General features: G+C 62.7%; 60 protein-coding genes and 1 pseudogene (1 of these 61 cut by a window edge). 33 read left to right on the top strand and 28 right to left on the bottom strand.

The features are described from left to right. Nucleotides 1-175, bottom strand: the beginning of a protein-coding gene (locus VMF11_06170) for a GNAT family N-acetyltransferase (GenBank protein HTU69889.1). The gene continues 293 nt to the left of window position 1, outside the view; the window shows 175 of its 468 coding nt (coding positions 1-175); its start codon is at nt 173-175; its stop codon lies off the left edge, out of view. 69 nt (nt 176-244) lie between these two features. Between VMF11_06170 and VMF11_06165 the strand changes: the two genes are divergently transcribed. The 8 genes from VMF11_06165 to VMF11_06130 all read left to right on the top strand — a co-directional run bounded on the left by VMF11_06165 (nt 245) and on the right by VMF11_06130 (nt 7,782). Beyond that, a complete protein-coding gene (locus VMF11_06165) occupies nt 245-535 on the top strand; it encodes a type II toxin-antitoxin system prevent-host-death family antitoxin (protein HTU69888.1) in 291 nt (96 codons plus the stop codon). After that, a complete protein-coding gene (locus tag VMF11_06160; GenBank protein ID HTU69887.1) occupies nt 532-957 on the top strand; it encodes a PIN domain-containing protein in 426 nt (141 codons plus the stop codon). Before VMF11_06165 ends, VMF11_06160 begins: the two co-directional genes overlap by 4 nt. Further along, entirely contained in the window at nt 950-2,536 is a 1,587-nt protein-coding gene (locus tag VMF11_06155; protein ID HTU69886.1) for an FAD-dependent oxidoreductase, read from the top strand. The genes VMF11_06160 and VMF11_06155 overlap by 8 nt, the downstream gene beginning before the upstream one ends. 49 nt (nt 2,537-2,585) lie before the next feature. After that, entirely contained in the window at nt 2,586-2,708 is a 123-nt protein-coding gene (locus tag VMF11_06150; protein HTU69885.1) for a hypothetical protein, read from the top strand. 241 nt (nt 2,709-2,949) lie between these two features. After that, a complete protein-coding gene (gene galK, locus VMF11_06145) occupies nt 2,950-4,050 on the top strand; it encodes a galactokinase (protein ID HTU69884.1) in 1,101 nt (366 codons plus the stop codon). Beyond that, entirely contained in the window at nt 4,047-5,063 is a 1,017-nt protein-coding gene (locus VMF11_06140) for a UDP-glucose--hexose-1-phosphate uridylyltransferase (protein HTU69883.1), read from the top strand. Before galK ends, VMF11_06140 begins: the two co-directional genes overlap by 4 nt. Continuing rightward, nucleotides 5,060-6,703, top strand: a complete 1,644-nt coding sequence (locus tag VMF11_06135; protein ID HTU69882.1) for a beta-galactosidase family protein — start codon at nt 5,060-5,062, stop codon at nt 6,701-6,703. The genes VMF11_06140 and VMF11_06135 overlap by 4 nt, the downstream gene beginning before the upstream one ends. After that, complete coding sequence (locus VMF11_06130; GenBank protein HTU69881.1) at nt 6,700-7,782, top strand: patatin-like phospholipase family protein; 1,083 nt, start codon at nt 6,700-6,702, stop codon at nt 7,780-7,782. Before VMF11_06135 ends, VMF11_06130 begins: the two co-directional genes overlap by 4 nt. An 87-nt stretch (nt 7,783-7,869) precedes the next feature. Here the strand turns inward: VMF11_06130 and VMF11_06125 are convergent, their stop codons facing one another. Further along, nucleotides 7,870-8,217 carry a type II toxin-antitoxin system PemK/MazF family toxin gene (locus VMF11_06125; protein ID HTU69880.1) on the bottom strand — a complete coding sequence of 116 codons (348 nt, stop codon included), beginning with the start codon at nt 8,215-8,217 and terminating at the stop codon, nt 7,870-7,872. Further along, a complete protein-coding gene (locus VMF11_06120; GenBank protein HTU69879.1) occupies nt 8,214-8,423 on the bottom strand; it encodes a CopG family transcriptional regulator in 210 nt (69 codons plus the stop codon). Before VMF11_06120 ends, VMF11_06125 begins: the two co-directional genes overlap by 4 nt. A gap of 121 nt (nt 8,424-8,544) precedes the next feature. On the opposite strand from VMF11_06120, the gene VMF11_06115 reads away from it, so the two are divergent. Next, nucleotides 8,545-9,177, top strand: a complete 633-nt coding sequence (locus VMF11_06115) for a hypothetical protein (protein ID HTU69878.1) — start codon at nt 8,545-8,547, stop codon at nt 9,175-9,177. A gap of 5 nt (nt 9,178-9,182) precedes the next feature. On the opposite strand, the gene VMF11_06110 is transcribed toward VMF11_06115, so the two are convergent. Both VMF11_06110 and VMF11_06105 read right to left on the bottom strand, forming a co-directional pair. After that, nucleotides 9,183-9,596: a type II toxin-antitoxin system VapC family toxin gene (locus VMF11_06110; protein HTU69877.1), complete on the bottom strand. Its 414-nt coding sequence runs from the start codon at nt 9,594-9,596 to the stop codon at nt 9,183-9,185. Continuing rightward, nucleotides 9,593-9,844, bottom strand: a complete 252-nt coding sequence (locus tag VMF11_06105) for a type II toxin-antitoxin system prevent-host-death family antitoxin (GenBank protein HTU69876.1) — start codon at nt 9,842-9,844, stop codon at nt 9,593-9,595. The genes VMF11_06110 and VMF11_06105 overlap by 4 nt, the downstream gene beginning before the upstream one ends. A 258-nt stretch (nt 9,845-10,102) precedes the next feature. Between VMF11_06105 and VMF11_06100 the strand changes: the two genes are divergently transcribed. Further along, nucleotides 10,103-10,717, top strand: a complete 615-nt coding sequence (locus VMF11_06100) for a hypothetical protein (protein ID HTU69875.1) — start codon at nt 10,103-10,105, stop codon at nt 10,715-10,717. 3 nt (nt 10,718-10,720) lie between these two features. Here VMF11_06100 and VMF11_06095 read toward each other — a convergent pair whose 3' ends face one another. Together VMF11_06095 and VMF11_06090 are read right to left on the bottom strand one after the other, a co-directional pair. Beyond that, nucleotides 10,721-12,601 (bottom strand): hypothetical protein, encoded by a 1,881-nt coding sequence (locus VMF11_06095; protein HTU69874.1) that lies wholly within the window; start codon nt 12,599-12,601, stop codon nt 10,721-10,723. 425 nt (nt 12,602-13,026) lie between these two features. After that, on the bottom strand, nt 13,027-15,210 hold the full coding sequence (locus VMF11_06090; protein HTU69873.1) for a hypothetical protein: 2,184 nt from the start codon (nt 15,208-15,210) through the stop codon (nt 13,027-13,029). Nucleotides 15,211-15,414: 204 nt separating this feature from the next. Here VMF11_06090 and VMF11_06085 point away from each other — a divergent pair, with 204 nt between their 5' ends. The 7 genes from VMF11_06085 to VMF11_06055 all read left to right on the top strand — a co-directional run bounded on the left by VMF11_06085 (nt 15,415) and on the right by VMF11_06055 (nt 23,705). Further along, a complete protein-coding gene (locus tag VMF11_06085; protein HTU69872.1) occupies nt 15,415-16,374 on the top strand; it encodes a hypothetical protein in 960 nt (319 codons plus the stop codon). Nucleotides 16,375-16,679: 305 nt separating this feature from the next. Then, nucleotides 16,680-17,924: a hypothetical protein gene (locus VMF11_06080; protein ID HTU69871.1), complete on the top strand. Its 1,245-nt coding sequence runs from the start codon at nt 16,680-16,682 to the stop codon at nt 17,922-17,924. Nucleotides 17,925-18,000: 76 nt separating this feature from the next. Then, the gene (locus tag VMF11_06075) at nt 18,001-18,465 is read left to right on the top strand and encodes a hypothetical protein (protein HTU69870.1); all 465 of its coding nucleotides are present in this window, start codon (nt 18,001-18,003) and stop codon (nt 18,463-18,465) included. Nucleotides 18,466-18,602: 137 nt separating this feature from the next. Then, nucleotides 18,603-21,290 (top strand): collagen-like protein, encoded by a 2,688-nt coding sequence (locus VMF11_06070; GenBank protein HTU69869.1) that lies wholly within the window; start codon nt 18,603-18,605, stop codon nt 21,288-21,290. A gap of 90 nt (nt 21,291-21,380) precedes the next feature. Next, nucleotides 21,381-21,524, top strand: coding sequence for a hypothetical protein (locus VMF11_06065; GenBank protein ID HTU69868.1), 144 nt, complete (start codon nt 21,381-21,383; stop codon nt 21,522-21,524). A 68-nt stretch (nt 21,525-21,592) separates the two neighbouring features. After that, nucleotides 21,593-22,717: a hypothetical protein gene (locus VMF11_06060; GenBank protein HTU69867.1), complete on the top strand. Its 1,125-nt coding sequence runs from the start codon at nt 21,593-21,595 to the stop codon at nt 22,715-22,717. A gap of 85 nt (nt 22,718-22,802) precedes the next feature. Then, complete coding sequence (locus VMF11_06055) at nt 22,803-23,705, top strand: TIR domain-containing protein (GenBank protein ID HTU69866.1); 903 nt, start codon at nt 22,803-22,805, stop codon at nt 23,703-23,705. A gap of 93 nt (nt 23,706-23,798) precedes the next feature. On the opposite strand, the pseudogene VMF11_06050 reads toward VMF11_06055, so the two are convergent. From VMF11_06050 to VMF11_06040, 3 genes and pseudogenes are all read right to left on the bottom strand, one after another. Beyond that, a pseudogene (locus tag VMF11_06050) lies at nt 23,799-24,109 on the bottom strand (transposase). A gap of 50 nt (nt 24,110-24,159) precedes the next feature. Beyond that, nucleotides 24,160-25,368 carry an IS256 family transposase gene (locus tag VMF11_06045; protein HTU69865.1) on the bottom strand — a complete coding sequence of 403 codons (1,209 nt, stop codon included), beginning with the start codon at nt 25,366-25,368 and terminating at the stop codon, nt 24,160-24,162. Between the two features lie 181 nt (nt 25,369-25,549). Further along, on the bottom strand, nt 25,550-25,939 hold the full coding sequence (locus VMF11_06040) for a VOC family protein (protein HTU69864.1): 390 nt from the start codon (nt 25,937-25,939) through the stop codon (nt 25,550-25,552). 470 nt (nt 25,940-26,409) lie between these two features. On the opposite strand from VMF11_06040, the gene VMF11_06035 reads away from it, so the two are divergent. Then, complete coding sequence (locus tag VMF11_06035) at nt 26,410-27,171, top strand: tail fiber protein (GenBank protein ID HTU69863.1); 762 nt, start codon at nt 26,410-26,412, stop codon at nt 27,169-27,171. 105 nt (nt 27,172-27,276) lie between these two features. Here the strand turns inward: VMF11_06035 and VMF11_06030 are convergent, their stop codons facing one another. Together VMF11_06030 and VMF11_06025 are read right to left on the bottom strand one after the other, a co-directional pair. Continuing rightward, nucleotides 27,277-27,618 carry a hypothetical protein gene (locus tag VMF11_06030; protein ID HTU69862.1) on the bottom strand — a complete coding sequence of 114 codons (342 nt, stop codon included), beginning with the start codon at nt 27,616-27,618 and terminating at the stop codon, nt 27,277-27,279. 50 nt (nt 27,619-27,668) lie between these two features. Next, complete coding sequence (locus VMF11_06025; GenBank protein HTU69861.1) at nt 27,669-28,262, bottom strand: TMEM175 family protein; 594 nt, start codon at nt 28,260-28,262, stop codon at nt 27,669-27,671. Between the two features lie 155 nt (nt 28,263-28,417). On the opposite strand from VMF11_06025, the gene VMF11_06020 reads away from it, so the two are divergent. From VMF11_06020 to VMF11_06005, 4 genes are all read left to right on the top strand, one after another. After that, a complete protein-coding gene (locus VMF11_06020; GenBank protein HTU69860.1) occupies nt 28,418-28,843 on the top strand; it encodes a nuclear transport factor 2 family protein in 426 nt (141 codons plus the stop codon). A gap of 12 nt (nt 28,844-28,855) precedes the next feature. Continuing rightward, the gene (locus tag VMF11_06015; protein HTU69859.1) at nt 28,856-29,455 is read left to right on the top strand and encodes a dihydrofolate reductase family protein; all 600 of its coding nucleotides are present in this window, start codon (nt 28,856-28,858) and stop codon (nt 29,453-29,455) included. 59 nt (nt 29,456-29,514) lie between these two features. Next, nucleotides 29,515-30,480, top strand: coding sequence for a zinc-binding alcohol dehydrogenase family protein (locus tag VMF11_06010; GenBank protein ID HTU69858.1), 966 nt, complete (start codon nt 29,515-29,517; stop codon nt 30,478-30,480). 412 nt (nt 30,481-30,892) lie between these two features. After that, nucleotides 30,893-31,600, top strand: a complete 708-nt coding sequence (locus VMF11_06005) for an HAD family phosphatase (GenBank protein ID HTU69857.1) — start codon at nt 30,893-30,895, stop codon at nt 31,598-31,600. Here VMF11_06005 and VMF11_06000 read toward each other — a convergent pair. After that, complete coding sequence (locus VMF11_06000; protein ID HTU69856.1) at nt 31,572-32,228, bottom strand: class I SAM-dependent methyltransferase; 657 nt, start codon at nt 32,226-32,228, stop codon at nt 31,572-31,574. The two genes, VMF11_06005 and VMF11_06000, sit on opposite strands and share 29 nt — an antisense overlap. Nucleotides 32,229-32,235: 7 nt before the next feature. Continuing rightward, entirely contained in the window at nt 32,236-33,198 is a 963-nt protein-coding gene (locus VMF11_05995; GenBank protein HTU69855.1) for a saccharopine dehydrogenase NADP-binding domain-containing protein, read from the bottom strand. A gap of 71 nt (nt 33,199-33,269) precedes the next feature. Here VMF11_05995 and VMF11_05990 point away from each other — a divergent pair, with 71 nt between their 5' ends. Next, on the top strand, nt 33,270-33,839 hold the full coding sequence (locus VMF11_05990; protein HTU69854.1) for a TetR/AcrR family transcriptional regulator: 570 nt from the start codon (nt 33,270-33,272) through the stop codon (nt 33,837-33,839). Nucleotides 33,840-33,852: 13 nt separating this feature from the next. Here the strand turns inward: VMF11_05990 and VMF11_05985 are convergent, their stop codons facing one another. From VMF11_05985 to VMF11_05975, 3 genes are read right to left on the bottom strand one after another with little or no spacing between them, the layout of a single operon-like run. Next, nucleotides 33,853-34,272, bottom strand: coding sequence for a methylglyoxal synthase (locus VMF11_05985; GenBank protein HTU69853.1), 420 nt, complete (start codon nt 34,270-34,272; stop codon nt 33,853-33,855). A 33-nt stretch (nt 34,273-34,305) separates the two neighbouring features. Then, complete coding sequence (locus VMF11_05980) at nt 34,306-35,322, bottom strand: alanine racemase (protein ID HTU69852.1); 1,017 nt, start codon at nt 35,320-35,322, stop codon at nt 34,306-34,308. A 2-nt stretch (nt 35,323-35,324) separates the two neighbouring features. Further along, the gene (locus VMF11_05975) at nt 35,325-35,951 is read right to left on the bottom strand and encodes a TetR/AcrR family transcriptional regulator (GenBank protein HTU69851.1); all 627 of its coding nucleotides are present in this window, start codon (nt 35,949-35,951) and stop codon (nt 35,325-35,327) included. A gap of 79 nt (nt 35,952-36,030) precedes the next feature. Between VMF11_05975 and VMF11_05970 the strand changes: the two genes are divergently transcribed. From VMF11_05970 to VMF11_05945, 6 genes are read left to right on the top strand one after another with little or no spacing between them, the layout of a single operon-like run. After that, on the top strand, nt 36,031-37,146 hold the full coding sequence (locus VMF11_05970; protein ID HTU69850.1) for an acyl-CoA dehydrogenase family protein: 1,116 nt from the start codon (nt 36,031-36,033) through the stop codon (nt 37,144-37,146). Nucleotides 37,147-37,151: 5 nt separating this feature from the next. Further along, nucleotides 37,152-38,249 carry an acyl-CoA dehydrogenase gene (locus VMF11_05965; GenBank protein ID HTU69849.1) on the top strand — a complete coding sequence of 366 codons (1,098 nt, stop codon included), beginning with the start codon at nt 37,152-37,154 and terminating at the stop codon, nt 38,247-38,249. Further along, on the top strand, nt 38,246-39,154 hold the full coding sequence (locus VMF11_05960) for a branched-chain amino acid ABC transporter permease (protein ID HTU69848.1): 909 nt from the start codon (nt 38,246-38,248) through the stop codon (nt 39,152-39,154). Before VMF11_05965 ends, VMF11_05960 begins: the two co-directional genes overlap by 4 nt. After that, nucleotides 39,147-40,376, top strand: coding sequence for an ABC transporter substrate-binding protein (locus tag VMF11_05955; GenBank protein HTU69847.1), 1,230 nt, complete (start codon nt 39,147-39,149; stop codon nt 40,374-40,376). The genes VMF11_05960 and VMF11_05955 overlap by 8 nt, the downstream gene beginning before the upstream one ends. Next, on the top strand, nt 40,376-41,089 hold the full coding sequence (locus tag VMF11_05950; protein HTU69846.1) for an ABC transporter ATP-binding protein: 714 nt from the start codon (nt 40,376-40,378) through the stop codon (nt 41,087-41,089). Before VMF11_05955 ends, VMF11_05950 begins: the two co-directional genes overlap by 1 nt. A gap of 3 nt (nt 41,090-41,092) precedes the next feature. After that, on the top strand, nt 41,093-41,809 hold the full coding sequence (locus VMF11_05945) for an ABC transporter ATP-binding protein (protein ID HTU69845.1): 717 nt from the start codon (nt 41,093-41,095) through the stop codon (nt 41,807-41,809). Between the two features lie 20 nt (nt 41,810-41,829). Here the strand turns inward: VMF11_05945 and VMF11_05940 are convergent, their stop codons facing one another. Beyond that, entirely contained in the window at nt 41,830-42,711 is an 882-nt protein-coding gene (locus VMF11_05940; protein ID HTU69844.1) for a branched-chain amino acid ABC transporter permease, read from the bottom strand. Between the two features lie 59 nt (nt 42,712-42,770). Between VMF11_05940 and VMF11_05935 the strand changes: the two genes are divergently transcribed. Continuing rightward, entirely contained in the window at nt 42,771-44,525 is a 1,755-nt protein-coding gene (locus tag VMF11_05935; GenBank protein ID HTU69843.1) for a thiamine pyrophosphate-dependent enzyme, read from the top strand. Here the strand turns inward: VMF11_05935 and VMF11_05930 are convergent. The 7 genes from VMF11_05930 to VMF11_05900 all read right to left on the bottom strand — a co-directional run bounded on the left by VMF11_05930 (nt 44,522) and on the right by VMF11_05900 (nt 51,557). After that, nucleotides 44,522-46,042, bottom strand: coding sequence for a glycosyltransferase family 39 protein (locus VMF11_05930; protein HTU69842.1), 1,521 nt, complete (start codon nt 46,040-46,042; stop codon nt 44,522-44,524). The genes VMF11_05935 and VMF11_05930 overlap by 4 nt on opposite strands. A gap of 129 nt (nt 46,043-46,171) precedes the next feature. Next, on the bottom strand, nt 46,172-46,705 hold the full coding sequence (locus VMF11_05925; GenBank protein HTU69841.1) for a hypothetical protein: 534 nt from the start codon (nt 46,703-46,705) through the stop codon (nt 46,172-46,174). Beyond that, nucleotides 46,696-48,042 (bottom strand): aconitase family protein, encoded by a 1,347-nt coding sequence (locus VMF11_05920; GenBank protein ID HTU69840.1) that lies wholly within the window; start codon nt 48,040-48,042, stop codon nt 46,696-46,698. The genes VMF11_05925 and VMF11_05920 overlap by 10 nt, the downstream gene beginning before the upstream one ends. After that, entirely contained in the window at nt 48,039-49,205 is a 1,167-nt protein-coding gene (locus tag VMF11_05915; protein HTU69839.1) for a 2-isopropylmalate synthase, read from the bottom strand. The genes VMF11_05920 and VMF11_05915 overlap by 4 nt, the downstream gene beginning before the upstream one ends. A gap of 174 nt (nt 49,206-49,379) precedes the next feature. Then, nucleotides 49,380-50,468, bottom strand: a complete 1,089-nt coding sequence (leuB, locus tag VMF11_05910) for a 3-isopropylmalate dehydrogenase (protein HTU69838.1) — start codon at nt 50,466-50,468, stop codon at nt 49,380-49,382. Between the two features lie 4 nt (nt 50,469-50,472). Then, entirely contained in the window at nt 50,473-51,135 is a 663-nt protein-coding gene (locus VMF11_05905) for a hypothetical protein (protein HTU69837.1), read from the bottom strand. Then, complete coding sequence (locus tag VMF11_05900) at nt 51,132-51,557, bottom strand: hypothetical protein (protein HTU69836.1); 426 nt, start codon at nt 51,555-51,557, stop codon at nt 51,132-51,134. The genes VMF11_05905 and VMF11_05900 overlap by 4 nt, the downstream gene beginning before the upstream one ends. 109 nt (nt 51,558-51,666) lie before the next feature. On the opposite strand from VMF11_05900, the gene VMF11_05895 reads away from it, so the two are divergent. Together VMF11_05895 and VMF11_05890 are read left to right on the top strand one after the other, a co-directional pair. Then, a complete protein-coding gene (locus tag VMF11_05895) occupies nt 51,667-52,815 on the top strand; it encodes a retropepsin-like aspartic protease (protein ID HTU69835.1) in 1,149 nt (382 codons plus the stop codon). 39 nt (nt 52,816-52,854) lie between these two features. Further along, nucleotides 52,855-53,415 (top strand): BON domain-containing protein, encoded by a 561-nt coding sequence (locus VMF11_05890; GenBank protein ID HTU69834.1) that lies wholly within the window; start codon nt 52,855-52,857, stop codon nt 53,413-53,415. Between the two features lie 3 nt (nt 53,416-53,418). On the opposite strand, the gene VMF11_05885 is transcribed toward VMF11_05890, so the two are convergent. Beyond that, complete coding sequence (locus VMF11_05885; protein ID HTU69833.1) at nt 53,419-54,213, bottom strand: hypothetical protein; 795 nt, start codon at nt 54,211-54,213, stop codon at nt 53,419-53,421. A gap of 3 nt (nt 54,214-54,216) precedes the next feature. After that, on the bottom strand, nt 54,217-54,813 hold the full coding sequence (locus tag VMF11_05880) for a ferritin-like domain-containing protein (protein ID HTU69832.1): 597 nt from the start codon (nt 54,811-54,813) through the stop codon (nt 54,217-54,219). A 78-nt stretch (nt 54,814-54,891) separates the two neighbouring features. On the opposite strand from VMF11_05880, the gene VMF11_05875 reads away from it, so the two are divergent. Beyond that, entirely contained in the window at nt 54,892-56,073 is a 1,182-nt protein-coding gene (locus VMF11_05875) for an alcohol dehydrogenase catalytic domain-containing protein (GenBank protein HTU69831.1), read from the top strand. On the opposite strand, the gene VMF11_05870 is transcribed toward VMF11_05875, so the two are convergent. Beyond that, nucleotides 56,051-56,476 (bottom strand): hypothetical protein, encoded by a 426-nt coding sequence (locus VMF11_05870; protein ID HTU69830.1) that lies wholly within the window; start codon nt 56,474-56,476, stop codon nt 56,051-56,053. The two genes, VMF11_05875 and VMF11_05870, sit on opposite strands and share 23 nt — an antisense overlap. Between the last annotated feature and the right edge of the window lie 201 nt (nt 56,477-56,677).

The following is a 56,677-nucleotide window of genomic DNA, read 5'->3' as shown; positions in this document are numbered from 1 at the left end:
CGGCATCGCCGTCGAGACGCGCGACGAAAAACCGCACGGGCGGCTTGAAGATCGCCTCGATCGCAAGTCCATGGCGCTGCTCCGGCAAATAGGTACCGGCCAGCTCCGCGTCGAGTTCGCCGATCAGAGCGCGCACGTCGTCGGTAGGCAGATGGACCCGTTCAATCTCCGTCATACGCGACGCTTCGCCACCCGGTCATCCTGAGCTTGTCGAAGGGCGCCCCTGACGGAGCGGCTTGTCATAATGACCATTTCTAGTCATAATGTGGTCATGAAGCAGGTCGGGATCGCCGAGTTGAAGGCGCGGCTGAGCGAATATCTGCGAGCGGTTCGCCGGGGTGAGACGATCGCGGTGTTGGATCGCGAAACGCCCATTGCGCGCATCGTCCCTACGGCCGAGCGGACCGCACTGCGCGTTCGTAAACCGGCATCCGGCGCTCCCGCGCTCAATCGGGTGCGGCTGCCCGGCAAGCCCTTGAAGCTGAGCGTCGACGTCGTTGACCTCCTGCTCGAAGAGCGGCAGGGGCCGCGTTGATCGCGTACATCGACGCGTCCGTACTGCTGCGCGTCGCGCTCGAACAGCCCGATGCCTTGAGCGAGTGGCCGCAAATCGAGCGAGGTGTGTCGAGTGCGCTGCTGAGCGCCGAATGTCTGCGCACGCTCGACCGCCTTCGGCTGCGAACCCGCTTGGACGATCCCGAGATCGCGCTGCGGCGCTCGACGATTCTCAGTCTGGTCGCCTCGATCGAACTCGTCGACGTCGACGACACCGTTCTCCAACGCGCTGCGCAGCCGATGCCGACGGAACTGGGAACACTGGATGCAATCCACTTGGCGACCGCGCTTCTGTGGAACGAGACGAGAGGGACGCGCTTGGCCGTAGCAACGCACGACCGCGCGCTCGCGATCGCGGCGCGCGCCCACGGTATTGCGGTGGTCGGTACTCACGATGTTTAGTGCTGCCGAACTGCGCGCAATTCCCCTCTTCTCGGCGCTCGGCGACGACGCGCTCAATTTTCTGAGCGGACACAGCGCCGACATTCGGCTGCTTTCCGGCGAGTACGTGGCGCGCGAAGGCGACACGACCCGCGTCTTCTTCGTGCTCGTCGAAGGGCGGCTCGAGGTCACGAAGCTCGTCGACGGTGACGAGCGCGTGATCGGCGTGCGCCTCCCCGGCGAAACCTTCGGCGAACTTCCGCTGGTGCTGAACGCACCGCTGGCGGCGAACTTTCGCGCCGCGCAAGACGCGCGCGTGCTGCGGCTCGACGGCCGCGAGTTCAAGACCCTGACACAATGGGCGCCGAACCTCGAGCCGGCACTCGAAGCCTCCGTGCGCGACCGTATCGAAGGGCTGCAAGAAGTCGCCGCGGCGCCCACCGCACCGATGCTCACCGTCATCGGTCCGCAGTGGGACAACGAAACGCACGAGATTCGTGAATTCCTCGAACGCAATTCGATCGATTTCGATTGGGTTACCGCGACCGACACGAGCGATGAGTATCCGAAGGTTCGCCTGCGCGACGGGAGCGCCTTGAGCAATCCGTCGACGCGCCGGCTCGCCGAAGCGCTGGGCCTCAATTGTTCGCCGCGCCGGCCCGCCTACGACGTAGCCATCATCGGCGGCGGACCGGCCGGTCTAGCTGCCGCCGTGTACGGCGCATCCGAAGGTCTCTCGACCTTGCTCATCGAGCGTGAAGCGCCGGGCGGACAAGCCGGCACCTCCTCGCGGATCGAAAATTATCTCGGCTTTCCCTACGGTATTGCCGGCGGCGATCTCGCCCATCGCGCGCTCGAGCAGGCAAAACGCCTCGGCGCGGAAATCGTCGTCACCCGCTCCGTGCAACGAATCGACCCGGCCGCCTACACGATCGCGCTCGACGACGACCAATCCGTCGCGGCCCGGACGATCGTGCTTGCAACCGGCGTGTCGTGGCGGCATCTCGACGTCCGGGCACTCGACCGCTTGCGCGGACGCGGCGTCTACTATGGCGCCGCTCCGGACGAAGTTCGCTCGCTGTACGGTAAGGACGTCTTTATCGTGGGTGCGGGCAATTCGGCCGGCCAAGCCGCGGTCAATCTCGCGAGTTGCGCGCGCTCGGTAACGCTGCTCGTTCGCGGCGACGCACTGGAAAAGAGCATGTCGCGTTACCTGATCGTTCAGCTCGCGACCAAGACGAACGTCCACGTTGCAACGCGCACCGAAGTGACCGATGCGCACGGCGACACGCACCTCGACGCGATTACCACGATCGACACCGCCACGAACACGACCAGCCGGCAATCCGCCGACGCCCTGTTCGTGATGATCGGCGCCGATGCCGAAACGCAGTGGCTGCCGCCGGAGATCGAGCGCGACGCGCGCGGCTTCGTGCTGACGCCGCATGTCTTGGAAACCACGGTGCCCGGGATTTTTGCGGTCGGTGACGTGCGCTCGGGTTCGATCAAACGCGTCGCAGCCGCGGTGGGCGAAGGCAGCATGGCCATCGCCCTCGTGCATCAATATCTCGCTCAGTCCACGTCGTCATCCCGAGCGTAGCCGAGGGACCGCCGCAACCCGTCACCCTGAGCTCACCGATCGCGAGTTGGTGATGCTCACCTGGGCCATCGCCACCATCAATAGCTACAATCGTTTCAACGTCGCGTTCCGCACGCCGGCCGAGGCCGCCGAACCGCTGTTCAAACAACTGCGCCAAATGGCCCACGCCTGACTCGCTCATCGACGAAAAAGAACGAGGGGGCCTTCGACTCGCTGCGCTCGCTCAGGACAGGCTCCGCTGCGAAGCAGCGAATTCGAGGGACTGCAGCGAACGTTTGCACCATGAAGTCGGTTTTCGTCTTGCTCCTCTTCTTCTCGCTCACATCGATTCAAGCGCTCGCGGCGGGAACGATCGGCAGCACTTTATTTCTCACGAACTACTATCGCGGCTACTGCAAGTAGCGTAGTCGCGCGTGATCGAGGTTCGCACCCCGGGACGCGTCAATCTGATCGGTGAGCATACCGACTACAACGACGGGTTCGTGATGCCGGCCGCCATCGGATACTACACGGTCGTGCACGCCCGGCCGCGCACCGATCGCGAGGTGATGATTCGATCGGATCGTTTCGGGCAGCCGGCGCTCTTCACGCTCGGCGCGTTACCGCGCGCGCGTCGCGGCGACTGGACCGATTACGCGCGCGGCATCCTGATCGAACTCGAGCAGCACGGCGCGACGCTGCACGGAGCCGCTCTCGACGTGACCGCGACGCTTCCGATCGGAGCGGGTCTGAGCTCGTCGGCGTCGTTCGAGATCTCAATCGCGCTGGCGATGCTGGCGGTGAGCGGCATCACGATGGATCCAACCGAGCTCGCGCTGCTCGCCCAGCGCTCGGAGCACGAGCACGTCGGTATCCGAGCCGGAATCATGGATCAGTTCGCCGTGCTGTGCGCGCGCGCCGGCCATGTGCTGATGCTCGATACGCGCTCGCTCGCCGTCGATCACGTTCCCTTCGGCGCCGGTGCTCGGCTGATCGTCGCCAACACGATGGTGAAGCATGCACTGGCGAGCAGCGAGTACAACCAGCGCCGCGCGCAATGCGAAGAAGGCGTCGCGCTGATGCAACGGCGCTTCCCCGAGATTCGCGCGCTGCGCGACGTCTCGCTCGAGATGCTGGAGCGCTGCAAAGCCGATCTGCCCGAGGTGATCTACCGCCGCTGCCGGCACGTCGTGAGCGAGGATGCTCGCGTCCTCGACGCCGCGGTCGCATTACGCGAAGCGAACTTCCCGCGCCTGGGCCGGCTGATGGACGAATCGCACGCGAGCCTGAAGAACGATTACGAGGTGAGCTGCGTTGAACTCGACGCATTGGTGGAGATCGCACAGCGCCTCGACGGCTGTTACGGTGCACGCATGACCGGAGGCGGATTCGGCGGCTGCACCGTGAATCTCGTCGCTGCGGCGTCGGCCGATGCGTTCGCGGCGGCGCTGGCCGATGGCTACCGCCGTGCCACCAGCATCACGCCCGATCTCTACGACGGAACACCGGCCGCCGGAGCGCACGTCGCCTCATGACCGCATGGATGAACGCACCGCACCGGCGCTACAATCCGCTGCTCGCGCAGTGGGTGCTGGTCTCGCCGCATCGCGCCGAGCGCCCGTGGCTGGGCGAACGCGAGACGCCGCCGCCGGCTACGGTTCCGGCCTACGATCCGCACTGCTATCTCTGTCCGGGCAACGAACGCGCGAACGGTGCGCGCAATCCGCGCTACGACTCCGTCTACGTCTTCGACAACGACTTTCCGGCGCTGCTGCCGCAAACACCGCACGAATCGATGGACGAAAACGAACTGCTCGTCGCCCGCAGCGAGCGCGGCCGATGCCGCGTCGTCTGTTTCTCGCCGCGGCACGATCTCCATCTCGCCGCGCTGCCGCAGCCGGACGTTCGCCGCATCGTCGACGTCTGGGCCGCGGAGTCCGAGCAGCTGGGCGCGCAGCCCGAGATCAACGCCGTGACGATCTTCGAAAACCGCGGCGCGATGATGGGCGCCAGCAATCCGCATCCGCACGGCCAGATTTGGACCAACGAACACGTGCCGAACGATCTTGCCGTCGAGACACGCACGCAAGCCGGCTATCTTCGCAGCCGCGGATCGTGTCTGCTCTGCGCCTACGCGGAACACGAAGTGACCGACGGCACGCGCGCGGTATATGCGAACGAACACGTCGCGGCGCTCGTCCCGTTTTGGGCCGCGTGGCCGTACGAACTGCTCGTGCTGCCGCGCCGTCACCGCCCGAACCTCGCCGCTTTCGCCAGCGCCGAGCGCGACGCACTCGCGGCCGCGATGCGCGACCTCACCGCGCGCTATGACCGGCTCTTCGCCACCCCGTTTCCGTACTCGATGGGGCTGCATCAGCAACCCAGCGGCGAAGGCGTGCACGATGAATGGCACGCGCACGCGCATTACTTTCCGCCGCTGCTGCGATCGGCGAGCGTACGCAAGTACATGGTGGGGTACGAAATGCTCGCGCAGCCGCAGCGCGATCTCACGCCGGAAGCGGCGGCCGAGCGGCTTCGCGCCGTATGACCGGCGCGCGGCAGGTCATCTCCGGCGAGCTCCACTATCCCCGCATTCCGCATCAGTATTGGGCGGCGCGCTTCGCGATGGCCGCGGCGATGGGGCTCGACACGATCTCCACCTATACGTTCTGGAACGTGCACGAACAGCAGCGCGGGTCATACGATTTTTCCGGGCAGCGTGACGTTGCACGGTTCGTTCGGCTCGCGGCCGCGGCGGGGCTCGACGTCATCCTGCGTCCGGGACCCTACGTTTGCGCCGAATGGGACTTCGGCGGATTGCCGGCGTGGCTGCTCGCCGACGGTGCGCGCGTTCGCACCACCGACGAGCGCTATCTCGCGCCCGTGCTGCGCTGGCTGCGCCATCTGGGCGAACAACTCGCACCGCTGCTGCGTTCGCGCGGGGGTCCGATCGTCGCCGTGCAGCTCGAAAACGAATACGGCGCGTTCGGCAACGATACGGACTATCTTCGCGCGCTGCGCGCGGCGCTCGTCGATGCCGGCTTCGACGGCGTGCCGTTTTATACGATCGATCAGCCGGCCGACGCGCTGCGCGGCTGCCTGCCCGATCTGCCGATCGCGCTTACGTTCGGTCCCGGCGATCCCCGCGCGAACTTCGAAACGCTCCGCGCCGCGCGCCCGAACGCGCCGATGCTCTGTGGCGAGTATTGGGCCGGCTGGTTCGATCACTGGGGCGAACCGCACGCGCACGACGATCCGGCGCAAGAAGCGCGCGATTTAGCGTGGATGCTCGCGGCGGGCGCTAGCGTGAATCTCTATATGTTCCACGGCGGCACGAGCTTCGGATTTTGGAACGGCGCGAATACCGACGAGCAAGCGCGGTATCGGCCGACGACCACGAGTTACGACTATCGCGCCGCGCTCGACGAATCGGGCCGCCCAACGCCGAAATATTTCGCCTTTCGCGAGGTGATCGCCGGCCATACCGAACGTGCGCTTCCGGCGGTGCCGCATCTCGAGCCCGTCCTCTCGCTGCCGGCGCCGGTTTTGGTCGAGACCGCTGCGCTCTCGCAAGCGTTCGGACGCGCGTTCGCCGCGCCCGATCCGCTGCCGATGGAGTCGGTCGGGCAAGCTTACGGCTACATTCTCTATCAAACGCGCATCCGCGGAGCGGCTCGCGGCGAGCTTGCGATCGAGGCGTTGCGCGATTACGCCGTCGTCTGCGTCGACGGCGATGTCGTCGGGCGGCTCGACCGCCGGCTCGGCGAGTCGGTGCTTTCGATTGACCGGGCACCCGAAGGCTCGCTGCTGGAGATCCTGGTGGAAAACGGCGGCCGCGTGAACTACGGTCCCGATTTTCCGTTCGAGCAAAAGGGCATTACCCGCGCAGTCTACTGGAACGGCCAGCCGCTGCTCGACTGGACGGTGCGCCCGCTCGACCTTCGCACGTTGCCGGCGCTGGCGTTTTCCGAACAATCTCGTAACGCACCGGCCTTCCATCGGGGTACATTTGAAATGGGCGAATGTGCCGATATCTATATCGAGACGAGTTCGCTCGGAAAGGGGTCATTGTGGGTCAACGGGCAACACGCGGGGCGGTTTTGGGACGTTGGACCGCAGCAGGCTTTGTACGTTCCGGCGCCGTGGCTGCGCCCGGGGCGCAATGAGGTGATTGCGTTCATCCTATGAAAGCACTGGTACTCAGCGGCGGCGGCGCGCACGGTGCGTACGAGGCCGGCGTCGCGCACGCGCTGATGCAGCGCGAATCGTTCGACTTCATCTGCGGCGTTTCGATCGGCGCGATCAACGCGGCATTGCTCTCAACCGGAGAAGACGGTGCGATCGAACACTTTTGGCATCATGCGATGCCCGAAAGCGCGCCGCGGCTCTTCCCCCACATTCCGCGGCTACGTCAGACGATCGAGCAGATCGTCTCGATCGGCAGCGGCAACGCGTTGCAAGATGCGATGCGTATCGCTCGCGCGGCGACCCTCTTTCCGTTCATTCGCAATCTCGGACGCATCCACCACGAAACGCTCGCGCTGATCGCGGCCGAACTCGGCAAGATGCTCGATTTTTCGCGCCGGCGTCACGCGCTGTTGGTGGGCGCAACGAACATCACGCGCGGCTCGTCGGCCGTGTTTCAGGCTGACGGCGTTTCGCACCGGATTCCGGACCACCGCGCCGAGCGCGTGCGGCTGACCGAGTATCACGAGATGGACGCGCAGAATTTCGTGATGCTGCTGCTCGCCTCGTCGGCCATGCCGGGTCTCTTCAGTCCGATCGAACTGACCTTCGGCGAGGAACGCGCGCTCTATGCCGACGGCTGCATCATTCACAATTCGCCGCTCGCACTCGCGATCGATCACGGCGCCACCGAAATCACGGTCGTCCTCGTCGATCCCGAGCCGACGGACGGTGTCGGCGTGAAGACGCCCGACCTCGCGCAGATGGCTCACAACATCGCGACGCTGTGGCAGCAGCGCATGCTCGATTACGAACTGCGCCTCGCCTATGCGCACAACGAGATCCTTCGTCTCGGCGGCGATACCGAGAAGCGGCCGATCTCGATTCGACACGTGCGCCCGAAAGCCGAACTCGAGATTGACATGCTGGCTTTCGACGACGCGCCGGGTCTCTCGCGCCTGTTCGATCTCGGCATGCGCGACGGCGCGCTGAGCCCGCTTCCGTCGATTCCGGAACTACCGCCGCGCGCGTCCGCCGATCGCCGTAACTGGCTCCGCCGTCTCTGGCAGCGCTCCGCGTAATTTGTCATCGCGCGTAGCGCCCTTGTCATCCCGAGCGTAGCGAACGCAGTGAGCGTAGTCGAGGGACCGCCCCAACCTGTCGAAGGGTCACCGTTCCACCAGCCGCGCAATCTGGTCTCGTATTTCATCGAGCTGTTCTCTCGCCACACGCGCCTCGGTCGCGCGGGCACGCCGCTTTGGAATCGTTTGAACGCTCCACGAGAGAGCAAAGCATCGCTTCTTGCAATGGTTCTCTTTCGTCGGCGCGATCTCTAGCGATGCTTCAGAGATGCACATCGCAGCATCGCTCGTCAACGGGACGACCAAGAGGTACCCGAATTCTTGATGGAACAAATCGCTACGTCCAATGACGACGGCTGGACGCTGCTTACCTGGTTCACCCGTCGCCGGCAACGCATCCCGCCAATCGACGACGACGATGCTTCCGGGCGTCACCCGCGGAAGAACTCCGTTGGGTCGTCATTCCATTCGGGGTGCTTTTTCAAGTGCTGCATGACGCGTTGCGTGTCGGACGCAATTCGAGCAGCATTTGAATCGCCGTACGCCGTAATGGCTCGTCGGATTACCTCGGTTTCCGAGGTTTTGCCCTCGCGCGCCAGCCGCTTCACGATTCGGTCTTGCTCTTCTTCGAGATAGACCATCTTTTTTACCATACTGACATCATGACATATTGACATAATGCCGTCAAATATACCGGACCGTCACCGTTCGGCCCGATCGCCCGTTGCACAAAGCGTCATCCTGGCCACCGGAGGATCATCGATGAAGACTACGTGGATTTCCGCGCTCGTTGCTGCCGTTGCCGCCGTTGCCATTGCCGCGCCGGCGTGCGCCGATGAAACGCCTACCTGCAGGGGACCACTCTCACCCACTGAGACCGCATTCGTCCAAAGCGTCCAACGCGACATAACCGCGCGCTTTCCGCACGCGAGCGATGCCATCGCCGCCGGTTACGTTCGCTACACGTCGCCCGACGATACCGGAGCGATCAGTTACGCCAACCGCAAGTGGGTCTCAGACCCGACGCATCCCAGCCAACTCTGGTACGATGTGAACGGAAATCTGATGGGCGCCGATTTCTCCGTGCCGCGTCCCAACGGTGAACCGCGACCGCAACTATGGGGCATCGATCCGTGCCGCTGGTTCGAATTCAACGGACACGTGCATTACGTCGTGCGCGTTCCGGATACCGGAAAACTGCTCTACGATCAATACGTGTGGAACAGCGACTTTGTCGCCGCCGGCGGCAGTCTGTCAGACCCGTCCGCGCAAACGATCGTCAAGATCGGCCGCGTCCCCGACGCCAGCGACGTCGTCACGATCTTCGAGTTCCCGACGATTTGGGATCTGATCGTCTGGGTGAAGCCGCACCAGCCGAACCAACTCTTCTGGTAAGCACCTTACGATCGCTTCTGCCGTCGCGGCTGCCAGAGCACTTTCGCCGCGCGTGCCGCCGCGCGCAGGGTGCCGTCGACCGTTGCAAGCGGAATGCCGGATTGAAGTGCTAGCGCGAGATACGCTGCGTCGTAGCCCGTAAGGCTGTGATCGCGCGCGGTAATCGTGATGAGGTGCGGATCGGGCAGTTCGACCGTTAGGGCGAAGTCCATAATGTCGGTCAAAGCTGCCGATGCATCGCTGCTCGAGATTCGCTTTCGCCGCTCAGCTTGGAGCAATCCGTGTACGACCTCGGTTTGGAAGTTCCCCGGCACGCATGCGCCATGCTCGCTCACGTAGGTACGCGCCGCGATCACCTCGGCGTCGATCTCTTCGGCAAGGACCCAGCGCAACGCCATACTTGCATCGACAACGATCACTTGCGTCCTTCGTCGATCAAAGACCGAATATCGAGATTCTTGAGCCGCCCTTCGGCTGCAAGTCTCGACCGAAGCGACTCGAGACGCTCAGCGGCTTTCCGGCCGCGATCGAGGGCGCGACTCTTTACCGGTCCAATCTCCGCAACGGGTCGACCGTTTCGCGTGATTATCGTCGTTTCGCCTTTGAGCGCATCGGCAACCAAAGCCGAGAATCTCGTCTTGCCTTCGAAAACCCCGATCGTCTTCATAAAGCTAGTCTACCAGCTGGTTGGTCATCGCGCAACATAGGCGAAGGCGCGCAGCCCCCTCCCCCTCATCCCGAGCCCTTCGACTCGCTACGCTCGCTCAGTACAGGCTGCGCGAAGCGCCGTAGTCGAGGGACCCAGGTCATCGTTAGCCTCACATGCCATTGGTCCATTTGGACTACCACCGCATGACATGGAGATTTGCGCCCGGAAAAGCACAGCACCAAATCTTCGTATTTGGTGAACGGGAGCGATACTGCTATGAGATCCGTTGTAGCTTTTCTTTTAGTGACGCTATCCTTCGTGAGCAGCTTACCCGCGGGCGCAGCCACAGCGCCAACAACATCAGCGCCGGTTGGATCGCCCACGCCATCGTCATCGCCGGTCGTAGAGCTTGTAAAGGGTGGAACCCCCGTCGACATTTCGCTGGTACAAGATATATCGTCACGCGACGTCAGCCAGGGCACGACGGTTCCGGTGATCGTGGTGCGAAATGTCGACCTTGACGGGATGGTCGTTATTCCCAAGGGCGCAGCAGGCGAGGCAACTCTCACGAAAGTCGAGGGAGCGGGGGGAAACGGAAGCGGCGGTAAGATCGAGTTCGTCATCAACTGGGTCTACAGCGAGGACGGCGGTAAGGTGGTGCTTTCGGATAACGCCAACACCAGCGCAAACGCGGACCGGAAAGGTGAGGCATCGACGTATGCCATCGCCGGCTATCTCACTCTCGGCGTCCTCGGCTTGTTCTCACACAACATGGCGCGCGGAAAAGATGCCGTGATCTCAAAAGACAAAGTCTTTCACGCCTTCGTCGATCACGACGTGCACATCACCACGAGCCAGGCGGACAATACGGAAGCCGGTTTTGACCACTGAACCTTACGGCGTGCCCGACCCTAATGCGGCTGCGACGGGTCCGGTCGCGGTCGAGCCGTTGACGCTGCCGCCGTAGTTAAAGACCGGCGTCGCATCGGCGGTACCCGGTGATCCATTCGGCGCGGCACCCGTACCGATGCCCGCGCCGCCGGCCGTGGCCGCGCAACTCGCGGCATCGCTGTTCGTCGTCACCAGCGATCCAGTGTTCACAAAAATTGCCGGCCCTGCGGCGGCACCACCGCCTCCGCCACCGACGTCGACGCTACCGCTGCCGCCTGCTCCGCCGCTGAGGGTTGCCAGCGTTCCGCCCGGCGCTGCGGCGCTAACACCAGCGCCACCACCGCCGCCGCCGCCGGCGCCGCCGGCGCCGCCTCCATTTCCGCCTAGAGCTCCGCCGCCACCGCCGCCGCCAAAGCCGCCGGGGCCGCCAGCGGTGGCTGACCCACCTGCGGTTGCCCCGTTTCCGCCACCACCGCCGCCAAAGCCGCCAACGCCTCCGTTTCCGCCCGAGGTGCCGGGAAAGCCCGCGCCGCCGCCGCCGCCACCACCGCCGCCGTACGTGCCGCCGCCTCCGTCGCCGCCATTCCCTAGAGCGCTGTAGGCTCCGCCGGTAGCTGGCGCGCCGCTGAATCCAACGCCGCCCTCGCCACCACCGCTCGCTGTGTTCGCGCCGCCGGGCGTCAACAGGCCGCCGCCTCCGCCGCCCCCAAGGGTGGAGACCGCGGTATTGTCGGTGGCGCCGTTCCCACCCATGCCGCCGCCGCCACCGCCACTCCCGCCGTCGCTTGCGTCGTACGAGCCGCCGGAACCGCCGGCCGCTGCATCGCTCAGAAAGTAGTCGTTTTTGGCGGTCACGCTCGCTGCGTCGACGAAGATTGCCGCTCCAAGGCCTGCCCCGCCGCCGCCGGCGCCGCCGCGATCGGTTGCGCCGGCGCCGCCCTGCGCCAGCGCGTGTTGCAACTGCAGGTTATTGATCGCGATCGTGCCGGTCTGCGCGTAGAAGATACGATAGGCGCCGCCGCCGTCGACTGTCACGCGACCGAACGAACCGCCGTCGATCGTGAGATTTTGCGCGATCGGCGGCAGCGGGCCGGAAAGCGTGACCGTGCACGTGGATCCGCCGCACATCGCGCTCGTGTCGAACACGATCGTATCGCCGGCGTGCGCGTTCAGCATCGTGTAACGCAGGTCGCCGGAGTTGCCGGCGCCGGTTCCGGCGGGCGTTCCGGCATTCGTATCCGTTGCCAGCGTGACGATGTCGACGCCCGTGGTCGCCACCGCGAGTACGCCGCCGGCGTTCGCAATGCCGGTCGCACTTGCGGTAATCGTGGGTGCGGCCGCCAATGCTGCCGTGTACGAAAGCGTGATGCCGCTCGTCGGTGCCGTCAGGCTCGTCGCCGAAAGTTGGGACGCACCGGTCGTGTCGGAGTCGGCCAGCGTGATCGTCAGCGGATTGCCGTTCGCATCGACGTACGGATTGGAACCGACTATCGTGTTGCCGTCGGCATCGAGCGCACTGACGGTGACGGCCGCGCTGCCGGGAAGATACGGAACGAACGTCGTCGGATTGAGTGCAACGCTGAGCGAATGCACGACGCCGCCGAATGCGACGCTGACGGAATTATTCGCGTTGGCCGAAATCGTCTGCGTGGTCGATCCCTGCGAGAGCACGTTTCCGGTGCCGTTCAACGCGTCGTAAAGCTTCACGACGAACGTATCGCTGCCGAGCGGTGCGGTGATCGAGCCGCTGCACGTCGGCGAGCAATTCGCGGTAACCGACGTCGAGCCGACGGCGATGGTCGCCGACTTGGTCTCCGACGACACGTAGAGCGGACGCGTGCGGACGTTCGAGGAGACCGCTGGAATCGTGATCGAAAACGTCACACTCGCCGTTGTTGCCGGCGCTGTAGTGGGAGCAAGCGTTGGAGCGGGCGTTGGTGTCGGTCCGGGGATATACCCCCGCGAGTTATTGCTGTTACATCCGGCAAGCAGGGCAAGGGCCGCAAGAAGCGACACCGGAACGCAAAATAACCGACCCAAAGTAGACGCTCCTCGAGACAATGCAGGACTGTAACTTCCCGCCCGCACCGCAGGCCCCTTGCTCATCCCGAGCGTCGCGCATTGTCATTCCGAGCCCTTCGACTCGCTGCGCTCACTCAGGACAGGCTCCGCGAAGCGTAGTCGAGGGACTGCCACACTGCCATGTTTCAATATATAGGACACAAAGCGATAACCGAGGTTAACACGTCGAACGCTTAGTCGCGCAAATGTCGACGCCGGCGCCATCGGCTCGATCGCCGCGTGCGAGTTTACGTTCCCGGAGCCGACCCCACGCGAAAGACGTATTTCACGATCAAACGATTGAGCATGACGTTTGCCGAAGGTGAGCCGTAGTTGATGTAGATGTCACCGTCGGTCGTTCGCGTGTGAAATCCGAAGGCGAGATTGTTCCCCGGTTCCGTCACGAAGCCGCCCAAGCCGTTGATGCCGCGCAATCCGACCGAGATATTCGTCGACGCGTTGATGTTGTATCCGACGGACACGCGGCGCAGCCACTGCGACGAGAGCACGCCGGTCGCAAGATTGCGTTCGTAGGTTCCATCGTACTCGAGGCCGAGCGTTAATTTGGAGCCGATCGGGCGCGAGGTGGTCGAGGTGTAATAGTGCACCCAATCTCCGCCGAAGCTGCCCCAGTTCGCGCTCACGTCGACCGGCGTTGGGCTCCCGTCGCGGTAACCGATGGGGAACGCCATCAGGTTGTACGGCACGTCGGTGCCCTGCAGGTAGCACGGAAAGCCCGTGAACGATGAGATTTCGGCGATCGGGTTTTGGGTCGAGAGCGCACAATTCGCGGACGTGTACGGAATGGAGTACTGGCGCAACAGGCTGACCGTCGGGCCGATGCCGTCGAACGAGAAGAGATTGCGAAACGTCGAGCTGAAATATGCTCCGGAGTCGGCCTCGTGGACCGCGCCGCTTTCATCCCGGAAGCGATCGCCCGTCACGAAGACGACCCAGCTCTTTACGCCGGGCGCGGTGCCGTTGAAGTCCATGAACCCTTGGAAACCGCGGATGTCGGAATTTTCGGTGTAGCCGTCGATCGGGTCGTAGTTCGGGCTGATGTCGACGTAGCCGAGGTTGAACTCGTAGTTGTTCTGGTGTTCGTCGATGAACCCGTTGGCGGAATGCGCGGTGCCTTGCGGCACCCACGATCCGTTCTCGATGGCGTAGTTGAATTCGTACACGAATTTGGTGTGGAGATTGCGGCCCTTGAATCCCGCTTCCACCGTATTATCGTCACCGCTGATGCTGTGGTGCGCCAGCACACCGTCCACGTAATACTGCAGCGCTTCATTTTGCGTCGCGTGCTTCCATCCGAACGCCTGATCGTCGAACGTCTCGCCCGTTTCCGCGTTGTAGCCGTGAAAGGTGAGCACGCCGAAGCTCTGCTGGCCGTAGACGCCCTCGATCTTCGCTCCGCTATCGAACGGGCCGACGCTCGGCGAATAGAACACTTCGTTCGGATAGCCGATGTAGTTCGTATATCCGTTGGGGTTAGGATCGATGTACTGCGCGCCTTGGGCGAAGAACGGGCGGTACTCGACGAGCTGGCGTTCGAATTCTTGCGGCGCGATCGTCTGCTGATCGATCTCGACGTTCGAGAAATCGGGATTCAGCGTCCCCACCAGATTGATCGTCGAGGTAACCGGAAGGCTGAGGTCGGCGCCGTAGTAGCGCGTCGGCTGCGGAAAGAACGTCCCGTTTGCCTGCTCGTAGTCGGAACGATCCTCACCGCTGCTCGAGAGCGCGTAGACTTCGAGCCGCGGCTGCGGGCGCGCGAAGTCGCTTCTTGCAAGCGCGATGGCGACGCTCGGCCAAAACCGCAGATCGTAGAACGAGGGCCAGTTCCCGGCTGAAGCGTCCGCCATGAGGCCATCGAAGGCCCAGGTGTAGTGCTCGGCCGTCGCGGCAACGCCGCGGAAAAAACCGATGCGCCACACCTTCGTGCCGCTGTGGATTCGCATCGATGAAAGCGGAATGATCATGACGGCGCGCCACTCGCCGCCTTGCACCGTCGCGGCGGCTTGCCAATCGGGGCGGTAGCGAACGTTTTCGGTCGCCTGCTGGTAGCGCACGCCGCGCGGCGTCGTCTCGAAGAGATACGCCTGCGAACCCGCTCCGCTGGTGTCGATGCCGACGGCGACGAAATCGTCGGTGCCGAAGCCGACGTCGTCGGTGGTTTGCGTCGCGACGATCGGCGCTTTTTGCGGCGCGACGAACGCGACGTAGAGATTCTTGTCGTCGTACAAAAAGTAGGCGGTGGTGGGGTCCGGGGCGTTGCCCCGCGTGGTCACGTCCTTCCAGAGGGTGCCGCCGGGGACTTTGCCGAGTTGCCAGGCCGGGTCCGCGAGGGTCGGATCCAACGCCAACGGATGCGGTGCTCTCACGGCCGTAAACGAAAATGCCGGCGTGACGGCGGCCGCCGCACGCACGGAAAAACCCGCGAGTGTGAGGAGTGCTGTACAGAGTGCAATGAGGAGCGCCCGCATCGTATGTCGAGCATGGCCCCTAAGGAATGGATGCGTCCTCAAATGTGAGTCAAAGATTTCTCTGAGCCCCGCACCTTGTCATCCCGAGCGACGCGAAGCGCGCAGGCGACAAGAACGTCGCAATCGACGGCGAACTAGGCCCACCAGGTGTATAGTCTCGTTCTTGCTGCCGTCATAGCCGCGCCCGCGGTTTCCGCGGCGATGCCCGCGCCGGCCTTTACGCCGCCGCCCGGTTGGACGAGCGTCGCGCAAACAAACCCCAACATTCTGACCGAATTGACGCGTCACGAGCCCGACGGAACCGACTCCACGATCATCATAGAAGTGCTGAAGTGTGTCTGCAGCCCCGAGAACATGGCGGCGATTCTGCAGGCTGGATTGAAGCAAGACACAGGCGTCACGATCGCGCGCTCCAGCGGGACCTCGTGCGGTCAGCCGGCGTCGGAAGTCGAAGTCACGGGATTTGCCCAAACTGCCCCTGGGCGCAAAAACTTCCTCGTTACGATCTTGCGTTCTAACGACCTGCTTTACACCCAAATCTACACCTTCACGTCCGCGACACCGAAACCGGACGCCATCGCGACCGCTCAGGGCCTTTGCCCAAATCTGTTGGCATCAGGTGTATCGGCACGGCGATTCGCAGTTGTCGTTGGAAAGGCGATTCACCCGATCACGCAACCCGCATTCGATCGGTGGGCCAACGAAGCCGCCGCAGCATTCGCCCGAGAGTTCTTGGTCACAGCCGTGCCGATGCCGGCGGGCTTCACATCCGCAGATCCCGCCCTGTGCAGTTCGCTCGGCGTCGTCGGGTTTCTCGTACCGTCACGTCTTTGGCATATGTCGTCAACGACCGTCACGATGACGGTGCGGCTTACGATCTTCGACTGCGACGGCGATCGATTCTTCGACGACTCAGCCACACAACAGGAAGCACGTAATCAATCCCAAATCCCGCAAGCTCAGGCAGACTCGCTTGCATGGGGCGCAACGGTTATGTTGCTGAACAAATTTTCCAAATTCGAGGCTGGCCACCAAGTGATGTGGGCGCGGCTACTTGCGAATGGATCGCTCCAAGACGCTAGCCCCTCACCGTCCCCCTCACCCTAGCGCACGAGGAAAGAAGCCTCGAAGGGCGGCGCATCTCCGCTGTTTTGAACCCTTTGGCCCATTTACATCTGCGGGGGATTTCGAAAGAATCGAGCCATCCGTTACACGTAGACTTCCTAGCGGGAGGGCACAAGTCTATGCGCAGTGCACGATCCCCATTTCGCCCGATCCCCGTAGCAGCCTTGACAGTTATTTTGACGCTGGCTGCGCCGCTAGCGTCAGCTCAGTCGGCCAAGAGTGCTCCAAAGGCAACGCCGACGCCGGCTGCCCTCATGGGCCCTTGTTCCACGGCTGACATCTTAGCGATGCTGGACAACAAGCTAGGCGCCCAGATGCCGCGCGACGTGCTGCTCAATGTCGTCATGAATCGCATCCATGCCTGCCGGGCATTAATCGATGCCGCGATTGGGAACCTACCAGCGCCCCCGCCGACATTGATCTCCAAAAGCGCGCCTTTTGCATCAGCAAATGCTCTCCCATCCCCTCAGCCGCTGCCAACGGACCCCTGCACCTTGGAAAAATCGCGCAACGGAGGAACGTTAGAGACGGCCCTTCGGCAGGATTACGAAATCCTCGGATTTTGCGTGCAGTGGGCCGGCATTCAAGGTTTCACCTCGCCTTCGCCCGTTTCCACACCAACGGTACCGCCTCTGCTCTTCGGTCCCACACCTGTACCACCACCGCGAACTCAAGACCACGTTTGGCGAAAAGCAGTGTACGTGCTCGCACTTGCGGCGGATGCACCTACCTCCGCGCAAATCGTCTTCCAAACAACGGAACGGCTGAACGAATACTTATTGGGAACCGACCAGGTCGCTGACCGAGATCAAGGCAAGCTAAGCAGCACACAACAGGACCCCTTCAGCCAATTTTCGGTGAGGTATCAACTTGTGCCCGCACCGACTTGGACGTTGGCGCAATTTCAGCAACAGTGCTTCAACGACCCATCGACGGCCGGGGCCGTCGTCGCGTTGCAGCCAAGCGTCGCAAGCGCGTCGTGGAACTGGATTTTTCAGGGGTCGTACACCAAGGTCGAATGGTCCATGATGACGATTGACTGCGTACCCACGTCAACGAGCTACCTGAACAATTCCGCCTTAATAAAATGGGCATCGAGCCGCCCAAAGTCGAGCCAGGGAACTCGCGTCAGCCTCTCCTTGTCAACAGCTCTAGCAGTTGTCGCGGGGTTTTTGGCATGGCACCCGTCGCGAAGCACGACCTACGACTATGCGTCTCCGATCCCGTCACCACTGCCCCTCGCAACGTTTCCCGCATCATACACCACGACCACCTACCCGAACGGTTGGGTCGCGTTGGCCGCCGCGGGCTCGGCGGCACTCACGCCACTCTCATCGTCCTATTTGGGCGAAGGTCCTGGCGTTGACAAGCAAACGGCTCAAGCAATCGCGAACAACTTGCGTTCGATCATCACCGACATGCTGGCACCGTGCATGGAGGCGCAACCAAATCAGCTGTACCTTCGCTACCCACAGTGTCGTTGGTTCTCTCCCGCGCATTTATACACGCCCCCGCAAAAGGAGGGCGACTGACATGGTTAGACTCTTACGAGCTACTATTGCGTTAGGACTTATCATAGTAGCCGGCGTCGTCACTAGCCCGTATCGCGTGAGCGCAGCGGCTCTACCATCTGACCCCAGCGATCTGATTGTCTTGGCTTCGCAGTGGTGGGGTGAGTCGTACGCTCAGTTTCCGGCGGTGGCTCACCTTCAGCCGGGGGATTATTTTGCCGGGGACGATCCCGGTGCAAAAATTCTCGCAAGCCATGCTGGTTTCAAGGTGATCCTCCCAATACAAAACCGAACCGGCAATAAGTGGTCGGGACCGCTGGTTCCATTCGCTTTCGAGTTCTCGCCGAAGAATGGTCTCGTTGAAATTATCGGCTTCTTTGGTTCGGGCATCACTGAGGAAGAATTCGTAACATCGCTTAGGAATGTCTATGGGCCACCAGATTGGTTTAGTGAGGCTTTCAACCTCCGCTTCGTAAGTTACGCGTGGATGTTCGATAAGTCGACTCTCGGCGTCAATTTCGAGAATTTCTATATAACTCCGAAAGGGACGATTGCGTTCTGACTATCGCGATGATGGAGAACACCGCCATCGCGGACGAGCTGCGCGCGCACTATGCACGTGTGGCGCCGCTGCTTGACGCGGCGTTCGGCGGCGGCCATTGCCCACTCTCCGGCTAGCGGGTATTTATAGGAGCTTGAATGGGCCTTAAGCGTTCCGATTTCATCCTATCGACCGGGGCCGCCTGCGCCACGACGGCGATGTGGCCCATTCGTTCGAGCGCGATCGCTCTCGCGGATCAATTCAGTCGATACAGCGACAACTCGAAACTAGTACTCGAGGCGATTGACATCACGCTATCACCCGACCTCGTTGTTCCTTCGCTCGATCTCTATGTTTATGCTGACGCGATCACCGTAACTGGAAACCTCGCACTTCCAAGCCGAAAAATTGTCCTGTTCGCACGGCGCATAACTTTCGAGCACAACGCCGTCGTTGACGTGTCCGGCTCAGACGCCCTTCAGCAAACACCGGCACGCGCGTCCGATGGTATTACTCCCGGATCGAATGGCGCAGGCGGAACTCTGATTCTGCCCCCTCCAAACCACGCCGGCAGTATCACACTCTATTGCGACATCTTCGCAGCGCCGCCGACGTCTCGTCTCGTCGCAAACGGCGGACGAGGCGCTCCCGGACAACCCGGCGGCTACGGCGCAAAGGGCGCTCATGGCGCAAACGGCGCCAACGGCTGCTTTGGAAATCCAAGTGCCGGTCCGGGTGCTACCGGCGGTAATGGCGGCCACGGAGAAGATGGCGGCCCCGGCGGAAATGGCGGAAACGTTCTTGTCATCGCGGCGTCGTCGATGTCAGCGGTAGAGGTCGCCGTTTCGGGCGGTAGCGGTGGTGCTGCGGGAGCGGGTGGAAGCCCCGGCGCCGGAGGTGACGGCGGCGCCGGCGGCCCGCTTGGAAGCTTTCATCGCATAAACCAAGGCCCGGGGTCTTTGGGACAACCCGTTTGCGGCAACGTTACCGGTAATGCACCGAATGCGCCTCCTGGCAATGCCGGAACGCCTGGCCCAAACGGGCAGGACGGACCGTCTGGCGCGACCGGCTCCACGCGACTTGAGCGATTGGCGATCGAAACCTTTGGAAGTCACGCAAGCTACTCGCAGCTCCTTATCGAGCTGAAACAGGCCCGGCTGTACTACTACAACGGCGACACTGCCACCGCCGCGGCGATGCTCAAGTGGGTTAGTGCTTTGGCTGCTCATAATTCCGCGAACGCCACTGGGGATGCATCAGCGGGCAGCTGGTCGGCGGTGCAAGCGCAGACGAAGGCGCTTCTTGCCAATCTGGATCTCGGTCTGGACGTTTACGGATATTCACCAACGTTTATTCCGACAAACGATCTGCAGTCGTTGGAAACGTTGATGCAGCAACTCATTACGGCATCGTTTCAGCTTGAGGCAAGTTACAACAGCTTCTACGCCGAGAATCAGAGCGCAAACGTCAAGGCAGGAGCCCTCGCCTCGACAGTGAGCTCGCTCCAGGCCCAGATCCAAGTTCTCTCACAGAACCTTACGGCAACCGTAACACAGTCGAACAGCATCCAAGACTCGATTCGTCAATTGACCGCGTCGCTTGACGCGCAGAAGACCGCTCTTACCACCGCTGACCAGAACTTCAGACTTGCCGCAACACGCCTGGCCCCCGGCTGCAACTTTCTCACGCTCCTCGAAACTCTGGAAGCTATGCTCGTAACTGGCGCTGGCGTCCCCGGCGCTGCAGCTGACCTTCTTGGTGTGGCGGACGCCGCGAGCACCGAGCTTTCAAGTATTCCCGGGACGATCAAGACCCTCACTGCGGTGACAAAAGACGTCTCAACCATTGCATCGGCCGTCAAGTCATTGTCCTCAAAGTTCGCAAACGACGACGCGAAACTTACAATTAGTGAGCAAGATTTTGATGCCGTTCTTCAGCCTTATCTTGGTCTCCAAGAGGCTATCGCATACAGAGATCTCATGCAGGAATATATCGCCACTGTGAAGTCTCGCAATCAGGCCTTGCTCGACTTTACCGGCTGCCAGCTGCAGATTACGACTGTTACCGGGCAGATAAAACAAAAGCAGGCGCAAGTGTCGCAAGCGCAGCAGGACGTAGCGCTTAACGCAGACCCGACGCTGCCCCGCGCCCAGGCGATCGTCTCGACCGCGCTCGATGATTCAAAACTTCTATGCCTTCAAACGCTTTACGCGAGAGAGCGCGTTGCCGATTACCTCAACGCATCCAAAATAGCGCTTGGCGTCGACACATCAACAGTCTCGCTGATTTCCCTGGCCGATTCGAACGTCTCGCAGCAGCTTCAATCGATAGAGCAATCGCACGAAACCAACGACAACGTTCCCTTTGGCGCGCGGCCGGGTTCCGGAGTGGCGGCGTTCACGGTCGCGGTCCCTACATCGCGCGAATCGTTGCAGCGTTTCCGAAATACAGGTATGATTTCGTTCGAGGTAACGGCGGACCAATTTCGCGGCTGGTCATTCGTGCGCCTAAGCGGAGCTCGCCCGGTGGTAGCTGGGATAATTTCGCACGATGAGGTAGTCTCCATTGACATCATACACCACGGGCGATCATACGTAATTGACGAAACGGGAAAGAGCTATCTCTACTCGCATAACCCGCGATTCACAACCGCGAAGTTTCTCGCAGCCACCGGGGAATCGCTCGACGAGTACTGGGAAAACCTCGAGGTCAACGGAAGTCCGTTTTTAAGCCCTCTTGCGGCGTGGTCGATCGTCGTTTCGAACAGCGAAAACCCGGCAGTTGACCTATTGGGCGTCTCTGCTGTTTCGATCGAATTCGTAGGCGTTCACGGGAGCCAGGAGTAAGACAAAATGTCTTTGGAAGAACGACCAAAGGACTTCTCGCCCGTCTCGATGATTAAAGCGCCAGGGTGATAACGAAACCGCAGCCGGCCATTGCCGATGCCCTGCACGCGCGGCCTCGACGGCTTGCCGATCGCGCTGCCGATCCCGTGGGAGCTGCTCGAATCGATGCCGACCGCGAGCATCACCGTCGCCGACTTCCCCGCCCACTTCGCCCAACACGGCGACACGCTCTGATGAATGAACGCCACCGCAAACGTGTCACCCTGAGCTTGTCGAAGGGTAAACCGCAACGCTTCCAAGCCGTGGCAGCAAAATGCACGACGCTCTCCGCCGCAATGCACGTACTAGCCGACGGCATCACCCGCAGCGCCGACGAAATTCTCGCCGAGGCGCAGAAACAGCATCTCCTCGCCGCCGACTACAAGGCGAAGTACGTCTACACGGCGCTGATCGAATACATCGCGCGCGCCAACGGCAACGGCCGCAAGCCCTACATCGTGCGAGACGAGAATCGGAACTTCCGGATCAACGAGCCGCCCGACGACTGGCCGAATCTCAATCCGCCGTCGCCACGTCCGCCCGATCCGCAAGCGCGGGCGCTCGTCGATCGCCTGACGGTAACCGCGACCGGACGCGATCCCGCCGCGTTCGAAGTCGCCGTCTGCGACGCGTTCGCGCACATGGGCTTCCTCACCAAGCACGTCGGCGGCAACAAAGCGCCGGACGGCTACGGCGATGGCCCGCTCGCCTATCGCGTAATGTTCGAGTGTAAGACGGGCAAAGGGAACGTCACCCAGCCCGACGCCTTCGAAGCCGCGAAATATAAGGATGCGTTCCATGCGCAGTACTGCACGCTGATCGGCCCCGCATTCCCCGACGAAATCGAACTTACGCAAGAATTGAAAATGCACGGCGTTAGCGCGTGGACGCTCGACGATCTCACGACCGCGCTGCTCGCTGGCGCGAACGCGTACGAACTGCGGCCGTGCTTCGAACCGGGCTACGCCGCCGACGGCTTAATGGACTTGCTCTGGAATCGCGACCACGGCTTGGGCAAGCGCGTGCGCGTCGTGGCGGCGCTGATCGAACAAGCCGGCTGGGATTTGCAGACGACCGCCGCGCGCACCGGCACGCCCGCCGACGCACCGCTGCTCACCATCGACACCGCAATGGCGCTCGTCGATCAGGCACTAGCACACCTGGGGTCAACGCAAGGCTGCACCCGTGAAGAGGTCGAGCTTGCCATAGGATATGTCAAATCCCGCTCCCTTCGAAGCAGTGCCATATACTGCTGGCTCCACCGTGATAGTGGACCCAAGGACCAGAATTTGAACCGAACGAACCAAACAAGAGCCAGAGGCGTGGCTCAAGCACCCGCCCCTAATGCGCTGACCCAGCCGCTTCGGTGCAGGCGCTTCGAAAGGTAGATGACAAGCGCGAATGCCAGCAGCCTCGATTTCCAACCTGCGAAGCGCAACTATTAGGCGAATCGCAAAGATCCTTACGCCGCAAATGACGGGGAACGACATCAACGCAATCATTGACGATTTCCCCATAGAGGTCGCTCCTGGCAGTAAGACGGACCGAATTGACGATTTCCTTAAAGCCTACCGTACTGATGTCTCGACATTCTTGGACGCGCTCTCTGCGATAGCGCATCCAAATAATTTTAGCGTCTTCGCTCAGGACAGTATTGATTCCGAGGTCAAGACTGCAATGGCGGCGGACGGCCTTCCAATCGAGTGGACCCCAAACGGCTATAGGCTGACGATTCCTCTGGAAGTGCCGTCGTCCAACGCATACGATCTTGACGATCCCAAGAGTCCGGTTCGCAACTCTGAATATGAGGAAGAACAATCAGTGGATTATTTTGCGTTGGATACCGAAGTGCCAGACACGAAGAGCGTTGATCGCAGCAAGGTATTCGTCATTTATGGGCGGGATCGCAGGTATCGGGAATTCTTCGCATTCCTCCGCGCAATTGGACTCCATCCACTGGAATGGAACACAATCGTGCAAGATATGGGCGAAAGTTCGCCGTACACTCTCGACGTAGTAAAGCACGGGTTGTCCATAGCCCAGGCCTTTGTGGCTTTTGTAACGCCGGACGAGCACGCCACATTGCTGCCGTCTCTTACCGCTGGGAACGATTCTATGGGCGACAAAGAACGAGATCAGCCGCGGCCGAATGTTCTCATTGAGCTGGGTATGGCACTCGCCCTCGCACAGCGGAGGACGCTCGTTATTTTTGTTGGAACCGCTGCACTCGGCTCCGATGTTGCTGGCATAAACGGCATAATTTTCGATGGGGAGGCAGCCTCGCGTCATTCTGTTGCGGAACGCCTCCGCGCAGTCGGCTGCGCTGTTAATACTTCGGGCCTTGACTGGTTAGACGCTGGATCATTCAAGAGCTAAGAGAGTTGCGTTCCCACGATCGGGCGCGACGTTCCCCACGAGGATCGTGTCCCAGCGCGTGGTGTATGAACCGCGGCTCGGCGAGGTGGGCTGTCAGCCGGTGATCACCGCTGAAAGCCTAGCGGCCTGATTGTCGCTGAGCGCCGTGAGTCCTTCGAGCTGCATGTAGCGGCGCTGCAGTTGCCATTCGTCGTTTTGTTCGAGCATCAACGCTCCGACGAGCCGTACGATCGCAGCCTCGTTGGGAAAGATGCCGACAACGTCAGTTCTGCGCTTGATCTCGGCGTTGAAGCGTTCCAGCGGATTCGTTGAAGCGATCTGTGTGCGATGCGCTTTTGGGAATCCATGAACGCCAGGACGTCGTGTTCTGCGTCATCCATCATCGTCGAGAGTTTCGGGAACTTCTAGTCAAGTCCCAAATCTGCTGTAAATTCGGTTCAGCTTAGCATAGCGGTTACGCCGCTCTCGTTTTCTCCTTGGTCGGCAGATTTCGCTCGGCGACCCACTCATGGTAGTCGCCCATGTCGAGGTAGACGCGTTCTTGCCACGTCTCACTCATCTCGGCGAGCAGTGCGCCGATCAAACGAATTGCCGACGCCTCGTTCGGAAAGACGCGAATCACGCGTTCGCGCCGACGGACTTCTTGATTGAGCCGCTCCATCATGTTTGTCGTTCGTAGCCGGCGACGATACTTCTCGGGCAACGCCATCACCGCCATGGCGTCGTCAAAGCCGTTTTCCAAACAGGCCACCGCCTTGGCCGCCGTCTTCGCAAAGCGTTTCGCAAGTTCGTCGCGGTGCCGGCGCGCGTCAACGATGTCGGTCGACGAGAAAATCAGTTTCATCGCCGCCGCAAATGTGGTGCGCTCCCGGTTCGGGCAATGCCCGAGCGCGTTGCGCATCAGATGTACCTGGCAGCGTTGCCAACTCGCGCCGATGAAATTCTTGTTCACGGCTTCGACCAGCCCGGCGTGATCGTCGGAAACCACGAAATCGACGCCATGTAAGCCGCGTTTCTTGAGTGACCCGAAAAGCTCGTTCCAGGTCGCAAAGCTCTCGACGTCGCCGATCGCTAAGCCCAAGATATCGCGGAAACCGTCGGCACGGACGCCCCCGGCGATCAAGATCGCCTTGCTGGAAACGCGATCGTCGCAGCGGGCTTTGGTGAAAAGCGCGTCGACGATCACGAACGGATACGCGTCATCAAGCCGCCGAGAGATAAACGCGTTGACGCGGGCGTCCAAGCCCGTCGCAAGCCGGCTGACTGTTGATTTCGAAAACGACGTGCCGCACAGCGCTTCGGTGATCTCGCTGACCTTGCGCGTTGAAACGCCGTTGACCACCATTTCCATGAGACCGAGAACAAAAGCTTGTTCACTGCGCCGATACCGCGCGAAAATCTCGCTTGAAAAGCCCCCATCGCGCGTTTGCGGAACGCGTAGCGCAATCGGGCCGACGCGCGTGTACAGCTGGCGCTCGCGGTATCCGTTGCGATAGCCGGACCGGTCGTCATTGCGCTCGTAGCGATCGGCAGAGAGATGCTCGCGGATCTGCGTCTCGAGGACCTGCTGCAGCGCGCTCTCGACCAGCTGCGCCAGGGCGTTGGGGCGCTCGAGGAGGTCTGGCATCAGCGATTCGGATAGGGTAACATCGTAATCGGCCACCGTTTCGTCCCTTCGGTTGAGAAGTTGTTCACAAAATGAATCTTCCGAACCGAAACGGTGGCCCCCCGCCACCGGGCTTTTACAGCATTTTAAGGGACGTCATCCCCAGCGCTGCTTGATCATCGAGATCCGAATAGTGGATTCGTCCATAAAGCTCACCTCGATATGGCGTTCTGCGCGGTTAGCGTTCGCCGGCGGCGTTCTGAACCGAGAGCTCCCAGCGGTACCCGTCCGGATCGTGAAACCACAGGCCCATATGCGGCGAGCCCGGCGATGTTGGGCCGATCTCGTCGCCCGGATCTTCGAGGTCTACGCGGTTTTTCTTCAACGTTTCGAGCGCTTCGCGCAGCGCGCGCATGTTCTCGAGGTGAAGCGATATGTGGTCGATCGTGTCCGGGTGTGGTGTGCCTTTGAAGAACCCGATGATGATCGCGTCGTTCGTTACCGCGATGGCCTCATCGGACCGGAACATTTCCCGCAGATCGAAGTTCTTGGTCCAAAACTGCGCGCTTTTCTCCGGGTCTCTGACGGCAAGGCTGAAATGCCAGACCGTGCCGAGTTTTACTTTCACGTCCGCACCTCCGTAGGGCCGCCGTCATTCCAGCATTGACACGGTAATTCACGCCGGCTCGCGGCGCTAACGCCTGGCAGGCAACGGAGTTATCTCTACGCTACGGAGGAAACCAGACCCCGCCTTCCAAGGGTTGTCTATGCTGGTCTCTAGGAAAGCATTCCTGGGAGCAACAACTGCCTGCGCTCTCACTGCCTGCCACAGCAGTTTTGGACAGACAGCTGCTCCCGGCATACTCACGGTGCTGCCGATTTCGCCGTTTCCCGCGGAAACGCGACTGTGGAGCGGCGGAGCGCCAATCCCTTCGAATTGGATGCTTTGTCAGGGACAAACGCTGTCGATCGCGCAATACAGCGCAGTTTTCCAAGCACTTGGTTCGGCGTTCGCAACCGGCGACGGCGTGACGTTCCGGCTCCCAACATTCCATAGCCCACGAGTCATTGCCGTCCAGGGCAAGGCTTGGGTATAGAATGGAGCCGCAAATCGGGCAGATAGTGCTCTGCGCGTTCCCGTCCCAACTTTTCGACTTTCTCGTGTGTGACGGATCGGAACAGTCATCCGGCACTTACGAGGGCCTTTCCACGATCTTAAACACGTATACGGATAACTATCTTGCGTTTCTTCTGCCGAACCTCACGCTGCCGTCGCCGTTATCGGAATCGAGCGGAAGTTGGCAAATCTGCGCGATCGGCGCATACCCCCCGTACAATGCCAACTCGGCGCTCGTCGGAGAACTCGACCTTTTCGCGACCGGACCAGCTACGTATGGCGGAACCAATTACTACCCATGCAACGGCTCGATTCTTGATACACCGCCCAACCCAGGGCTCTACGCCGTGATCGGCGATCAATTCGGCGGCAACAACAACGCATTTTCGCTTCCAACGCTGGCTGCGCCGCAGGGCACAAATCTTCCAACCGGTCTGGCTTACGGGATTTGCGCGAGCGGATTGTGGCCGCCCGGGCCTGCGCTCGCGTCGACCATCGGGACGCTGCAATTGTTGCCTACACTTGCTAGCGGCTCGGGCACGACGTGGCCGGCATCGTACGTGCCGTGCAACGGACAAGCGCTCGCCATCGCCGATTACTTGGCGCTGTATTCGGTCATCGGCACAACCTTCGGCGGCGGTTCCGGCACGTTCAATGTCCCGTCAGTCGCTGCACCCGCGCACATGTTCTGGGCGATCGTGGCGAATGGCGTGATGCCGAGCTTTCAAAACGAGCCGACCTGACACTCATCCGCGAGAAATGCACATGTATTGGAATTTCGCCGGCGACCGCAAAGACATGATCGACGGCGCGAGCGTGGGCTGGACTCAGCAGCTGGGAAGCTGAGGTTAGTTGATTGCTCGCGGCCCGACGCTGAACGAACCAGACGAGCAAATCTCCAGGATCTGTGCGGCGCTCAGCCGGCGAAAACTCGCGTTGCAATATTCAAACGGTTCGCCGGCCTGGGTCATGTCGTAACGCGCCTGCGCTCCGGGATTGAGTCGCGGCCGTTGTTGAATCGTCTTCTTCTTGAAGTTCACGCGGTAAGCCAGATCCGCTCCGAAGAGAAAAATCTCTCCGCGGTTGTTCGCATACCCGCCGTAGATGGGCTCAGGAGGCACGGGAACGACGCCGTTCGAGACCTTTTTGTTCAAATTGAGTGCGCCGATCGGCGCAGTAGCTAACATCATGCAAGGCTTGCAACCCAACGAAGGCGCAAAGGGTTGCACTTGCACGCGCCCTAGGTACTCAGGTTGTCGATGGCGCTGAACGACAAGAAGTAGATGATCATCACCCAGTAAATCAGGTACGACACGATCGGCAAGAAGAACGCGGAGATGAGGCCGACCACGCGGATATAGAGCGAGAATCGGATACGGCGATAGGTCGCGCGCGCCTGTTCGGGCGGCACGTCCGCGTTGTACGCGCCGCTTTCGATGAGGTGGCGCGCCATGAAGAAACCGAGGAGCGCGCCGGTCAATAGTACGATGGAATACAAAACCGCGGCCGCCGGAAGCGTCGGATACGTTCCCGCCACGTTCGTTGCATACGGGATGAAGGCAGCCACAACCAGGAACGCCGTGTTCAACATGATCGTCTTGTGGTCGAGGATGCGCACGTCGTGGAACATCGCGCTGTGCAGCCGCCAGTAGTTCACGATGATGAAAAAGCTCAAGAGAAAGGCCAGCAGCTTGGGCCACTGGGATGCCAGCGCGTGCACGAGCGCCCCATTGTTCGCGCCGCCGAGCACCGGGACGGCGAAATTCAAAACGAGCAGCGTCGCCGAAATGGCGAAGATTCCGTCCGCAAACTGCTCGAGCCGGGTGGGCGTCATGGAGGTCTCTACGGGAAGCCATCGCGGTAATCCCTCAGCGGTCGCTCGCCCCGGGACAATACAAAAGCGGGAACGTATTCGAGGCTGCAAAAAACCTCATCAATACCGGAACATCAGGGATCGGCCGATCGACTCCGGTAGCAGGAGCGGGTGAGATGAGTGTTGCTGAAAACAAGGACGTCATAAGGCGCATTTATGCGGCGATGGAACAGGGTGACACGAGCGTGTTTGGCGCCCACGTTCATCCCGATTACGTTTGGCGTATCGCCGGTCAATGCAGTTGGTCGGGCACGTTCGAGGGGCGAGAAGCAATCCTTCGCGACCTCATCCGGCCACTCTTCGCCCGTTTTGCAACGACCTACAAGGCAAAACTCAAGAACGTGATTGGCGAGGATGATTTTGTTGTCGCTGAAGTCGACGGCGACGTCGTTACCAAGGACGGGGGCCGCTATAACAACAACTACTGCTTCGTATTCAGGTTTCGCGGCAACAAAATTGCCGAGGTTGTCGAATACGCTGACACCGATCTCGAAGAGCGTGTTCTTGGCCGGTATGATGACGCGTTAGTGAACCCCAACTGATACTTCCTTCATATGTCGAAACTGATTTACATCGTCAATACATCGCTCGACGGGTACATCGAGGACGCGTCGGGTTCTTTCGATTGGGTCAACCCCGATCAAGTCCACGCGTTCATCACCGAGTTGCTGCGGCCGATGGGAACCTATCTCTACGGACGACGGCTCTACGAAACGATGGCCTACTGGGATGCGCCGGCGATCGAGGACTATCCACCCGAACATCGCGACTTCGCGCGGGTCTGGCAGAAGGCCGAGAAGGTCGTCTTTTCGCGGACGCTGACAACCGCCGCGACCCGCAACACGCGTATCGAGCGGGACTTCGACCCCGAGGCCATTCGGAAGCTCAAGCGCGAATCGGAGCACGACATCAACATCGGCGGCGCGGAGCTTGCGGGGCTTGCGCTCGAAGCCGATCTCGTCGACGAATGTCACCTGTTTCTCAACCCGGTGATCGTGGGCGGTGGAAAGCCGGCATTCCGGCCGGGCTTACGCCGGAGCCTCGAACTCCTCGAGACGCGCCATTTCGACACCGGGGTCATCCACGTGCACCATCGCATGCGAAGCGCTATTCCGGTCGCCGAGGCAAGGGCTGAGGCGTCGGACGGAGTGTAAGCGCGCACTGCGGATCAGCAAATCGCGCTTCGGCGCGACAGTTCAACAAGGAGAATTCCGTGAAGGCCGCCGTCGTGAAAGCCCCGGGCGCGATTCCCGAATACGCTGAGTTCACCGATCCCGGCACCGAAGAAGGCTATGAACTGGTCGATCTCGTCGCGGCCGGCCTTCATCCTATCGTGCGCTCGCTGGCGGCGGGGCGTCACTACGGCAGTACCGGTTCTTGGCCGCTCATCCCCGGCATCGACGCTGTCGCGCGCACCGTTGCCGGCGATCTAGTCTACACGGGTTTTGTTCGTCCGCCGTATGGGACGTTTGCGCAGCGAATGGCCGTGCCAAAAAGGATGCGCGCCGCTCTGCCCCCGGGAGCGGATCCGGTGCAGGTCGCCGGAGGGCTGAATCCCGGGCTTTCGTCATGGCTGCCGCTGAACGCGCGCGTAACGGAGCTTGGTGCGATAGGCGCTGTGCTTATTCTCGGGGTGACCGGCATGGCCGGATCGCTCGCGGTTCAACATGCTCGATTGCTCGGAGCATCCGCGGTCATAGGAGTTGGGCGAAATCCGTCCGCGCTTCGACGCGCCGCGGAGTTTGGTGCAAAGACCGTCGCGCTTACGGGCGACCGTGAAGGCGATACCGAGGCGCTCGTCCGTGCGCTCGATGGTGCCGAGCCCAGCATCGTGCTCGACTATCTCTGGGCGAGCGCAGCGGAAACCGCATTCGCGGCTTTGGCAAGGCGCGGACTCGACGAGGACACGGCAAACATCGCGTACGTTCAAATCGGTGCGATGGCCGGTCCCGACGCCGTCGTTCCCGCCGCACTCTTACGAAGCCGCCGCATTCGTATTTCCGGAAGCGGCGCCGGCTCGGCCTCGATCGCCGATATCATGGCCCAACTCCCGCGCTACCTGCAGCTCATCGCCGACGGAAAAATCGTGGTCCCTACACAAACCTTCGCGCTCTCATCGATCAGCGAAGCATGGAGCGCGCCGGCCGAGAGCGCGCGCCGAATCGTCATCGTTCCTTAGATCGGGCCCGCGTGATAAAATCGGTTCGTGCAGGGGATAAATCCGGAAGCCAAACCGTCAGGAACCGGTTGCGTCGAGTGTCTCGCCGACGGCGGATGGTGGCTTCACCTCCGCCGGTGCGCGGAATGTGGCCACATCGGGTGCTGCGATAGCTCACCGAAAAAACATGCAACCGCCCACTTTCACGCGACGCGCCATCCGATCATCGCGAGCTTCGAGCCGGGCGAGGCGTGGTTCTACAGCTATGTATCGCAGGAAACCGTGCCGGGCGCTCACTTGGCGCCGCCAAGATGGCACCCGAACGATCAACCGGTTCCGGGTCCGGCCGGCCACGTACCGCCGGATTGGGAATCGCGCGTCAGCTAAATAGCCCACGCAACGCCGGGCATCAACTCATCGTGTCGAAAAGCGGATACAATGGAGAACCGGATCTTCCCGAGAATGGCGCAACGGCTGTGGAGGTAACATTTACACCGTAATCTTTGATCTCGACGGAACGTTGATCGAGAGCGAGCAGATTTGGCGCGACGCGCGGCACGCTTTCGCGATCGATCACGGCGGTCGCTGGGTTGACGGCGCGCAAGAACGGATGATCGGCATGCGCACCAACGAATGGGCGCGCTACATGCACGATGACCTTGGTGTGTCGCTTGCCCCGGACGCCATTGCCAAACAAGTCGTCGACGCGGTCGTGCAGGTTCTGGCGAAGCACGTACCGGCGTTACCGGGGGCCGACGACGCACTTGCGCGGTTGGCCTCGGCGTTTCCGCTCGGGCTCGCGACGGCCGCCTCTCGCCCGGTCGCCGAAGCGGCGCTCGCAAGAACCGGGTGGAGCAAATACTTTAAAGCGGTGGTTTCAGCCGACGACGTCGCGCGCGGCAAACCGGCACCCGACGTGTATCTCCGCGCGCTTACGCTGATGGCAGCGGATCCGCGCCAAACCGCGGCGATCGAGGATTCGGCAAACGGCATTCGCTCGGCACACGCGGCGCAACTCGCGGTGATCGCCATACCGAATCGCGAATTTCCCCCCGATCGCGAAGCGCTCTCTCTCGCATCGCGCGTGCTCGACACCCTCAGCGAGCTCGACGTTACGACGGTCGACAGCGTGCTCGTTTGATCGTAGCGAGCCAAGCCGGTGCGCCGCGGTCGTCGTGGAAGCGCGTCTGAATGCGTTCCGGCACGATGGCGGCGATGTTCCATCCCGCGCCGGCGCTGAACGCTGCTCGCAGTTCTTCCAGACGTACGGGGTGCGGTCCGGTGCCGGGAGCCTCGTCGCTGAAGCACAGCACATAGAGCGTTCCATCATGCTCGGTCACGGATGCTAAACTCGCCACGTATGCCGGCCGCTCGTCGCCGTTGAAGGTGTGGAACAAGCCGCAGTCCAGCACCGAGGTAAACCTGCGTCCCAAGCGCTCCAACCGGAACGCGTCAGCCGCAGCAAACTCCGCCGCGATCCCACGTTCCTCGGCCTTGGCTCGCGCCATCGCGAGTGCAGTTTCCGCGACGTCAACGCCGAGAACCGGCAAGCCGAGCGCGGCGATGTGAAGCGCGTTCTCGCCGGTTCCGCAGCCCGCGTCGAGCACCGCGCCGGCGAATCCGCCTTCGGATGCCACCCGCACGATTGCCGGTTGCGGCCGGCCGATGTCCCACGGTGCGGGGCCGTCCTGGTACGAGGCGTCCCACGGCTGTCCCGATAGCCTCTCGTGGCTGGTCGGCTGCCGGCCGCCAAACGGATCGTTCCTCATGTCCGAATTATAAAACGATTTCTCCTGTGCGCACGAGGCTTTGCAGAAACGCATCGGCGTCGACGACCTGACCGAGTGCGAACGCCCCCGCACCCCGCTGTGGATTTCGGCAAACGCGTTCCACTGCTTCGACGACGATCGGCGCGGTGATTGCGTAAATGTCGCGGCCCATCACCGTGATATGGCGCTCTTCCTCACCGCGGCGAACGATCGCATCCATGACGAAGTGCTGATTCGAGCGCCCGCGCTCGTCGGCCGCAACCGGTTCCGGCGTCGCGGGATCACGCAGATCGCGAAGCGGAGCTTGATTCAGGTAGTTTCGCATTTCGCGAACTCGCACGTGCCGAGCGATCAGGATCGTCTCGCTGAACGGCAGCTCGATGACGTCTTGCGTGCCAAATGGTTCGGGAAAATTCCACGACGCCGCTGCGGGAGGCCGAATCGGTTCGAGTTTTCCACCGGAAAGCACGAGCCGCGTTGCCGTGTTTCGTGCACCCGTCATGCGCGTTCCGCGTGTCGGCCGCCAGTGGTCGAGCGCGATCGCGATCTCGATCCGGTCGGCGTGTGTCCATCCGTTCATCGCAGCGGTCGCCGCGAGGTCGCCCAGGCCGCCAAAAAACCCCGCGGCGGGGACGACGAAGATCCCCCGCTCGCGTGCCGGCGCATCGAACAGCGCGAAGGTCGAGAGCGCGCTCTCCTGTTCGGCGGTAAGGTCGAAGTAATGCACGCGGCTGCGCAGCGCGGCTTCGATCAGCGGTGCAGCGGTGTCGAGAAAGGGACCCGCGCAATGGATTACGGCATCGGTACCGGCGAGCGCGCGGTCGAGCGATTCCCCCTCGTCGAGACGCGCGACCCTGGCCGCGTTGGATTCGTGCCTGCCGATCGCGAGCGGCGCGTGGCCCCGGCGCCGGAGCTCTTCCACCACGAAGCGCCCGGTGTGGCCCGAGGCGCCATAGACTGCGATGTTCATACCGTTCCTCACGCTACAGACCTGTTTGTTTTGCACTTGCATTAAAACAGACAGGTCTGTATCATGTCAATATGGCAAACCGAACCAAGGACGTGAGGGAGCACATCCTCCAAACCGCGTCGGACCTCTTCTACCGTCAGGGCGCGCACGCGGTGGGTGTCGATCTGGTGGTCGAGCGGGCCGGCGTTGCCAAGACCAGCCTCTACCGTTATTTCGAAACCAAGGATGATCTCATCGCGGCGTTTCTCGAGCGCGAAGACGAACAGTTCTGGCAGCAATGGGACCGCGTCGCCGCGCGCCATCGCACCGATGCGCAGGCCGAACTCGACGCGCACATGCGCTGGATCGGCGAGCGGCTCGGCCGGAAGAATTATCGCGGCTGTCCCCAGTTGAACATGGCGGCGGAGTTTCCGGAGGAAGAACACCCGGCGCGACGCGTCGCCGTTTCGCACAAGCGCGAGCTTCGCAGCCGGCTCAAAGGCATTGCCGATCGGTTAGGCGCGCGCTCTTCGGACGAGCTCGCCGCGCAATTGCTGTTGCTGGTAAACGGCGCCTTCGTCAGCTCGCAGGTGATTGCCGGCGACGAAGCCGTGCCCGTCCTGCTTGCGGCCTCCCGTGCGCTGATCTCCGCGGCGCGGTGAGAAGGCAAATTCGTCAGGCGGTGGAACGCCGCGCGCTCACTCTTCGCAGATGTGCCTCGTCCGCGAAGAGCGGCGACGAAATGAGAAAATCCGCCGTCGCCCGGTTGCAGGCAATCGGAACGTTATAGAGCACGGCCAGCCGAAGCAGCGCTTTGACGTCGACGTCGTGCGGCTGCGTTGTCAGCGGATCCCAGAAGAACACGATGAGGTCTAGGCGCTGTTCGACCAGCATCGCACCGACTTGCGCATCCCCGCCCAACGGCCCCGATAGCAAGAGGTGAACGTTCAGCCCGGTTCGTTCGGCGATGAGCTTCCCGGTGGTCCCGGTGGCAACGAGCGAACATGAGGCGAGCGGTTCCCGGTTGAACTCGACCCATTCGGCCAAATCTTCTTTTCGCGCATCGTGCGCAATCAACGCCACGCGGGTACTCATGAGGGTACCCTACGGCCCAGGCCTCATCGGCGACTACGACCAAAGACGGGGCGTGAAATCCGGGCGGCCGGCGAACGTGGCCCCCAATCCGGTCACGATTTGATGCGGCAACACGCCCGCCGCAGCGGCGAGTTCGTCGAGATCGTCATCCTCATCGAGAAGAGCAAACTCTTCCCCGGGCGCCGTTCCGAGTACGGTCGCATGCTGCATTCCTACGGAGAGGATTTTGCGGTACGGTTTGGTGACGCGCGGAAAGCCGTCGCTGTATCCGCAGCGCACGACGGTGAGCGCGGTGCCCGCCGCAAGCGGTTCGTCGCCATATCCCGATCGCAGCTCGCCGCGTGAGGTCAGGCGATCCACAACGCGGGCACGCACGTGAATCGCGCACCGAAGCCGAGATCCGTTCGCGGATTGTCCTGCGCCGAACAGACCGGCACCGATGCGAACGCTGCTATTCCGGATCGAGCCCCGCGCTGCCGGAAACGTGCTGGCGACGTCTTCGCCGGCGATGTGCACGCCCTTCGCGCGAAACCGCGCGGCGAATCGGTCGAATCGTTCGCGGTCATCGCGTTCCGTTATGGGATTGCTCAGATGCGTCCAGAGTTCGACGCGCATTCCGGACGCCGCGAGCACGCTTGCGTATGCGTCGGCGTCCTCGATCTCGATTGCCGACCATCCGGCCGCAAGTCGTAAGCCGACACGAACGATCAGTTCCGGCGCATCCGGCCGGTTCGCGAGAGCGGCCAAAGAATCGGTGCGGGCGAGGTTGCCGATGCCGTGCAGATCGGCCACGCGGCACGCGTGCTCCGGCCCGCGGTCCTGCAGCGTCGCGGTCGGAGCGTCGCTGCGCATACGCACCCGTTCGAGTTCATCCGCGTCGGAGACGACGAATCCGTCCGCGCTGCCGTGCAATTCGCGCACGATGCGTTCCAATCCGAAACGGTAACCATCGGCCTTGACGACGGCCCGGACGGCGGTTCCCGTACGATGTTTCCACGTTCGCACGTTCTCGCGCAGGGCGGAACCGCTCAATTCGATCGCCGGCACCATCCTCAGTCGGGTTCTTCCAGCCGAAGCGTGCGCATCCACAGAAGCGTGAGCGTCTGCGCCATCTTTTCCACGCTCGGCTTGGTTTTGGCGAGCACCCATTCGGCCAGGATCGCAATCGCCGAACTTGCCAAACCCACCGAGATCAGCCGGCTATCGAGGCGGTTCAGGACGCCGGTCGGTTCGAGCCATTCGGTCGCGCGCGTGAGCTGTTGTACGGAACGCTCGCGCGTGGCGCGGCGGTGCTGCTCGAATTCGGGACTGATGCCCAAGCATTCGAGGGCGTAGATGCGCGCGCGCCGCGGATCCTCGGTAAAGAATTGATAGTAGGCCCGGTTCGACGAGAGGACGCGCTCGAAGGCCGGCTTTTCGGTGGCGCGAAGTGCTTCGCGCACGATCTCGTACGCGCGATCCGCCAAATCGTCGAAGATCGCGCGCAGCAGTTCCTCGCGCGAAGCGAACTCTTCGTAAAAGTGACGAGCGGTCACGCCGGACGCCGCGCAAAGCATCGGAATCGTGGTTTTCGCGAACCCCGCCGTGCCGAAAAGTTCGAATCCGGCAACGAAAAGGCGCTCGCGGCGCTCGGCGCGCCGCTGCGCGTTCGAACGTCCTCCGTAGACCCGGTTCGGCATGCATCCCTCGTTGTCGCAGGTAAAAGCCGACATTCGACAAAACCGCTTGTCACATCTTTCTGCGAGGACCCAGCCGGCCATGAATCTCTCCTTCGATCCGCAGGAACGAGCGTTCCGCAGTGAAGTGCGGGACTTCATCGCTACGCATTTGCCCGCCGACATCCGGCGCAAGGTGCAGGCGGGCGAGTTTCTCGAGAAGGACGACTACTATCGCTGGCACCGCATCCTCTTCGAGCGCGGCTGGGCCGCGCCGGCGTGGCCCAAAGCCGAAGGCGGTACCGGCTGGGATGCGATTCGCCGCCACATTTTTTCAGAGGAAATCGCCTACGGCTGGGCACCGCGGATGCTTCCCTTCGGGCTCTCGATGGTCGCGCCGGTGATCATGGAATTCGGAAACGACGCACAGCGCGCGCGCTTTCTGCCGCCGATACTTTCCGGCGACGAGTTCTGGTGCCAGGGATATTCGGAACCGGGCTCCGGCTCGGATCTCGCCTCGCTCTCGACCAAAGCGCAGCGCGACGGCGAGCGCTACGTCATCGAAGGAACGAAGACGTGGATCACGGCGGCGCAGTGGGCGGATTGGATCTTCGTGCTCGCGCGCACCGATCCGAGCGCGAAGAAGCAGGAGGGCATCTCGTTCATCCTCGTCGACATGCGCAGCCCGGGCGTGACCGTGCGCCCGATCACCACGATCGACGGTGGTCAGGAAATCAACGAAGTGCATTTCGATCGCGTCGAGGTTCCGGTCGAGAATCGCGTCGGCAACGAAGGCGAGGGCTGGACCTACGCCAAGTTTTTGCTCGAACACGAACGCACCGGGACCGCGGCGATCGCGGTCTGCCGGCAAATGCTCGAATCGCTCAGTGAGTTGCGCGAGCGCGAGGGCGTGGAAGACCGGCGCTTCGACGAGCGCATCGCCGAGGTCGACATCGAGCTCACCGCGCTTGCATTTACCGAACTGCGCGTCCTGGCGGCCGAGTCGGCCGGCACGCGGCCCGGCCCGGAATCTTCGATCCTCAAACTCAAAGGAACCGAGATTCAGCAAGCGGTCACCGAACTCGCGCTCGATCTCGGCGGCCCCTACGCCGATCCGGCGCTCGCGCGCCGCTACTACAACGTGCGCAAAGCCTCGATCTACGCCGGCTCCAACGAGATCCAAAAGAACATCATCGCCAAACGGATTCTGAAGGTGTAGAATCGATGGATTTTGAGCTGAGCGCCGAGCAACTCTTACTGCAAGATAGCGTTTCTCGCTTTGCGGCGGATCATGCCGGTACGAGCGCCGATCCGTGGAAAACCTTCGCGCAGCTCGGGTGGCTGGCCGTCGGGACGCCGGAGGAACTCGGCGGATTCGGCGGCCCGACCGAGACGCTGCTGCTGATGGAACAGTTCGGCCGCGGGCTGGTGCGGAGCGCTTATGTCACGCAAGTGGTCTTCGCCGGGACGATATTGCGGGCGGCGGAGCGGCTCGATCTGCTCGAAGAACTCACCGAAGGACGACGGCGCTTTGCCGTTGCCTACGAGGAGCCGCACGCGCGCTACGATCCCTCGCGCGTCGATACTTCGCTCCGGCGTGACGGCAACGGCTGGATCGTTTCCGGATCGAAGGTACGCGTACTCGATCCGTCGAGCGCCGATACGCTGATCGTTTCGGCGCGCGGCGATGCCGGAATCGCGCTGGTCGCCGTTCCCGCCGCCGCGCAAAACCTCATCCGTCACGCGTATCCGGCCGAGGACGGAAGCGACGTTGCCAACCTTCGCTTCGATCGCGTGCGCGTCGACGACGATGCGATCCTGGCCGGCGGCGCCGACGGGCTCGAACTGTTGGAATTCGGCATCGACTCCGCCACCGCCGCGTTGTGCGCGGAAGCGCTCGGCTTATGTGCGGTGATGCTCGAGACCACCGTCGGGTATACGAAGGAGCGTCACCAGTTCGGCGTCCCGCTGAGTTCGTTTCAAGCGCTGCAGCACCGGATGGCCGAGATGTACATCGAACTCGAGCTGTTGCGATCGATGGCCTATTACGCGGCGATGACCCTTCAGGACGAACGCGATCCGGCGGCGCGTAAGCGCGGGATCTCGAGCGCCAAAGCGCAGGTCGCAAAATCCGGACGGTTCATCGGGCAGCAGGCGATCCAATTGCACGGCGCGATCGGCATGAGCGAAGAGTACAAGATCGGCGGCTATTTCAAACGGATGACGCTGGTCGAACGGCTGCTCGGCGATCGCGATTATCATTTGCGCCGCTACGTCGACGTGAGTTATGCGGCTCCGCGTGAGGCGGTTGCGATCTCGTGAGGCTCGCCGCCGTGCTGGTCACTGCCGTCGTCATCGCCGTACTCCCGAGGCTGATCCCCGCATATATCACGTTCGAGCTGACGTACGTTGCGGCGTATGCAATCGCCATCGCGGGTCTTGTGATCCTGATCGGAAAGACGGGGCAGATTTCGCTCGGGCACGGCGCCTTTTTGGCGGTCGGCGGGTACACCGTCGCGATTCTCTCGACGCACGGCGTGCCGTACGGCATCGCGATCGTCCTCGCTGCGCTGATCGCGGGCCTTCTCGGCGTCGCGCTCGGCGGCATCGCGCTGCGCCTCGAAGGGGTCTATCTTGCGCTCGCGACCTTCGCGCTCGCCGCCTCGGTGTCGCCCATCCTCAAGCGCTTCAGCAGCCTGACCGGCGGCGCGACGGGCATTTCGATCCCTCCGCACTCCCAGACGATGCTGTACTTTCTCACCTGGGGCATCGCCGCGCTGCTGCTCCTCTTCACCTACGTCGTTCTGCGCGGACGCATCGGCCTTTCACTGCGCGCGCTCCGCGACAGCGAAGTGGCGGCGGTGTCGTTCGGGGTGAATCCGGTTCTCTATAAGACGCTCGCCTTCGGCTGGAGCGCTGCCTATGCGGGTATCGCCGGCGCACTGCTTGCGCTGGCGACGGCCTACGTGAGCCCCGACATCTACAACGTTGCGCTCTCGCTCAACCTCTTGGTTGGCGCCGTGATCGGCGGCCTGCAACTGTTGTGGGGTGCGCTGCTCGGCGGCGCCGTAATCGAATTCTTCCCGCTTTGGGCGCAAGCGGTGAATCCGGCGTTCGCGTCGGTCGTCTACGGCGTCGCGCTCATTCTCATCATGATGTTCATGCCCGGAGGAATCGCCGGCGCATTGGGTCGCCGGATGTCTTTTATAAGGAGGGATCATGAGTAAACGGAACACCTGGTTCGGTACCGCTATCATAGCCGTCATCGCATTGACGCTCACCCTCGGCATCCCATCCGGCGCGCAGAGCGTGCCCGGCGTTACGCCGACGCAGATCCTGCTCGGTGGAACGCACCCGTACAGCGGCCCCGCGGCGGGCTACGCCCCCATCGGCAAAGGCATACTCGCGTACTTTGCCTACGTCAACGATCACGGCGGCGTCTACGGGCGCAAGATCGTCTACGAAGACAAAGACGACGCCTACAATCCACCCCAGACGGTTCAACTCGTGCGGCAGATGGTCGAACAAGATCACGTCTTCGCGATCTTCGATTCGCTCGGCACGCCGCCGAACATCGCGATTCGGCCCTACTTGAACGACAACAAGGTGCCGCAACTTTACGTCGCGACTGGAGCGACGCAGTTCGGCGCGGATTACAAGCAGTATCCCTGGACGATCGGCTGGCAGGCGAACTATCACGACGAAGCCACGATCTTCGCGAAATATCTCCTCAAGACGACACCGAACGCCAAGATCGGCGTGCTCTATCAAAACGACGACTTCGGCGAGGACTTGCTCGACGGTCTCAAGAGTGGTCTCGGCGCCAAGGCGAATCAGATCGTCAAAGAGGCGAGCTACGAAGTAACCGATCCCGACGTCACCTCGCAGATCGCCAGCCTCAAGGCTAGCGGCGCGGATACGGTGTTCATCTTTGCCACGCCGAAATTTGCCATCGGAGCGATGGTCACCATCGCCAAGATGTCGTGGAAGCCGGTGGTCTACCTGAACAGCGTCTCGAACGCAATACCCTTCATGCAAGCGGCGACGAGCGCGGGCGGCCCGGCGGCCACCAACGGCGTGATCTCGGCCATCTACCTCAAAGATCCGACTGACCCGGGGTATGCAAACGACCCCGGCGTCAAGCTGTATCGCGCGATCCTCGCGAAGTACTCGCCCGGCGCGAACGCAGCCGACGCCGACTATCTCTACGGTATGGCCGTTGCGTTCACGATGGTCGACACCTTGAAGATGGCCGGCAAAGACCTCACGCGCGAGGGGGTCATGCGCGCGGCAACCCATCTGCACGAGACCGACAATCCGTTCGTCTTCCCCGGCATCCTCGTTTCGACCACGCCGACCGACCGGTTTCCGATTCGGCAAGAGGCGCTGATCCGATACGAAAACGGCGCGTGGAAGCGGTTCACCGGACTGTTCTCGAACCGCTATTAATGGACGACCGCGCGGCGACGATCTCGATCGAAAGGCTCTCGATTCATTTCGGGGGCGTCGCCGCGCTGTCCGACGTCTCGTTTGAGGTTGGGCAGGGCGCGATCACCGGCCTCATCGGCCCGAACGGCGCGGGGAAGACGACGCTGTTCAACTGCATCACCGGCCTGTACCGGCCGAATGCGGGCAGCGTCTTCTTCAAGGGTGAGAACCTGTTGCGCCTCACCCCGTACCGCATCGCCGGCCGCCGCATCGCGCGTACGTTTCAAAATCTCGAGCTCTTTTCACGCATGACCGCGCTCGAGAACGTGATGGTGGGCGGTGCGAAACGCGCGCAAGCACGCGAATTGCTCGACTACGTGGGCCAGGGAGATACCGCCGCCCGAATCGTTCACGGCCTGCCGTTCGGCGCTCGCAAAATGATCGAACTCGCGCGCGCGCTTGCGATGGGCCCCGAATTGCTCCTGCTCGATGAACCGGCCTCGGGATTCGGCCACGACGCGATCGGGACGATCGGCGACACGATCCAGCGGATTCGCCGCGACTTCAAGACGACGATTCTGATGGTCGAACATTCGATGCAGCTGGTGATGCGGATCTGCGATCGCATCGTCGTGCTGAACAGCGGGCAAAAACTCGCCGAAGGCGAGCCGGCGGCGATCGCGTCGAACCGCGCCGTCATCGACGCCTATCTCGGAAGTACGGAGATCGCATAAACCATGCTCGAGATTTCGCATCTTCGCGCGTCGTACGGGGAGATCGAAGCGCTGCACGACGTCTCGTTCCGGGTAGAGGACGGGACGATCGTCGCCCTGCTCGGTGCCAACGGCGCGGGGAAGACGACGACTCTGCGGGCGATCAGCGGAATGATCAAGCACAGCGGATCGATTACGTTCGACGGCCGCTCGCTCGGCGAGTACGGCCCCGAGGACGTCGCGCGCGCCGGCATCGCGCACGTGCCCGAAGGGCGCGGCACGCTGTCCGATTTGACCGTGTGGGAGAACCTCGTGCTCGGCGGCTATTTGCTTCGCTCGCAACAGTTGCGTGAACGCTACGCCCGCGTCACCGAGTATTTCCCCTGGATGGAGTCGCGTAAGAAGCAACACGCCGGTACGCTGAGCGGCGGTGAGCAGCAGATGCTCGCGATCGCACGTGCGCTGATGCTGCAGCCGAAACTGATTCTACTCGACGAGCCCTCGCTGGGCCTCGCACCGCTCGTCGCGCGCGATATCTTCGCGCTTTTGCAGACGATCAATCGCGAGGATGGCGTCGCGCTGCTGCTCGTCGAACAGAACGCCGTTGCTGCGCTGGCGATGGCCTCACATGCCTACGTGCTCGAAACGGGTCGTGTAGCGGCAACCGGTGCTGCCGAGGAACTCGCGCGCGACGATCGCGTGCGCCGGTCGTACTTGGGCCTCGACCCGATTACCGCCTAGGGAAGCTCTGAAGAGCTTCCTTAGACTCTTTTTACGTGCGCGCGGCCGAATAAGCCGGCCGGACGCACGAGCAGCACGATCACGATGATCCCGAACGCGACCGGCAAATTCAGATCCGTTCCGATGAAGGAAACGTAGGTGCCGAGCAGCGCGAGCGCCACGCCGAGCAGCAGGCCGCCGATCACCGCCCCGATGGGGCTCTCGATACCGCCGAGAACTGCCGCGGCAAAAGCGTAGACGAGCACGCCTTGCATCATGTTCGGCTCGAGAAAGACCACCGGTGCGATCATGATGCCGGAAACCGCGCCCACCAACGCGGCAAGACCCCATCCGATCGCGAGCATCCGGCTCACGCGAATCCCCATCAGCCGGCTCTGTTCCGGATAGAGCGCCGCGGCGCGCAGCCCAAGTCCCAGCTTGGTCTTTTGAAAGAGCAGGTACACCGCGAGCAGCGTCACCAGCGAGACGCCGATGACGCCGAGATCTTGCAGGCTCAGGCTCACGCCGCCGACGTTGAGTGCCGCGATCGGAAACGGACTCGGAAAGCTGCGCACCATGTAGCCCCAGATCCAGCCCGCGGCCCCGTTGCACACGATCAGCAGCCCGAGGGTCACGATGACGATGGTCAGCTGCGGCGCGCGCTCGACCGGGCGGATGACGACGCGTTCGATTGCGAATGCGGCGACGAACGCGATCACGAGCGTGATCCCGAAGGCGAGCCACATCGGTACGCCGACCTGGACCAGCTGCCATGCGATGAACGTGGAAAACATCGCCATCTCACCCTGAGCGAAATTCACGACGTTCATCGAGCGATAGATCAGGACGAGCGCCAGCGCCAGACTGGCGAAGATCGAGCCGGTGGCTAGGCCGCTGACGATCTGCTGGGCGAGTTCTTGCATACTACTCTCAGATACGCCACCATGCTATACTAAACCCTCGCCGAACGAGGGAGGCACCCATGAGCAGGAACGTCGCCGATGCTATGTGGGAACTGCTGCATGCCGCCGGCGTCCGCCGATGCTACGGCATCGTCGGCGACGCGCTCAACCCGACGATCGACGCGCTGCATCGCAACGGTGCAGTGGAATTCATTCACGTCCGCCACGAGGAGTACGGCGGGTTCGCCGCCGTCGCCGACGCGTACCTTACCGGCGACCCGGTCGCGATTTGCGGAACCGCCGGACCCGGCGTAACGCACCTCATCAACGCCATGCTCGATGCCCGCAAAGAGGGCGCGCCGATCATCGTGATCGCGGGCGACGTCGAATCGGCGATCATCGACACCGAGGCGCTCGAGGAGCTCAATCCCTATCAGTTTTTCCAAACGGCTTCGCTGTACACGGGGCGCATCATCAATGCGCGGCAGGTGCGGGCAGTCGTACAAACCGCATTGCGCGCCGCCTTGGTCGATCGCGGACCGACCGTAATTTCATTACCGGGCGACATCGCCGTGCAGTCCTACGACGGTCCACTCGATCCGGTCGTGCGCACGAACGGTTCGATGTTGCGCCCGGCGGATGCCGACATGCGGCGCCTCGCGGCGATGATCGATAACGCCGAGCGTGTAACGATTTTCGGTGGCGACGGATGCCGCGGTGCGCACGACGAAGTTGTCGCGCTCGCGCAGAAGCTCAAGGCTCCCGTGGGCTACTCCTTCCGCGGAAAGCAATACCTCGAGTACGACAATTCGAATGCGGTCGGCATGACGGGATTGATCGGGTATGGCGGCGCGTACCGCGCGATGCACGAGGCCGATCTGCTGCTCATGCTCGGCACCGACTTCCCGTTTTCGGAGTTTCTCCCCGGGAAAGACGTGAAGAAAGTTCAGATCGATCGCCAAGGAAAGAATCTCGGGCGACGTACGCCGATCGATCTCGGACTGGTCGGAAATGTCGGCGACACCGTCGGCGCGCTACTGGGGCTCGTGGCGGAGAAGACCACGACCAACCATCTCGACCGCGCGCTCGGACTCTCCCGCGAGTGGAACGATTCGCTCGCGAGCTACGTCGAGCGCGGCCCGAGCTTGCGCCCGATCCGCCCGGAATATCTCGTCGCGACGCTCGACCGTCTGGCCGCGGACGACGCGTTCTTCGGCGTGGACACGGGAACGCCGTGCATTTGGGTGGCGCGCTACATCCGAGCGAGCGCGAAACGAAGCATTTTCGGATCGTTCACCTGGGCGTCGATGGCGAGCGGCGCACCGAACGCGATGGGCGCGCAGTTCGCCGCTCCCGGCCGCCAAACGATCGCGCTCAGCGGTGACGGCGGCTTCACGATGCTGGGCATGGGCGATATGCTCACGCTCGTCGAGCGAAAGTTGCCGGTCGTCGTGATCGTGTTCAACAATGGATCGCTCGATTTCGTTCGGATCGAGCAGCAGGAGGCCGGCGTGCCGCCGTTCGGAACCGATTTCGTCAACCCGAACTTCGCACTCGTCGCGGAGGCGATGGGCGCAAAGGGGATACGGCTCGAGGATCCGGCCAACGTCGAACAGGGATTGCGCGAAGCGCTCGATCATCGCGGCGGCCCGGTCGTCGTCGACGCCGTCGTCGATCCGTTCGCGCTCTCGATTCCGTCACACGTTCCGACCCACACCGCAGCCGGCTTTACGCTGAGCGCGTGGAAGCAGGTGGCGAGCGGCCACGGCGGTTTCGTCTTCGATGAGATCGTGCACAACCTCGATCTCGCGAAATCGACGACGCTGATCGATTAGCGCGCGTAGAGCTCCGCGAAGCCGTTGCCGTCGACGTCCACGATCCGCGCGATCTGCCGGAACCCAGGCTGCGTCATCGGATGGTCGTTGTCGATCGCGAGCATCGTTCCCGGCAACGAGCAGCGCGGATCCTCGATGTCGTCGATCGTCTGCAGCCGGCTGCCCGCGAGATAGAAACGGATATACGAGTCGAGCTCGTAGGAAGCCGGCCGAATCAGGAAGCAGACGCGCCGGTACCGGCTCTGGTCCGCAAGGATGGTTTCGAAGAGCGCTCGCGTCCCCGAATCCCAGGCGTTCGAATTCTGATGTACGTAGTCGGTGAAGTAGAAGCGCGCGAACCGCACCACCGAGATACCGATCGCTGCGGCCAGTCCAATGCCCAAGATCCATCTCGCCGTTCGGATGATCCGGCGGCGCCGCAACATTCCGGCGGCGTCGAAGAGAAATACGATGCCGATCGCGCCCATGATGCAGAAGACGGGCGCTCCCGCGAGCGTCCTTGGCGCATTGGGCGCACCTTCGTTGGTCAACGCACCGCCGAGCGGATATGCGAGCACCCACAGCCCGAGCCAGAGCAAGAGCGCGCGGACGCGCACGTAGTGGAACGAGGCGAGCGCGCCGAGCGCGGCGAGCGGCACCAGCCACCAATAGAAGGCGCCGAAGCCATTGAGATAACGCCAGGTGATGCCGGAGATGGGATCGCCCGTCACGGCCAGATACGACCATCGAAAATGTGCGAGGTAGTTCCGTGCGAAAATGGCGAGCGTTGCGGGCGAGATACCGCTGGAAAACGTCGCGATTCCGTGTACGCGCGCGCTGGTGCGCGGGTCGAAGAACCACATCCAGAGCGCCGGCGCCGCGACGATAAGCCATAGTATTGCCGCGCCGATGGTCACGCGCGCGGCAGCACGAGAGCGCCCACGGTTCGCATAGATGACGAGGAGTGGAGCGCCGAGCACCGCGGCGTAAAACCAACCCGCCATGTACGTGTACGCCGTCAGCCCGAAGAGCAGCGCGGCGCCGATCAGTTCACGCGGTGAGCGTTCACGAAGCGCGCGCAGCGCGAGATAGATTCCTGCGAGCAAGAAGGGAAGTTCGGACGCCGGTTCCCACGCGATGCGTGAGAATTGCACGAAGATCGGCGCGACCGCCATCATCAGCGCGGCGAGCAACGCGATTGCGCGCCGGCGCGTGAGTTCCAGCGTGATGCCGAAGATGAGCACGATCGATGCGAGACCGAAGAGCACTGCGGGAAAGCGCAAGCCGAACGGGGTCTTGCCGAATATCAAGCTCGAAGCGTAGCCAGCCGCCGCGTAGATCGGGGGGTTGCGGACGGTGTTTGCGTAGAGAAAGGGCAACAACGTGCCGTCGACGTCGTGCCCGGTCGTCACAATGCTGCGAGCGGAATTGTAGAGATCGATCTCGTCGGCATCCAGTTCGGTCGGCACGCTCGAGAGGTGATAGAGCCGCAGGATCGCGCCGAGCACCAGAATCGACACCAGGGCAAAGGTCCTCAAGGACCCCTGATCGAGCAAGCTAAAACGCCGAACTACTCCAGGCCACGCCACTTCTTCGGGGAGTTGCACATGCGTAGTCATCTTCATCTTGCCGCAGCCACAGACGCCGGGCCCTGAGAGGACGCACGGTTAGCGTGCCCGTGAGGTAGCGGCCCAGGCTCGGATTGCGGGGATCTTTGCGTGCAGATAGTCGAGGTACCCGCCCTCGGATAAAAACTCACGGCGCAACGGATCGAGGCGGAACGTAAAGCGCTCGCCTCGATCCGTTTCGACCGTCCCGTTGTCGGCGTCGATCTCGATTGATTCGCACGCACCGCACGCGCGCGCCGCCTCGACCGGCAACGCGACCGGAATGATTCCGTTGTTGTACGCGTTCTCCAAGAAAATGCGCGCAAAGCTCGGCGCGATGACCGCGCGAAAGCCGCGCTCGCGCAGCGCCCACGCCGCATGCTCGCGCGAGCTGCCGCAACCGAAATCCGCGCCGGTGACGAGTACCGATGCGGTGGAATTGGCTTCCAGGCGCGCCGCCAGCTCGGGGTGGCCGGTGAAGAGATACGGGCCGAGCCCGTCCGGCTCGATTACCGTCAAGTGAATCGCCGGGATGATCTGATCGGTGTCGATGCCGTCGAACGGCAGCCAGAGCACGGTCCCTTTCAGACGCATACGGCGTTCCCCATGAGTTCTTCGAGTTGTGACGGAGTTGGAACGCGTCCGAGGACGGCACTGGCCGCGGCAACCACCGGCGATGCAAGATGCACGCGTCCGCCCGGACCCATGCGTCCAGGGAAGTTGCGGTTCGAGGTCGAGACGCAGCGCATCCCCTTGCCGAGTACGCCCATCGACATGCCCAGGCACGGCCCGCAGGACGAATGCGTCCAAAGCGCACCGGCGTCTTGGAAGACGTCATGCAAGCCTTCGCTCTCGGCGGCACGTTTGACGGCTTGCGAACCCGGTGTGACGATCGTTGGGATGCTCACGCGGCGGCCGCGAAGCACCTGTGCGGCGGCGCGCAGATCGTGCAAGCGTGAGTTCGTGCACGATCCGATGAAGACTTGGTCGATCTCGAGTTCCTCGATCGCATCGCCGGGTGCGATTCCCATGTACGCGAGCGACTCGGTCCGAGCGTCCTCCGGCACGCGTTCGCCGAGTGGAATCGATTGCGCGGGATTGGTGCCCCAGGTCACGAGCGGTACGATCGAAGATGCGTCGATTTCGATCGTCTTCGCGTACGCGCTCTCCCCGCATTCGTAAGCGTACCAGCGTTCCTCGCCGGCGAACGGCTCGCCGCGCGCGTGCAAATATGCGCGCGTCACGACGTCCGGCCGCACGTACCCGGTCGTCGCCCCGGCTTCGATGGCCATGTTGCAGAGCGTCATGCGCTCGCCCATCGACATCGCGGCGACCGTGCTTCCGCCGTACTCGAGGGCGTATCCTCGGCCGCCGTCGGCGCCGAGCGTACGTACGACCGTGAGCGCGACGTCCTTCGCAGCGGCCGGAGCGGGCAGAGCGCCGTCGATCTGCACGCGCATCACCAGCGGGCGTTTGAGCACGACCGATCCGGCCAGCATCGCGCCGGCCTGCGCGGTCGTACCGACACCGAAGGCGATTGCCCCGAATGCACCGAGCGTACACGTATGGCTATCGCCGCAGCACAGCGTCATACCGGGGCGGACGAGGCCGCGCTCGGGCACGAGCACGTGGCAAATTCCGTTATCGCCGACGTCGAACAAACGGATGCCGTGACGCTTCGCCCATAGCCGCAGGTGCCGCGCTTGCAGCGCGGTCGCGGCATCGTTGGCGGGCGAAACGTGGTCGTTCACCGCGACGATCGCATTCGGATCGAAGAGCGCGTCGTTGAACCGGCGCTCGATCTGAAGCGCACCGGGGGGCGTCGTGATCTCGTGCGCCACGATCCGGTCGATGAAGAGCAGATCGTTGCCGTCGGCGAGCGACTCGACGATGTGGGATTCCCAAAGCGCATCGAAGTACGTGCGGCTCATGACGCACATTCCGCCCGGCGGGCGATCGACGCGGCCAGGGCGAGCAAGTCCGAATCGCCGATGCTCGCGCGCTGCGTCGCCAGCCGGTCGAAATCGCCGGCAAATTGCCGCCAGCCTTCGTCATCGAAGTCGAGCCCCAGCCCCCTTGCCCGGGTGACGAGCGCGTGACGCCCGGAGTTTCGCCCCAGCGTCAACCGCGTCGAACACCCAACCGCCGTCGGATCGACGATTTCGTAGGTCGAGCGTTCTTTCAGGACGCCGTCTTGGTGAATGCCGGATTCGTGCGCGAACGCGTTCTCGCCGACGATTGCTTTATTCTTCTGAACCGGCATACGCGTTCCACGAGCGACCGCGCGCGAGAGATGCTGAATGCGGCTCACGTCGAATCGCGTCGCGCATCCGAAGAGCTCGCTGCGCGTCCGCAGCGCGACGACGATTTCTTCGAGCGCGCAGTTCCCGGCCCGCTCGCCGATTCCGTTGATCGTGCACTCGACTTGACGCGCTCCGGCGCTCACCGCCGCGAGCGCATTTGCGGTCGCCATACCGAGGTCGTCGTGCGTGTGGACGCTGATCACCGCGTCCTCGCTCCCCACGACGTGCTCGCGCACGTACGCGATGAGGGCGTGCATCTCGCCCGGCGTCGCGTAACCGACCGTGTCGGGGACGTTGAGGGTGCGCGCGCCCGCGGCGAGCGCCGTCGAGAAGATCCGCGCCAAAAACGCCGGATCGGAGCGGGTCGCGTCCTCGGCGGAAAATTCTACGTCGTCGCAGCGCATTCGCGCGCGCCGAACGGCTTGGCCGGCCATCTCGATCGCCCGCTCGGGCGTGATGCCCAGTTTGCGTTCCAGATGCAGCCGGGAGGTCGCGATGAAGGTGTGGATCCGCGGGCGGCGCGCGCCGGCGAGTGCGCCCGCGGCGGCATCGACGTCCTCGGGCGTGCAGCGCGCGAGCGCGGCGACTCGTGCCGTTCGTACCGCGCGAGCGATCTGCGCGACGCTTTGCCGCGCGAGTTCGTTCGAGATCGGGAAACCGGCCTCGATCGTGTCGACGCCGGCCGCGTCGAGCATGCGCGCGATGCGTAGTCGCGTCGCCGCGGTCATCGCCGCTCCCGGCGACTGTTCGCCGTCGCGCAGCGTGGTATCGAAGATCTCTACGGTATCCATCGCGGCCTCCCGAGATAAAACGAAAGAGGCCCCCGCCGATCCGGCGGGGGCCTCTTCTAGTGCGTTTTCGCTATCCTCTACGCAGTAGTCAATCCCAACCGATTCGACGCCGAACGGCCAACGAGAGCGAGTGCGAGGAGGAGAAGCGAGGTCACAAGCATTTCTCGCACCCTATCACGGAGCGGCCGGGGTGTCAACCGGCGCGAGCGCCGAGATAACTGCATCGGTGAAGCCGGTCGTGTTGACGGACACATTGCCTGCCGCGACGTCGGCGGTTCGAACGCCCTCTTCGTATACGGCGGCGACGGCACGTTCGATGCGCAGCGCGCTTCGATCGTCGTCGAAACTGTGACGCAGCATCAGCGCCGCCGAGAGAATCGCGCCGGTCGGGTTGGCGATGTGCTTGCCCGCGATGTCGGGTGCCGTTCCGCCGATCGGCTCGTACATGCCGAATCGGCGGCCCGGCGTTCCGCGCGTCCCGAGGCTCGCGCTCGGGAGCGTGCCGATCGAACCGGTGAGAATCGCGGCCTCGTCGGAGAGAATGTCGCCGAACATGTTTTCGGTGACGACCACGTCGAAGCGTGCAGGACGCCGCACGAGCTGCATCGCGGCGTTGTCGACCAGCAGGTGCTCGAGCGCAACGCCGGGGTATTCGGGCGCGATCCGCTCGACCACCCGCCGCCACAGACGCGAGGTCTCGAGCACGTTTTCTTTGTCGACCGACGTGAGCCGCTTGCGGCGAGCGGCGGCGAGTTGAAACCCCATGTGCACGATGCGCTCGATCTCGGGAACGCGATAGAGCATCGTATCGACCGCGATCTCGACGCCGTTCTCGACGCGCGTTTCGCTGGGCTTGCCGAAGTAGATTCCGCCGGTCAGTTCGCGCAGCACGATCAGATCGAGGCCCCGCACGAGTTCCGATTTGAGCGATGAGGCATCTTCGAGTCCGGAGAAGACTCGCACCGGCCGAATGTTCGCGTAGAGCTCGAAGCCGCTGCGCAGTGCGAAAAGTGCAAACTCGGGGCGTTCCGGCATCGGCTTGCCGTCGTATTGCGGCATTCCGACGCTGCCGAAGAGGATCGCGTCGCTGCGCTCGCACAGCGCACGCGTCTGGTCGGGCAGCGGCGGCAAACCGCGCTCGAGAGCGGCGCCGCCGACCAGTGCTTCCTCGCAGCGAATATCGGGCCGCACGTGCGCGAGCACGCGCACCGCTTCACGCGTGACTTCCGGCCCGACGCCGTCGCCGGGAAGAACGGCAATCATCTCTTTAGCACTTCCGGGTGAAGCTGTAGCCTCCGCCGCGCAAGTGTTTGCCGTCGGCCGAGAGCGTCATCGTATGATTGCCGTAGTAGGTGATGATCGCGCTCATTCCGGTCAAGTACCAACTGCCGCTCACGCCTTCGCTATCGATGAGTTCGCCGTCGGGCGTCATCTTGAGCGTGAGCGTGTTGTCCTTATCCGACTGCCAGGTTCCGATGAGGTTGGCGGTCGTGCATCCGGTCGGCTCGGGCGTCGGCGTGGCCAACGGCTTCTGCGGCGCGCCCGTGAAATTCGCTTCGAGGTCGCTGCAGAGTGAGGCAGCGTCGTACGGATTGTTCGGCGCTTCGACCGCGCAGCTGAAACTCACGACATAGCCGGTGCCGTGTGCGAAGCAGTGAATCGTTCCCGCGGCCGTCGTGTCGCTCACGCCGTTCGTGGACGTCATTCCGTGCGCGATCCATTCACCCGGGCTCGCCTGGGTGGGATTTTGCAGATATGCGGACAACGCGGCTGCAGCCTTCATATTGCATTCGTCGATCGTTCCGTTCGCAACGACGTGCTGAAGGCCGGTCGAAAGGTCGACCGCAGCGGGCGCGAGCGCGCTCGTCAGCAGGATGCCCGCGCACAGAAACGCTCCGAAAAGGCGGCCGCGGTTCGCGACCGGCGTCACAGCGCACCTCCGCTGGTGGCCGCGGGAGCCGGCCCGAAGGCCGTGACGAGCCGGGTGCACAGGGCGGCGGCGCCCTCGGGGTTCGTCGGTGTTTGGACCGCACAGGTAAAGCTCGCCGAATAGCCACCGGCGTCAACGGTATGGCACTCGATCACCGCCGCCGCGGAGGCCGGGCTCGAGGGGTCCGTGCGCGTGACGCCGACGAACACACCCGAACCTTCGCCGGCTTCGACCTCGTTTTGCATGACCGTCTTCAGCGCGTTCTCGGCGCGCGTGACGCAATCGCTCTCGGGCATATTCGGTACGACGACACGCGGCGCGACGACGGCGTCGAGAGACGCCCCGGCAGGCACTGCGCTCAACATCACGCCGAGTGCAAAAAAAACCGCAGCAAAGCCGGCCGCGCGAGAACGAAGCGCCATACGCAGAACCTCCCAGCCGGGTCATCGTTGGACCTTGGTGCGTTCACTCCTACCCGCCGCAGGTTCGAGAACCGGGCAACCGTAAGAGAAGCAGGCCGTGAGATGCCTCATGCTCATTGCTGTTCTGCTTTTCGCATCAACCTCGGTCTGTGCCGCCGGGGACGACGCCCAGTGGCTGAAGTATCTCCATCGGCAATTCACCGGATTCAACTTTGGCGACGGCACGATACGCGCGACACTCAGTAGCGGGATGAACATCGACGTAGAGGCCGACCGTGCGACGGGCGCCTATAAATATGTCATTCTCGACCCGGGCGGGGATTACGAAACCATTCTGAAGATTCTCGCTTATGGTGAAGTTGCTCCGGGCATCAAGATGATCTCGTCGTGGCAATACGAGGGTGAAGACGGGAAGACGATCGACGAAAACGTCAAGCTGAATCCGATCGTCGCCGACAGCGATTTGCACCCACCGCCGCAGACGGCGCATTGGTCATTCGGCGCGACGGGCGTCGTACCGATTACGCAAACCCACGATCGCCTCGTCGTGCACGCTCTGGTCAACGGAGTCTTGGGGACGTTCCTCGTCGACACGGGAGCCGATGACATCTATCTAAGTGGAGCTTTTGCGCGTCGTGCCGGTCTCTCGCCCATCGGGCACACCGAGGTCGGAACGCTCTACGGCACCGAGCTGAGCGACATCGGCAAAGTGCAGACGATGGAGCTTGGCGATAACACACTCTACGACGTGATCGTCAATTACGGGATGGACGAGCCCGACCCGCGGGGACCGGATGGGTTGCTCGGCTATGGCCTGTTTGCGGGGGCGCGCGTATCGATCGACTTCAAGAACAGCACGATGACGTTCAAAGACCCCATCGACCCCGCCGGCGCGACGTCGGGCGTGCGCGTCGATGCGAGCTTTGGCGATGGTCACGCGTCGATCCCGATGCTTCTGAATAAATCGCTCGGTCTGGACGCGGTTATCGATACGGGCGCTCCCGGGGGCGTAGTAATTCCGAGCCGCCTGCTCAGTGCATACGGTCTTCACTTTTATCAAACGGAGGGTGGCGGGTGCGGCACGATCGATACGTTGACGGTTGCTTCGCTGAGTTACTATTCGCCGAAAGCGTGCGTAGCGTACCAGTCGACCGGGCGCTGGATTTTGGTCGGCATGGACTTTCTCAATCAGTTCGATCGCGTCGACTTCGATTATCCGGATGGAACCGTGACGTTCTTTCCCAAGAAAGGGAAGTAGCAAGCCGTCAGTCCATTGGAACTTGGGTAAGAATGCGGCATGAACAGATCGTGCTGCCTCGCCTTGTCCCTCATCGCCCTGACAGGGTGCTCCGCGCAGCAACAGCAACAGGCACAAGCGAGCGCGCAGCGCGCGACGCAGTCGACCGTCCAGCATGCGAAAGAAGGTTATCTCGTCGCCGCGGTGACGGCGAAACTGGTCGCCGTCGACGTCGACGCGTCGACCGAGGTGCACGTTTCCGACGCCGACGGCACGATCGCGTTATCGGGAAGCGCCCGCACGCAGGCCGAGCGCGACCGCTACGTCAGTGCGGCGAAGTCGGTCGGTGGCGTGGTCGCCGTTCGCGATGATCTTTCGGTAAATCCGCGTCTCCAAGGAGTGCGCGAAGATACGCTCGACGCAGCGCTCGACGTTCGCGTTTCGGCCGCCATCGCCGGTCAAGCCGGCGCGAATGCCTTTCACATCGCGCCCTCGGCGCGCAACGGCGTCGTAACGCTGACCGGAACGGTGCCGAGTCGCGACGTCGATCAGGTGATCGTCCAAACGGTGCGGCACGTCGAAGGCGTGCGGCGCGTCATCGATCGTATTACCGTGAAGTAGCCGTTATGGCGAGGTCGCGATCCAAACGAGGCCGCCGCCGATCGCCCGTTGCGTTGCGCCCAGCGTCGGCTTGAGATTCACTTCGTAATCGAGGTCGAGGGCGAGGCGGTTCCCGATCGCGCGTTGCAGCGCGACGAAACTTCGATTGCCCGATGGAAGCGTCGGCCCTTGCCGCGAGACCAGCGCCGACTGCAGCAGCAATGTCGTCGCGGCGTCGAGCGCGTACGCGAGCGTGTAGGATGGCGCGTAGACGAAAAACGTCCGGTTCAAACCGCCGGCGCCGGTACCGACCGCCGTACCGAAGACTTGACTCATAGCGAAGCTGAGTTGCGGCGTGAGCGTCAAGCCGAGATTGCCGGACGCCGAGTAGGTTGGCGCTCCGGCGGTGAATTGGCCGGTTCCGGTCGGCGGCGCGTAGGCGATGCCGAGCGAGCCTTGGGCCATTTGCTTGTTCAGAACGAGATACTTCGCCGCGAAGACCGCGTCGCTGAAACCGTGCGCCGAGTTCAACGGCGCGTTGCCGGTCGCGATCCGTGATTGTAGTGCCGGCGGCGCGATCCCGATCTCGAGATTCTTCGCGACCCCGAAGCGCACAAAGGTCAGCGGTCCGCTGGCGAGCGTGACGCTCTCACCCGGACTGCTCATCGTTTGGCGGCGCAGGCCGCTCTCGACGACGATCTCCCCGTGCGCCGCGACGCACGGGGAACCGCCGGTCGAGGTCGTGCGCCCGGTTCCCGGCCGATCGGCCAGTGCCACCGCAATCGGCATCGTGCACGGCGGCGGCGGTTGGTGGTGCAAGAGTCAGCGCGAGTTCGATTTCGGAGGCGGGCCGAACGCAGAATCGCCGGTAAATTGCTCGACGGTTTTTCCCGTTTCGGGATCGATCGTGTACAGCAAATCCGAAAGCTCGTCGGCGTGGTCCTCTTCGTCCTTGAGGATCTCTTCGAACATGCGGCGGCTCACCGGATCGGCGGTACCGAAAAACTCGACGATGTCCCCGTACATCTTGATCACGACGCGTTCGGCAACCAGATCTTCGCGAAGAAGATCGGCGAGTGTATGACCGCTCTCGAACTTCGAGAACGCTCGCGCGGAGATCCCGTTCGGATCGAGGTTGGGAACGCCGTTGAGCTGTTTGATCCTGTCCGCGATCCGCTCCAGATGCTTCTCTTCGTCCTCCCAGTGCTCTTTGAAGAGCGACTGCAGCTGCTCTTGATGGATCGAGGTCGTCATATAATAGTGCTGCTTGTAGCGAAGGACGCAGATGATTTCGGATGCCAGGGCACCGTTGAGAACCTTGTAGACCTTCTCGAGCGGGAGCGAGTAGTAGGGCGTTACGGCGCCGTCCTCCATCGCCTCGCGCACCTTTGCTTCGATTGCTTTGACGTCGTTGAGCATCGAATTCTATCCTTTCAGCACCATTCTGATTTCCAGCGAGCGGGGACCATTGTATCCTAAGAATTGGAGGAACGGAAGATGGATGCAGTCGTGCTCGAGCAGCCGCGAAAGATTCAGATCGAAGCGGTCGAGGACCCGGTACTCAAGGCGCCGACGGACGTGCTGCTCCGCCTCACCTCGACGGCAATTTGCGGCACCGATCTGCACATCTACGAGGGCCGGCTCGGAGGCGGCGAGCGCCTCGTGATCGGGCACGAACCGCTCGGCGTCGTCGAGCGGGTGGGGACCGACGTCGTCAACGTGCGCGCCGGCGACCGTGTCACCGTGCCGACGCATATCTGCTGCGGCTTCTGTCCCAATTGCGTCCACGGGTTCTCGGCGCAGTGCCTGACCACGAACCCCGGCAGGGCAGGCGCCGCCTACGGGTATCCGGGCATGGGCGGTTATACCGGCGCGCAGGCGCAGTTCCTCCGCGTGCCCTTTGCCGACGCCAATTGCTTGCGATTGCCGGGCGAACCGGGGGACCGGTGGGAGCACGACTTCGTGTTGCTCGCCGACGCGCTGACGACCGGGTATCATGCGACCGAACTCGCCCAGGTCCGTTCCGGCGACACGGTGGTGATCTATGGCGCCGGCGCGATCGGTCTGTTGACCGCGATGTGTTCGTTCATGCGCGGTGCGATCCGGGTCTTCGTCGTCGACGCGATCCCCGAGCGATTGGAGAAGGCGGGCGAACTCGGCGCGGTACCGATCGACATGCGTGACGGGAATGCAGCAGACCGCATTCTCGAAACGATCGCGCGCGAGCGCGGCGGCGTTGCGTGGCGCGGCGAGGAAGCGAATCTTGGCGCGAGCGTCTGCATCGACGCGATCGGCTTTCAGGCTCGCGACCCGCACGATTACGGCGTCGAGCGGCCGACCAGCGTGATCGACGATCTCGCGCGCATCGTCGCGGTCAACGGCCGGTTGAGCATTATCGGGGTCTTTCTCGATAGCGATCCGCACGCGCCCGATTCGGATGCGCAGCAGGGCAAATATGTCATACCGTGGGGACCGCTGTTCAAGAAGGGCGTGACCATCGGCATGGGCCGCGACGACGACAAGCAATACAACGACTTCCTGCGCGACGCAATCGTGCGCGGCCGCATCAAGCCGGGCACGATCGTGTCGCACCGGCTTCCACTGCGCGACGCGGCCGACGCATTTGCGCGGTTCGACGCGCGCAGCGACGGCTATATCAAGATCGTCCTAGAGCCGTGACCCACGCGAAGGCGCGCCGGAAGACCGCGATCGAGACGATCAGCATCACGATCCCGAGCACGAGCCGCTGCACGGCGTCGTAGCGGGCATTGCCGACCAGACCGGCTCGCATCGTTGCGATATCGGGGGCGCCGGGCGGCGGTGCCGGCATTGCTCCCGGCGGGAAGGTCACGGGGCCTTGGCCCTGCTTTTGCCGGACGTACCAGCGTGGAGCGCCCATGGCGCCCACGACATGCGCGCCGTGCATTGCGTTGACGCGGAAAACCATATTCGCCCGCGGGGTGGGATGCCCGATCTGAAACGCACCGTTGACGATGCCGCGTATGCTCATGAAAAAAACGGCGACGGCAACGAGGCACACCAGGTAGCCGAAGATCTCGCCGACAATGGACGCGCGCTGCATGAAACCCTCCCTCGATGAAGGATTCCAGCTTGCGCCCTATCCCTTGGAATTCGCTTGAAGTAGGGAAGCTCTGAAGAAGTCCATGCACCGATCGTTATGGCCCCGATGGCCGCAGATCCGAGGAGTCGGCGAGGGAGCATAGCCAGGGTGTTCTGTGACCGAGCCGACGACGATGGAGATGCGCCATCGCGGCCATAACCC

Source organism: Candidatus Baltobacteraceae bacterium (assembly GCA_035502855.1).
GTDB lineage: Bacteria > Vulcanimicrobiota > Vulcanimicrobiia > Vulcanimicrobiales > Vulcanimicrobiaceae > Aquilonibacter.
The sequence above is the reverse complement of the archived record's forward strand: the minus strand, read 5'-3'. Positions and strand labels throughout refer to the sequence as shown.

Excerpts from the sequence above, each read along its gene's own strand:
- VMF11_06140 (HTU69883.1), top strand. The coding sequence starts at position 4,047 with ATGACCGCATGGATGAACGCACCGCACCGGCGCTACAATCCGCTGCTC.
- VMF11_06105 (HTU69876.1), bottom strand. The coding sequence starts at position 9,844 with ATGAAGACGATCGGGGTTTTCGAAGGCAAGACGAGATTCTCGGCTTTG.
- VMF11_06165 (HTU69888.1), top strand. The coding sequence starts at position 245 with ATGACCATTTCTAGTCATAATGTGGTCATGAAGCAGGTCGGGATCGCC.
- VMF11_05980 (HTU69852.1), bottom strand. The coding sequence starts at position 35,322 with ATGGTGCCGGCGATCGAATTGAGCGGTTCCGCCCTGCGCGAGAACGTG.
- VMF11_05935 (HTU69843.1), top strand. The coding sequence starts at position 42,771 with ATGAGCAGGAACGTCGCCGATGCTATGTGGGAACTGCTGCATGCCGCC.
- VMF11_05970 (HTU69850.1), top strand. The coding sequence starts at position 36,031 with ATGAATCTCTCCTTCGATCCGCAGGAACGAGCGTTCCGCAGTGAAGTG.
- VMF11_06155 (HTU69886.1), top strand. The coding sequence starts at position 950 with ATGTTTAGTGCTGCCGAACTGCGCGCAATTCCCCTCTTCTCGGCGCTC.
- VMF11_05870 (HTU69830.1), bottom strand. The coding sequence starts at position 56,476 with ATGCAGCGCGCGTCCATTGTCGGCGAGATCTTCGGCTACCTGGTGTGC.
- VMF11_05955 (HTU69847.1), top strand. The coding sequence starts at position 39,147 with ATGAGTAAACGGAACACCTGGTTCGGTACCGCTATCATAGCCGTCATC.
- VMF11_05985 (HTU69853.1), bottom strand. The coding sequence starts at position 34,272 with ATGAGTACCCGCGTGGCGTTGATTGCGCACGATGCGCGAAAAGAAGAT.
- VMF11_05880 (HTU69832.1), bottom strand. The coding sequence starts at position 54,813 with ATGCTCAACGACGTCAAAGCAATCGAAGCAAAGGTGCGCGAGGCGATG.
- VMF11_05975 (HTU69851.1), bottom strand. The coding sequence starts at position 35,951 with ATGCCGAACCGGGTCTACGGAGGACGTTCGAACGCGCAGCGGCGCGCC.
- VMF11_06070 (HTU69869.1), top strand. The coding sequence starts at position 18,603 with ATGGGCCTTAAGCGTTCCGATTTCATCCTATCGACCGGGGCCGCCTGC.
- VMF11_06030 (HTU69862.1), bottom strand. The coding sequence starts at position 27,618 with ATGATGTTAGCTACTGCGCCGATCGGCGCACTCAATTTGAACAAAAAG.
- VMF11_05945 (HTU69845.1), top strand. The coding sequence starts at position 41,093 with ATGCTCGAGATTTCGCATCTTCGCGCGTCGTACGGGGAGATCGAAGCG.
- VMF11_06115 (HTU69878.1), top strand. The coding sequence starts at position 8,545 with ATGAAGACTACGTGGATTTCCGCGCTCGTTGCTGCCGTTGCCGCCGTT.
- VMF11_05995 (HTU69855.1), bottom strand. The coding sequence starts at position 33,198 with ATGAACATCGCAGTCTATGGCGCCTCGGGCCACACCGGGCGCTTCGTG.
- VMF11_05915 (HTU69839.1), bottom strand. The coding sequence starts at position 49,205 with ATGGATACCGTAGAGATCTTCGATACCACGCTGCGCGACGGCGAACAG.
- VMF11_06035 (HTU69863.1), top strand. The coding sequence starts at position 26,410 with ATGGAGCCGCAAATCGGGCAGATAGTGCTCTGCGCGTTCCCGTCCCAA.
- VMF11_06130 (HTU69881.1), top strand. The coding sequence starts at position 6,700 with ATGAAAGCACTGGTACTCAGCGGCGGCGGCGCGCACGGTGCGTACGAG.
- VMF11_05950 (HTU69846.1), top strand. The coding sequence starts at position 40,376 with ATGGACGACCGCGCGGCGACGATCTCGATCGAAAGGCTCTCGATTCAT.
- VMF11_05925 (HTU69841.1), bottom strand. The coding sequence starts at position 46,705 with ATGCGTCTGAAAGGGACCGTGCTCTGGCTGCCGTTCGACGGCATCGAC.
- VMF11_06080 (HTU69871.1), top strand. The coding sequence starts at position 16,680 with ATGCTGGACAACAAGCTAGGCGCCCAGATGCCGCGCGACGTGCTGCTC.
- VMF11_06055 (HTU69866.1), top strand. The coding sequence starts at position 22,803 with ATGACGGGGAACGACATCAACGCAATCATTGACGATTTCCCCATAGAG.
- VMF11_06100 (HTU69875.1), top strand. The coding sequence starts at position 10,103 with ATGAGATCCGTTGTAGCTTTTCTTTTAGTGACGCTATCCTTCGTGAGC.
- VMF11_05940 (HTU69844.1), bottom strand. The coding sequence starts at position 42,711 with ATGCAAGAACTCGCCCAGCAGATCGTCAGCGGCCTAGCCACCGGCTCG.
- VMF11_06120 (HTU69879.1), bottom strand. The coding sequence starts at position 8,423 with ATGGTCTATCTCGAAGAAGAGCAAGACCGAATCGTGAAGCGGCTGGCG.
- VMF11_06000 (HTU69856.1), bottom strand. The coding sequence starts at position 32,228 with ATGAGGAACGATCCGTTTGGCGGCCGGCAGCCGACCAGCCACGAGAGG.
- VMF11_05875 (HTU69831.1), top strand. The coding sequence starts at position 54,892 with ATGGATGCAGTCGTGCTCGAGCAGCCGCGAAAGATTCAGATCGAAGCG.
- VMF11_06025 (HTU69861.1), bottom strand. The coding sequence starts at position 28,262 with ATGACGCCCACCCGGCTCGAGCAGTTTGCGGACGGAATCTTCGCCATT.
- VMF11_05920 (HTU69840.1), bottom strand. The coding sequence starts at position 48,042 with ATGAGCCGCACGTACTTCGATGCGCTTTGGGAATCCCACATCGTCGAG.
- VMF11_06020 (HTU69860.1), top strand. The coding sequence starts at position 28,418 with ATGAGTGTTGCTGAAAACAAGGACGTCATAAGGCGCATTTATGCGGCG.
- VMF11_06135 (HTU69882.1), top strand. The coding sequence starts at position 5,060 with ATGACCGGCGCGCGGCAGGTCATCTCCGGCGAGCTCCACTATCCCCGC.
- VMF11_06015 (HTU69859.1), top strand. The coding sequence starts at position 28,856 with ATGTCGAAACTGATTTACATCGTCAATACATCGCTCGACGGGTACATC.
- VMF11_05900 (HTU69836.1), bottom strand. The coding sequence starts at position 51,557 with ATGGCGCTTCGTTCTCGCGCGGCCGGCTTTGCTGCGGTTTTTTTTGCA.
- VMF11_05890 (HTU69834.1), top strand. The coding sequence starts at position 52,855 with ATGAACAGATCGTGCTGCCTCGCCTTGTCCCTCATCGCCCTGACAGGG.
- VMF11_05965 (HTU69849.1), top strand. The coding sequence starts at position 37,152 with ATGGATTTTGAGCTGAGCGCCGAGCAACTCTTACTGCAAGATAGCGTT.
- VMF11_05990 (HTU69854.1), top strand. The coding sequence starts at position 33,270 with ATGGCAAACCGAACCAAGGACGTGAGGGAGCACATCCTCCAAACCGCG.
- VMF11_05895 (HTU69835.1), top strand. The coding sequence starts at position 51,667 with ATGCTCATTGCTGTTCTGCTTTTCGCATCAACCTCGGTCTGTGCCGCC.
- leuB (HTU69838.1), bottom strand. The coding sequence starts at position 50,468 with ATGATTGCCGTTCTTCCCGGCGACGGCGTCGGGCCGGAAGTCACGCGT.